The sequence below is a fragment of the Spirosoma gilvum genome (assembly GCF_054776815.1).
The window spans coordinates 57,672-115,342 of the sequence record NZ_BAAHBH010000012.1 but is presented as its reverse complement, the minus strand read 5'-3'; the positions used below and the strand labels follow the sequence as shown (position 1 = coordinate 115,342).

Below are 57,671 nucleotides of genomic sequence, written 5' to 3'. Positions count from 1 at the left end.
TGGCACAACTGCACGAACGGCTTGACTCGCTGATGCAGGCTACTACCCAGTCGGGCCAGCCAGGTGCCGCTTTATTAGTCGAAATCGGCGGAAAAGTCATTTACCAGTCAGGCGCTGGCACAGCCAACGTAGTAACCAAAGCGCCGATTACGCCCGAAACCGCTTTTCGAATGGCGTCTGTTTCCAAGCAGTTTACGGCTATGGGAATCTTACTACTGGAGAAAGACGGTAAACTATCGCTGGACGATCCACTGATCCGATTCTTTCCGGAGTTCAACGGGCAGGTTGGCCGAAAAGTACAAATTCGGAACCTGCTGACTCATTCGTCGGGCATACTGGATTATGAAACCGTAATGAATCCGAATCAGCGCGAGCAGCTTTTGGATGCCGATGTGCTTACACTCCTGAAAGACCGTGATTCACTCTATTTTGAGCCGGGTAGTGCGTTTCGGTACAGTAATTCGGGCTATTGCCTATTAGCTCTGCTTATTGAACGGGTATCGGGGCATTCGTTTCAACTATTTATAAAAGAGCGGATTTTTAAGCCGCTGAACATGACGCACTCAACCGTTTACGAAGCCGGAAAACCGATTGCCAATCGTGCTATGGGTTATCGTAAAAAAGGGGCAGCCTATGTTTTTTCGGATCAGAGCGTTACGAGTGCAACGAAAGGCGACGGTGGCGTGTATACGTCTCTGACCGATTACAAAAAATGGATTGATGCGTTACGTACCAATAGACTGCTTGATTTGAAGGCCGTTTTGGCCCGAACTGAGCAAGCCATTCGGTCTAATCCAGGCAGTTATTATGGAGCAGGCTGGTTTTTTCGTCAGCCATCAAATCCGGTTTTATTTCATTCGGGAAGCACCTGTGGCTTCAACAATTTTGTAGTATCCATCCCGGATAAAAATTTTTTGATGGCCTACTTTTCCAATAAAGCCGACAATAAAACCAACGCGGCAGCCGTACTTAGGATTTTAGCAACTACCTATCCTACCGAATTGGCCGATATACTGACGCTGGATGAGCTGACCCAATAATAAGTTCTGGCTCAACCTTTGCGCTATCGTATTGGTTTACAGGAATAAATTTTCGAAATTTGTTAGTTAACTTTTTTATCGATCATGATTAGCGAAAACGCCCCCCTTGCCAGTCTCGATGTATGGGAAGATGATGTTCTGAGTCGTTACCCTCAGCCAGAACACAAATCGAAAGACGACTACCGAAACTACGACACGCCCGAGCGTGATACCGTTCGGGAGTTTTATCGACTGAATCATACCTACCAGACGTATGATTTTGTGCTGGAAAAAGAGCGGGAGTTTTTAAAATTCGATAAGAAAGAACTGCCGGTTTGGGGCGTTGCCGAGTTTCTGAATACGCTGGTCGATGATTCAGACCCAGATACCGATCTGGATCAGCTTCAGCACTTACTCCAAACCTCCGAAGCAATTCGTGCCGATGGTCATCCCGATTGGTTCGTGCTGACGGGTTTTCTGCATGATATGGGTAAAGTACTGTGTCTGTTTGGCGAACCCCAGTGGGCAGTGGTTGGCGATACTTTCCCCGTTGGCTGCAAGCATTCTGATCGAATTGTCTATCCTGAGTTCTTTGCCAATAACCCTGACAGCCAGGACGAGCGATACAATACAAAGTACGGCGTTTATGAGCCCAACTGCGGCCTTCGCAACGTACATATGTCGTGGGGGCACGACGAGTACCTGTATCAGATGATGAAAAACTACATGCCCGAACCGGCACTGTACATGATGCGGTACCACTCATTCTACTCGCAACACCGGGAAGAATCGTACAACCACCTGATGGACGAGCACGACCATGAGATGTTCAAATGGGTACGGAAATTCAATCCATATGATTTGTACTCGAAAAGCCCAAAGCCGCCCGTCGTAAGCGACCTGAAGCCTTATTACGAAGACCTGATCGCCAAGTATCTGCCATCTACGCTTAAGCTGTAATCAAATACGCATAGTGTCATAACCGTTCCGTAAGCCGTTGATTTCTTTCGACTGCTTACGGAATTTTTATTACCTGTTTATGTAGTTTTGGTAGTTCCTACTGTTCTGATATGCTCCTCTTTTTCATAGCTCTTTACCTTCTCTCCAATGTAGCGGTTGGCGCCTGGGCGGCCCGGCGCGTGACTACCTCACAGGATTTTATTCTGGCAGGCCGGGGATTGCCTTTATTTCTGGCAGCTTCCGTGACGTTTGCTACCTGGTTTGGTTCAGAGACCATTATGGGCGCTCCGGCCATGTTTGTCGAAGGTGGGTTTCTGGCTGTGATCGAAGAGCCGTTTGGCTCGGCATTATGCCTTTTTCTGGTAGGCGCTTTTTTCGCCCGGCCCCTGTATCGACTCAACATCACAACCTTTTGCGATTATTTCCGTATTCGTTACGGGCGGGCTGCCGAACTGCTATCGGCTGTTATGGTGATTCCATCCTATTTCAGTTGGATTGCCGCTCAATTGGTCGCTATTGGCATTGTGTTGAGCGTTGTGACGGACGTGCCGCGCGAATACTGCATCATGGCCAGTGCCGCCATTGTTATGATTTATACGCTCCTAGGCGGTATGTGGTCGATTTCTGTAACGGATTTCTTTCACAATCTCATCATCATTCTGGCGCTGGCCGTGCTGGCGGTTTTACTTTGGAACGATGTCGGTGGTTGGGAAACTATTCGCCAGCGTACTTCACCTGATTTTTTCCGCCTACTGCCCAATACAACTGGTAAAGATTGGCTGGCGTATATAGCGGCCTGGATAACTATCGGGCTTGGGTCGATTCCTCAGCAGGACGTTTTTCAACGGGTTATGTCGGCAAAATCAGAGACGATTTCGGTTCGAGCTTCCTATTTGGCTTCGGGTATGTATCTGACCATTGCCATGCTCCCGCTTTTTATTGCCTTGAGCGCTAAACTACTCCACCCCGATTTGCCAAAAGACAACCAGCTGATCATTCCCAACATGGTGATGCGGCATGGGAGCTTACCGTTACAGATTCTGTTTTTTGGTGCTGTAACCTCGGCCATTTTGAGCGTATCGAGCGGAGCGATTCTGGCTCCTTCAACCGTTTTTGGCGAGAACGTGGTGAAATTCTTCCGGCCTGATATTAGTGATGCGGCTCTGCTCAAAACGATCCGTTGGGCAGTCGTTGTGATCACAGTTGTTTGCGTACTGATGAGCACAACGCGCGACACTAATATTTTTGATCTGGTCGGCGAATCGTCGGCTTTTAGTCTGGTATCGTTATTCGTGCCACTAGCCGCCGGTATTTACTGGAAACGCGCTACGTTAATCGGCTGTCTTTGCTCCATGACTATTGGCTTTGTGGTCTGGCTAGTCTGTCTGTGGCAGCAAAGCGACTATCCACCCCTGCTTTGGGGATTACTAGCCAGTACAGTTGGTATGATTGTCGGCAGTTTATTGAGTGCTCCCACTCCGATTACACATCAAGCAACCGTCGATGGTAATTGATCTGGCCAAGGTGATAGGTGAGGTGCGTCGTTAAGTGAACGAGAAAGTATTCCGTTGAAGTGGGCTTGTCGAAAACCAGCATGGGGTATTCGTCGGCAAGCTGTTCTTCGGTCACGTTCGAAAGCCCTTTCTCAACGACGATCATGGTCTCGTCAATTTTCGCCAGAAGTTCAGTTCGGGGAATATCCTTTAGCGAAAATTCAAGATCGCGGTGCCGAACGTAGCCCGTTTTGCCAAACTCAGCACCGATATAGGTGTTTAAATTACCAATCAGATGCAGGCACAGGTTACCCGCCGAATTGGCAATACTCTTGTCGACTACCCAAATGTTTTTTTCGTCTTTATACAAGCTGATTTCCTGCCTTAATTTAGCTAGATCGCGCTGAAACAGCGTATTTAGAACATCTAGAAGCATAAGAATAAACTCGTTATATTAGCCAAAGTACTGCTGTTCAATTCTTCCTACATATCCCAAATCTACAGCGCTCTCAAACCAATCCTGAATCTGCTTCCCAACGTTTGGGTACATATTAAGCTGTGGCAATTCAGTAACTGGTTTCCAGACCAGTTCAAGCGCCGTGGTTTCGGCCGGATTTAAGGCAGGAACGCCCTGAAGGTTTCGTCCGGCAAAGACAACATGGAGTACATCGTCGTTTCGCTGCGAAAGGAGCATTTCACCCGCTAGAATCATTTCTCCGACGTCGACCGAAACGCCTAGTTCTTCCTGAATTTCCCGGATAATCGTTTCAGGTAAGGTTTCATTCCGGTCGGGGCTACCACCAGGTAAAGCAAATACATCTTGCTCACCGTAGGAATAGCGCATGAGTAGTACTTCAGTTTGGCTGGCATTTTGTCGCCAGATTAGTGCGGATGGTCGGACTTTCATGCGGCCAACTTAAACAAAGCGGTCGTCTTTCCCAATTTATTACTGGAAAAGACGACCGCAAAAATTGGTCAAGGATGGTCAGGCATCGTCAGGAGTAGTCAAGTATTGTACTAAGCTACTTTTGACAATGCCTGACCATCCTTGACAATTAATTCAAATCCCGGCTAGTTTCGAACAGGAACCAGGTACGCCGTTCGGTTTCATCAATAAATACCTCAAGTAGACTGGCCGTGGCTACATCTTCGGCATCATCGGCAATCTGGTGAGCATCGCGCATGTTTTTTGCCATTTTCCGATTTTCGGCTTCCAGGTCCTTGAGCATATCAATAGGCTTCACAAAGTCCTCGTCGTTGTCTTTCACCCGCTGCAACTGCGCGATGTGCGCAACCGAGCGGATGGTGTTGGCGCCAATTTTCCGAACCCGTTCGGCGAGTGGATCGATGGTCGCAAAAATCTGATCGGCCTGTTCATCGAGCAGCAGGTGGTAATCGCGGAAATGACGACCCGATACGTGCCAATGGTAGTTTTTCGTCTTGATATAGAGGGCAAATGCATCGGCAACAAGTCGATTCAGGGCTTCAGCCACTTTTTCCCGGCCTTTCTCCTTCAGGTCAGAAGGTGTATCCAGCGCGTCAATTTGATTGATAGTTTTCATGAATGATAAGCAGTTTTCAAACAAACATTACTTTCATAGAAAACTCAATTTACCCCGCATTGTTCGGCCAACTAAGCAGAACCTCCCAACCTAATCTACTGTTACTATCTTTGTAAAAATGCCAGAGCTATGACACCAACAGAGAAAGAGGAGGTTAAAGGAATTATCCGCGAAATGATGCAGGAAAACAAAGCATTTTTTAAAGACATCATACGCGAGATTGTTCAGGAAGACACTGCCCAATCTGACCGGAAGGCAAAAGTAGATGCTATTATCAAACGGGATTTCAAGCGGTACGAAAACGTATTTAAAGCCCTGGCGTAATGGAGTATCTGGAGAAGGAGGACATATTATACATCAACTTTTTAACCATTCAGCATGTCGGTGGCAATTTTGTCCCACCCAGTAATTTTCTGCACGAGGAAAATTTAGATTACTTGTTGGAAGCGGTAAAAGCGGATATGTTTGGCCAGCCTCTTTATCCAGAAATTTATCAGAAAGCGGGTTTGTACATGTATAATATCATCTGCAACCACATTTTTCAGGATGGTAATAAACGTACAGGATTAGAAGCGGCTTTATTGTTTCTCCAGCTTAATGGCCATGATTTAGTTATGGCTGATGAACCATTAACTCAATTCACACTCGATGTAGCATCGGGTAAACACTCGCTTGAAACGGTGCAGGCATGGTTTCAAGCGACTATTCAGCCGTTAAGTCTGTAAGCTACTAAGTACGATTGTACCGATTAAAAGCGAGCCAGCACTTTCTCCGATACCGTTTTGCCGATTGATAAGGAAGAGGTTGCCGCTGGCGAAGGTGCATTCACTACGTTGATGGCTTTATCGGTTTCCAGAATAGCAAAATCATCCAGCAATCCGCCCGTACGGTCGCAGGCCTGAGCGCGAACGCCAGCACCACCCGGCTCCAGATCGGCTTCCTGAATTTCGGGGATTAATGCCTGTAATGCTTTAGTAAAGGCCGCTTTAGAAAACGAACGATACATTTCGCCCAGGCCGGTTTCCCAGTACTTAGCCGCCACTTTCTGAAAGCCCGGCCACGAAAGGGTTTCAAATAGCTCTTTCAGATTAATATCTGACTTTTTATAACCTTCGCGCTGAAACGCCAGTACGGCATTGGGTCCGGCTTCTACCCCACCGTGAATCATGCGAGTGAAGTGAACCCCCAGGAAGGGAAAGTTAGGGTCTGGAACGGGATAAATCAAGTTTTTGACGAGATACTCTTTCTGCGGTTTGATCTGATAATATTCTCCCCGAAACGGTACGATCCGTACATTGACAGGATCGCGTTGAGTAAGCTGGGCGATCTTATCGGAATACAGTCCGGCGCAGTTTACGACGAGTTTGGTTTCGTAACGACCTTTGTCCGTTACTACAATACTCAGGCTGTTACCGGGCGTAACCTGTTCAACCCGCTCGTTGAACCGGATTTCACCGCCTAGGCTCTGAAATTTACTAGCGTATTTCTCAGCCACCTGCTTGTAATCGATAATACCCGTTTGCGGAACGAACATACCGGCTACCCCATTAACATGCGGTTCAATCTCCCGTAGTTCGGACAGTGACAATTTTTTTAGCCCTCCTAAACCATTTTGCTGACCACGCTGATACAGAACGTCCAGTTGAGGAACCTCTTCCGGCTTCGTCGCTACCACTATTTTGCCGCACAGATCATAAGGAATTCCTTCGGCATCGCAGAAATCGATTAGCATCTGATACCCACGAATGCAATTGGTTGCTTTCAGGCTACCCGGTTTATAATATAGTCCTGAGTGAATAACACCGCTGTTATGCCCGGTCTGATGACGCGCTACAAATGCCTCTTTTTCAAGCAGGATAACCGTTAGTTGCGGTCGCTGTTGTTTCAATTGCAAAGCGGTTGCCAGTCCAACGATTCCACCGCCAATGATTACTACGTCTGTCATAATTCACAAAGGTACGGTGGAACAATAAAAAAATGGGCGCAACGAGATTTTCGTTGCGCCCAATCATCCTTTAGCTGTCGTTTACTGTTCCAATATCTTACACCTTAAACGTGTGTTTTCAGGTTGTATTTTATCCAAAGAGGCACCTAGAGGTGCTTTCCGGGCCTATTTTGGATGAATGGAAGAAATTAAACGACGAACGGCTACGTTTAGCGCAATTGCCCTTCAATCCAGTCGAGGCCACGCCGGTAGAGCGCCTGCGCAAAGTGAACCCGATTGTCGAAGTCAGCATCTGCCGTACGGCCTTCGTTCATAAACTGGCGCACCAACCGGGCGTTTTCAAGCGCCTGCGGCTGTTCATGTTCGGTTTCGGTCTGAGTTCTGAATGCCGTAAAGGCTGGCGCATCGCCTTCAAAATGCTGAAAGAACAAATGCCCTTTAGGCGTCCTGACGGCGCACAAAACCCCGCTCGCCCGGCTCGTGGACGGAGCCAGACTCCCTTCCCGACCACGCTTAAGGACTATAACCCCATCAAAGCCTGCCATCAAAGCCAGTTCGGCCATTTTCATCTGGTATGTAATGTGAAATACCGACGTCACTAAAATTTGAGCGTGGCAGGGATTCAGCACTTTTTCGAGGGTCGCCAGGAACGGGCGTTTGATGATAATCTGCCGACGGTCAACCCATCGGTTCAAGGCAGGAGATAGTGCTTTTTGGTCCAGTACCCATCCGTAGTTATTCAGAGGGGTATCCAGTTCATGGTTGCTTTGCAGAAACTGACAGCCCAGATGCATGTATAAGTCCAGCGCATTGAGCGTAAATTTTGGTCCTCCCGACCGACCAACCAGCGATACGGCCCCATAACCCCGTTTCTGGAAAAGCTGAGCCAGCAAGGGCGTGATCAGGTAACTATTTTCGACACCGTCAAACGGCTCAGCGAGTTGAACCAGTGGACGATCGGCGCAACTCATCGGACCAAATCCGGGTGAAAAGGTTCGCTCAGCCGCTCGCATAAGCCCCAGGTATTCATCATTGGTTTCGTGACGAACGCGTAGGATACTGGCGGCCAGTGCTCGAAATGTTTCACAATCACCCTCTCCGAACAGATAATCGCCCAGTTGCTCAGCTTCCGTTACCTGCAGATTTCCTCCCCGAATCAGTTTTGTAGCGATGGGCAATAGCCGGTCGGGTAGTTCGGGGCAGACTTTATTGATAAAGAACGTGGCATGTGAAAACGCATCTTTCCCGATTACCTCTTCCAGCGTTCGCTCTTCAGGTGTCGGTCCTTTGGCCAGCAGTGAGCCCAGGAAAGCGCCCCGTTGTAGAGGATGGCTCATCGGGTCGGTAAGTGCCGTACGACATTCGGCCAGCAAGTCAGGCGGTAGTGGCTTACTCCCGTATTTCCCAATACCTATGTGTTTAATCCCTCGGCCTAGTGGCGTATCAGTAGCAGGAGTGTTCAGAACCATACAAAATACGGGTGTGACTGACGAACGTACCTAAGTAAAAGTAAACAAAAAGAACTACTAACTGATGGTAAAGCTTTAGGAAAGTGAGCGAATAGCCGTCTAATTCTTTTCTGGTTTATGCCATATCCTGATACGATCCAAAAAATAGCGTATTAAGCCCAGTTGGTAACTGACTATCTGCTAGTTGTATGTTTTTAGGGTAACTTGCAGAAAAACGAACGGCTTCATTAGCGGCTTTTTTCTACTTATGGCTTCTCCTTCTTTTGTACTTCCCATCCGAGTAGCTGCTTTTTTACTGTTAACAGGGTTGCTTTTGTGGGTAGAAGTAACGGTTCTACACAGTACAGCGTTTCGATTGCACCCAACAGGAATTTCGCTGGCGATACTTTTCGATCTGGTTTTTGTAACGGTCGGTTTATTTTACGGGCTTATTGCCCGCCCATTTCGACTGGCGAACAGCCGATTGATTCTTGTTGCGCTGTTTATGGTACGTGTAGCCCTGGCTATTTTACCCGAAACCGCTTTGCCATCTGCCTATGTATGGCCAACCTTGCTCGTATTAGCAGAAGGGACCGTTCTGGTCATTGCCGTTGCCCGAATTCGCACGATCGTACAAACCTACCGTCGACTGCGCCCGACAACCGATTTTGAAACGGCTTTACACGACAGCCTGGCCGTTGTTTTTGGTAATCGTGGAGCCGGATTTATCCTGGGCGAAGGGTTGGTAGTTTATTATACGTTTATGGGATGGCGGCTTCGATCCGACCTACCCGATGGCGCTCATGACTTAACCACCCACCGCCAGTCAGGGCAGCTTGCCCTTCAACTTGGTTTATTGCTTGTTGGTCTCATCGAAGGTGTTGCCACGCATTTGCTGATTAGTCGCTGGAGTGCTGATACAGCTTTTTGGATCACTGTGCTAAGCGGTTACGGCATGCTTTTTTTCGTAGCGGACCTCGTAGCAACGCTCAAACGACCATCTTATCTCACCAACAATCATCTACATCTGCGGCTAGGTATACGCTGGCGAGCTACTGTCCCGCGCGAGCACATTACTGCTATATCCTGGATAAGCGAAAAACCTGCTAAAAAGCCAGGGCTTCAGAACGGCGCCTTCTTAACCGCTCCTAATGTTCTGCTAACCTTCAATCAACCCATTGGTTTTAAAGGACCGTATGGCATCCAAAAGAACGTAAACCAACTTTCTCTGTTTGTTGATGACCGGGCAGGTTTTGCGAAGCTGTTAGACAAAATTCCATCACAGTAGGCAAAGAATCTTCGCTTATTCATACACAACTACGCGATTTTAGTTGTTAAATCGTTACACAAAAAGCCATGCCTGGTCAACGACAGCACAGGTATAGCAGTTTGTAAAACCCTGAATCATCTCTTTTTGTACCCGAATTAATTGTTTTCGGCAATAAATGGCAGAACGGATCGCTTACGGCAAAACGTGGTGGGGTCAGAAATGGCTTAATGCTCTGGCAAGCATTGACATGGCCAATCGCCTGCCACGAGGAAAAAGCTACGCCAACAAAGGGGCTGTGATGGGCCTGCTTATCTCGACCAATCAAATCAGTGCCTCCGTCAAAGGAACGGCTCCCCGACCCTATAAAATAAAGCTATCGGTACCGCTGTTCACCGAGCAGGAACGGTCCTGGCTTTTGACTGAAATTCGCGAAAATCCGGCAACACTGGCCCAGCTTCTGAATCGACAGCTACCTCCCGAACTGACGGAATTCGTCAATCGTCGGGGTATTCAACTGTTTCCGGCATCGTTTCGGGATCTGGCCATGGGCTGCTCCTGTCCTGACTTTGCCGTTCCGTGTAAACATGTAGCCGCCGTTATCTATACGATTGCCAATGAGATTGACCGGAATCCGTTTCTGGTTTTCCAGCTAAAAGGACTAGACATACTCGAAGAACTCCAAAAAGATCAGGTCGATGTAATGGGGGGCAGTATGAGCCAGGTTTTGTCGTTCAAAGACATCTGTACCGACGAGCTACCCGACGACGAAGACTGGCAGCCCTTGGAAGCTGCTCGGACCCGCCTGGATTATGCGACTATCCCTGCCTTATCGGAGCAATTATTAGGCTTGCTGTCCACCGACGTAACATTTACCAAAGGCGATTTCCATAAATCGTTAAGCCGAGCCTATAAACTATTCAGCAAGTCCTTATCCGACGAAAAATCGTCACCTCCCGACGAACGACCTGACTTCAGCGATAGCATCGAGCTGCAACTGGATGAGACCATGTCGGTCAAAAAGATCAATATTTTTAGCGAACATGGTGAACCTCGTCCGCTGAGTCGATTCAAAATGAGCGACCTGGTGGGCTGGATTGGCACGCTTACCGAAGCCGACTGGCCCGAAATGAGCGACTCGGTCCGGGCACTTTATCTCACGCATCAGTTTTCGGCTGCGTTGCTGCGTCGGGGTGCCGTAGTGCCGCAATTACTGCGGGTTACGCCTTCAGAAGATCAGTACCGTGTTCGTTGGATACCGGCCATGCTCAATGAGGTCGTTAAGCAGCAAACCGGGTTTCTGTCTTCGCAAATCCCGCCAACTCTGCTGACGGTTCGTTGGCAAAAAGAATGGCTGGCCTTACCGGGCGAGCAATTGATCTTAACGCTTTGTTCGCTGTTTTTACGGCGGGTTATCAAGCCAACGACCATCGAACTTTGGGAACGATGGCCCCTGGAAGATGCCGACCGGCTCTTCTTTGGTATTGAAACCTTACGGTTTGAGGGGTTCGGCCGAAAGGAAATGCCGCTGGCGATACAGCTCTGGCTCAACGACTTCTTCCTGACTCACAAGCGATTTGTGCCGATTGTGGCTGTTGAAGACAATGACCGGGGGGATGCTCCTTTTGGCGACGAATTCCGGCTAAGTTTGCTCATCCGCGACCGTGAATCGAAAACGGCTAAAGGTACCCTGGAACCACCTATTCCCCTCCCTGATCTGCTGACCAAAAAGAAACATCAGGGAATTCGGATGGCTGTTTTGCAGGATTTACTGGTGTTGTCGCGACACTTCCCGGATTTGGCCCGGTTAACCAAAATGGGTGGTCCGTCGTATCTGACTTACTCCCCCAGCCTGTTTGTGGAAGTCTTGCTCGAAACCTTACCACGCATGCAGTTGCTGGGCATTTCGCTCTGGTTACCTAAGTCGCTCCAGCACTGGGTTCGTCCGCAGGCAGGTGGTCGACTAAAGGCGAAAGTGACGGCTGATAATGCCTTTATGCGACTAGATGACATGCTGACATTTGACTGGCAGGTGGCGCTCGGCGAGGAGATGATCAGCGTAAACGAATTCCAGAAGCTGGTGGGTCGAACAACGGGGCTGGTCAAAATCAAAGACCAGTACGTCCTGATCGATCCCAACGAACTCACAAAACTCTACAAGCAGCTCGAAAACCCACCCGAACTGACAGGCTCTGAACTGCTTAAAGCAGCCCTAGCCGAAGAATACAAGGGCGGGCGATTGGGTTTATCGGCAGAGGTCAGAACCCTCGTCAAACAGTTTACCGAAAGTGCCTCCCAACCTCTACCTGATGCTCTTCATGCCACATTACGCCCCTACCAACAGCGGGGCTACGATTGGCTGATGAAAAATACGTCTCTCGGCATGGGAAGTCTACTGGCCGATGATATGGGGCTGGGTAAAACATTGCAGATCATAGCACTCCTGCTCAAATTCAAACAGGAAGGTCGGTTCAAAAAACAAAAAGGGCTGGTCGTATTGCCAACAACCTTGCTAACCAATTGGCAAAAAGAAATAGCCCGCTTTGCGCCCGATCTTCGGCCATTGATCTACCACGGTTCCAGCCGTAAACTTCCCGACGATAAGGCTGCTGACTACGATCTGCTCTTAACCACCTATGGCGTGGTGCGGTCTGATCTCGACAAACTGAAGAAAACCAACTGGGCAGTCGTTATCATCGACGAAGCACAGAACATTAAAAATTCAGACACCGAACAAACCAAGGCCGTCAAAGCCCTAAAAGCTCCGATCCGAATTGCGCTGAGTGGTACCCCCGTCGAAAACCGACTGTCGGAGTTCTGGAGCATTATGGATTTCGTGAACAAAGGTTATCTGGGTGGAGTAGGCAAATTTAACGAGGAGTTTGGCAAGCCCATCCAGCAGGAACGCGACCACCAGAAGCTTGATCAATTCCGTCGTATCACAAGCCCTTTTCTGCTTCGTCGGGTCAAAACCGATCGAAGCATTATCAGTGACTTACCTGATAAGATTGAGAATAACCAGTTCTGTACGCTCACCTCCGAGCAGGCTGCTTTGTATGAAAGTGTGGTGCAAGAGAGCCTGCGAGCTATTCAGCAAAAAGACGGCATTGCCCGTCGAGGGCTGGTCCTGAAGCTGATGACCGCTCTGAAGCAAATCGGCAACCACCCGCGTCAGTATCTTAAACAAGGGGCCGATGCACCTGCCTTATCCGGTAAAACGACACTGTTACTGAACCTACTCGAGAACATCTACGCCAGCCACGAAAAAGTGCTCATTTTTACCCAGTATCAGGAAATGGGCGCGTTGTTATCTCAATTTATTCAGCAAACCTTTGGCACTCCTCCCCTGTTTCTGCATGGAGGAACCTCCCGCGCCGAACGCGACCAAATGGTGGAACAGTTCCAGAAAAACCGGAGTGACCATACCTTTATCCTATCGCTCAAAGCGGGTGGAACCGGACTTAACCTCACCCAGGCCAATCACGTCATCCATTATGATTTGTGGTGGAATCCAGCTGTAGAGGCCCAGGCGACCGACCGGGCATTCCGTATTGGGCAAACCAAAAACGTGCTGGTATATCGACTCATCAACCAGGGGACCATGGAAGAAAAGATCGATGCCATGATCCGCAGCAAAAAAGAACTGGCCGACCTCAGTGTCAAAACCGGCGAAACCTGGCTCGGCGATCTAAGCGACGCCGAACTGAAGGAATTAGTGGCGTTAGGTTAAAAAACTGTAAATTCCATGAGTTTATTCAACGAATTAACGTTAATTCGTTGAATAAACTCATGGAATTTAGGTTATGTTAGTACAACGGGTATTATTTAATACACTACAGGCACAGTTAAAGAGCAATAAAGTATTGCTACTAACGGGGGCTCGGCGCGTGGGTAAAACAGTCCTGATGAACCAATTGGCCGAGTTTTACAAAGGATCTAAACTTGTGCTTAATGGCGATGACCTCAGTACGGCTGAATTGTTAAGTGACCGGCGCGTTGCAAACTATCAGCGTTGGCTGGGTAATACACAACTTCTGCTCATCGACGAAGCACAGGTGATTCCTGAAGTGGGTAAAGCGCTGAAACTTCTTATTGATTCGTTTCCTGATTTAACCATTCTGGCAACTGGCTCCTCTGCCTTCGACTTAACGAATCGGACAGGTGAGCCGTTAGTAGGTCGTCAATTGACCTATACCTTATATCCACTAGCGCAGTTAGAGTTAGGTACGACAGAGACCTATTTACAAACTCGCCAGCATCTCGATGATCGGTTAGTATTTGGCAGTTACCCGGATGTTGTTCTAATGGAGAATACCACCGACCGTATTGAGTACCTCAAAGGATTGGTTTCATCCTATTTGTTAAAAGACATTCTACTCTTTGAACAGGTGCGGAATGCCCAGAAAATGCTTCAACTATTACAGCTAGTGGCTTATCAGGTTGGCAATGAGGTATCATACGATGAACTGAGCCGACAATTACAAATTGACCGAAATACGGTTGTCCGTTACCTGGATTTATTTACGAAGGTATTTATTCTATTCCGTCTGGGTGGGTACAGCAATAACTTACGGAAAGAAGTCACCAAGAGTTCGAAATGGTATTTTTTTGATAATGGTATCCGCAACGCACTCATTAATAACTTCGCTTTGATACCACAACGGCAGGATGTAGGGGCTTTATGGGAGAACTATCTAATTTCCGAGCGGCTTAAACGCAACGGTTATTTACGCAGTCAGGCCGTACCATACTTTTGGCGAACCTACGATCAGCAGGATCTTGATTGGCTGGAAGAAACGAATGGGCAGTTAAATGCTTTCGAAATAAAGTGGCATACTAATTCCGTCCGTTTTCCAAAAGCGTTTCAGCAGGCTTATCCCAATGCCACCCTATCGGTTATCAATCGGGATAACTACCTGGATTTTATTTCTTCATAGAACCTATAAATTCCGGGGTTGTATTCAACGAATTAACGTTAATTCGTTGAATACAACCCCGGAATTTATAGGTTCTAACTTATCCGATAGCTTTACACTTTCTTCGGATCGGGATGAACGTATGGTGAACGATACTCGCGGGCCAGCATTTTGGTTGCCTCTTTGTCGCCAACCACTTCGCGCTTCACCGGATCGTATACCATTGGTCGTCCCGTTTTCATCGCCATGTTGGCCAGGATACAACTAGCGGTCGAGATGTGACCCTCTTCGATATCAGCAACTGGCCGACCGTTCCGTTCGATGGCATCCAGGAAGTTGAGCATATGCAGACGTGTTGCCGGAGCTGCGTTCAACTCAATTTTTGGGTTGGTATCTTCCGTAACATCTTCGGGATACTTCTCTTTCTCGTACACAACGTCGAAGTGAATTTTTTCCCCTTTTCCATCCGGAATAAAATCGGCCTGCATGGTACTGCCCCACAGGGTACCTTTTTCGCCATACAGCGTGAATGACCAGGGATAATCAGGGTTGTTTGCCGTTCCCCAGGTTTTATGGTGCCATACACAGTTCAGTTCATCGTATTCAAACAGGGCCGACTGCGTATCGGAAATGTTCGACTTACCTTCTTTCTGCACATAAATACCACCGTGTGAGCTAATTCGCTTGGGCCACTTAAGATTCAGCATCCAGCGAACGGTATCGAGCATATGCACGCACATATCGCCCGTGATCCCGTTGCCGTATTCCATAAAAGTCCGCCACCAGCGAACGTGAGGCAAGCCATCATAAGGACGGAGCGGAGCTGGACCAGTCCACATGTTGTAATCGAGAAAGTCAGGAACGGCCTGTACGGGTGGATTACCGTTATTTCGCATGTGCAGATCGCAGGACATCTCCACGTGCGATATTTTACCGAGCAATCCGGCATCAACGATTCGCTTCTTGGCTTCGATCAGGTGAGGGGTACTTTTGCGCTGTGTTCCCACCTGTACAACTTTGTTGTATTTACGCGCTGCCGCTACCATGGCTTCGCCTTCCATTACGTCGACGCTGATTGGTTTCTGCACATAGACGTTTGCGCCCGCTTTCACGCAATCGATCATTTGCAGGGCATGCCAGTGGTCGGGTGTGCCGATCAGGATAATATCCAACTGATTTTCAGCCAGCATCTTCTGATAGTCGCCGTAAAGTTTGGGCGTCTTGCCGGATTTTTGCCGTTGGCTGACCATTTTAGCGGCATAGTCAAGCATATGTTTGTCAACGTCGCAGAGGGCAACAACCTCGACGGGCGCTACCTGAATCAACCGAAACAAATCACTTTTGCCGTACCAGCCGGTACCGATCAAAGCAACACGGTATGCTTTTGGTGGGTTAATTAAATCCAGTCCTCGGGCACCAAAGGTCGAAAGTGCCAGCGAAGCGGTTGATCCCTGTATAAATTGACGGCGGTTAATATTAAAATTATCCATGCAAGTTGAGAATTTAGGCTGTTAGAGCTGGGGTTATGTGAGGGTTTATTTGAGGAGCGCCATCACGGCATCGTCGCCCACAACAGCGCGGGCGGGTCGAGGGTGTTCGGCCGTAAAGACTTGTAAAGCGGTTGGTTCAAGAATCGTATTAACGGACTCATCGATCTGACCATTTTTCTGTACACGAGCCAGATCGAGTTTCAGATGCCTGGCCAGAAATTGGTAGGCGGCAAGTCGTTTATTAGGACCGTAATCGTGCCCCTCGGCAGGCAGATGGACATTTCCGACCCGGTCTTTCGCTCCGTAATAGCCGTAGATATTCTGGATGTAAGGATATTCGACCGTTGGCGTATTCTTCGTCCAGTCTTTTCCATCCGACACCAAAAGCATAGGCCGGGGAGCCGCCAGTGCCGCAATCTCAACGTTACTGGTTTGATGGGTAGGCCGTTTATGAATGGGCATGCCGCTTTCACAGACGCAACCACCGAAGAAATGCGCCGACACCATTACAGCCGGCACCGAAACTTTGATTCGTGGGTCAAGTGCCGTCAGTACAAATGTTTGCGTTCCCCCACCCGACTCGCCCGTCATGGCAATCCGATCCGTATCGACTTCGGGTAAGCTGGTTAGAAAATCCAGCGAACGCATTCCATTCAACGTCTGCAAGGTTAAGGCTTCAGCAATCTTATGCTCGGTCTGTTTGGAGTCGCCATACCCCAGCATGTCGTAGGCAAATACGACCGCACCCATCCGCGCCAGGGTCGCACAACGCTGCTGGGTGTATTCCATCAGGCGGTTATTCTGGTTAGCGCCATGTCCGTGTGGGCAAATAATGCCTGGCACTTTACCCTTAGCGCCAACTGGCCGATACAGGTTGCCCGTTACAAAAAGGCCCGGCAGGCTTTCAAAGGCGACATTCTCGACTGTATAGCCATTCATTTGCCGTACACTATACCGAATGGGTTGAAGCGGAGCAAACTTCGGTTTGTCGGGTAGTTTCATCCCCTCGCGAATGCCTTTTCGGATCAGGGCAGCACGGGTTTCCCAACTTGCCCGGTCGTGGTATGTACTGGCAAACGTCTGTAACGCTTTGGCTCCTTCTTCTTCGGTGAAATAGGCACCCTGGCACAAATCGGGCCGGGAAGGATTGGGTTGCGCCAGGACGCTTGCCAACCCGGCCAGATAACAGATCAATGTAGTTTGGATACGCATGACTCTTCTGACAGCGAACGGATTGAATAGGGTAGCAAAACCCAAAGATGGCTTTTGCAAACTCTTACTCCTTCGGCAAGTCGAAGACGCCAAAAAACCTGATTTAGCGCGGAATATCTCCTCGTTTCAACGCTTTCACGGCATAATCAGCCGCCCGGGCGGATAAAGCCATATACGTCAATGACGGATTCTGGCAGGGCGATGAGGTCATACAGGCGCCATCGGTACAGAACACATTGTTGACCGTGTGATGCTGATTGAACTTATTGAAGACCGAATTTTTAGGCGATGTTCCCATGCGAGCTGTTCCCATTTCGTGGATGCTCAAACCTGGATGCGCCTGACTATCGAATCCACCGATGTTGGAGAAACCAGCTTTTTCGAGCATCAATATGGCCTGATCGTGCGCGTCTTTTCGCATGAGGGTTTCATTTTCGCGGTAATGCACATCCATTTTCAGAACCGGCTGGCCCCACTTGTCCTTTACTTCATCGGTCAGGGAAACCCGGTTATCTTCATACGGCATACACTCACCGAAGGCATCCAGCGTGATTTTCCACTGTCCAAACTGCGTAGCTCTTTCTTTAAAATCGGCCCCGAATCCTTCTTCATGAAAGGCATGGTCCCAGTTTTCACGGCCGGTATAAACCTCGAACCCGTACCCACGCTTAAAGGGCTGACCATCCTGACCGGGTAAATTGCGGAAGCGAGGAATGTACAACCCAGCCGGGTGGCGACCATAGTAGTATTTATCCAGATCGTGGTTATAATCGGCAGTGGCTCCTACGTGGAAATGATGATCCATCAGGTTGCGACCTAATTGACCACTATCGTCCATGCCGTTCGGAAACCGCTTCGATTTCGAATTCATCAGGATGTAGGTCGATCCTAGCGCCGACGCATTCAGAAAAATAACACTCGCCCTGAACTCAAGCCACTGGTGCGTCTGCTCATCAATCACCCGAACGCCCGTTGCCCGACCGATTTTATCATCGTAAATAATTGAGTTGACAATCGAATGCGGCCGAACGGTAAGTCGTTTGGTACGCCGGGCTGCGGGTAAGGTAGCCGACTGCGTGCTGAAATAGGCCCCATACGGGCATCCCCGCATACACAGGTTTCGGTATTGGCATTTTGCCCGACCCAGTGCCATTTGCTCTGCCGTAGGAGCCGTCAGATGTGCCGCCCGCGCTGAGATTACTTTTCGATCCGCAAACTGGCTATTGACCGACTTTCGGAAATGCTGCTCGACGCAGTTATCGGGCATGGCGGGTTGAAACTGGCCGTCGGGCAGATGTGGCAAGCCGTCGCGGTTTCCGGCAATTCCGGCAAATTTTTCAACGTAATCGTACCAGGGAGCGATGTCTTTGTACCGAATGGGCCAGTCGGTTCCGATGCCTTCTTTGGCATTGGCTTCAAAATCGAGGTCCGAAAATCGGAAAGAATAACGCCCCCACATCAATGAACGCCCGCCCACATGATACCCCCGAATCCAGTCGAACGGTTTTTCTTCGACATATGGATTGTCCAGATCATTAACAAAATGCTGATGAGTCGCTTCGGTAATGGTAAAACCCGTTCGGTTTTGGATGGGGTACTGTTTGAGCGTCTCCAGCGGCACCGACAGGTTATGATGCGGAAACTCCCAGGGCGCTTTGGTTGCCGTATGGTAATCCGTTACGTGCTCGATCATACGGCCCCGTTCGAGGAGCAGCACAGTCAGGCCTTTCTCCGCAAGTTCCTTGGCCGACCATCCTCCACTAATACCTGACCCAACCACTATCGCATCGAATTTTTTACCAGATGGAATAGGCGGCTCTTGATTAAAGGAACTCATAAATAGTACTATTAGAAACTGGATACGTACAATGTAGTAAAGGTTTTCTGTCATTCCGAGGAACGAGGAATCTTCGGGTGAAGGAGAAAAAATATTCTCATCCGAAGATTCCTCGTTCCTCGGAATGACAGAAAAAATACAGCAAAACTTTTATTACGCTGTAATGTAAGTTACAGAAAAGAGTGCAAAGATCACATCCGAACCAGATAAACCCGCAATTCTCTTTTAGATAACGTACGAGTTCGGTAATTCATGTCAGCATTTTTCCAGTCGTAAATGAGCAGCCAAACCAAGGCCAATAAACAACTGCGTATCAATAGTTTACCCTAAAAACGACTATAAAGACAGAGAGATGACCCAGCAAAAGACAGCGAACTATTGGTATCTTTACGGGAAATAAATCGTTGCTAACGCACACAGCACGAATGAGATTTGACAAGGTTATACCGGTTGATTCCCTAAAGCCTTACATAAAACACTTTGTCATTTCAGAAAGCACGCTGGAGACTACCTATAAAATCTTTCCATCGACCAGCCTGGTCATTGGATTTCAGTATCAGGGCCAATTAACTGCCATCACCGAGGGCCAGCCAAACCGACTATCGACAGCAGGCATAACGGGTCTTTCAGATCACGTTAAGGTATTTAAAAACTCGGCAGATATAGGAACAATTCTCGTTTTCTTTTCAGAAGTTGGGTTGGCTTTTTTTACGTCCTGCCCTGCCAATGAGCCGTTCAATCAAAGTATTTCGCTCGATACCCTTTTCAGCAGGCAGACGATTAGCGAAACGGAGGAGCAACTGTCGCTGGCCCAAACGGACAGCGAACGCATACGGGTTGTTGAACGCTTCCTGCTATCTCAACTTAAAGAGATTCAACGAGATAAGCTGATTGTTGAAGCGGTCAGGCTTATTTATCAATCAAAGGGAACGATCAGGATTTCGGAACTCAGCCAAAAACTAGCGACTAGCCAAAGTCCTTTGGAAAAACGGTTCAGGAAACTGGTGGGTACAACACCTAAAAAATTTGCCTCCATCGTCCGCTTCAATACCGTGCTCAATGACCTGACAACCAGCCCAAAATCGCTAACCGAAATTTGCTACGAGCATAATTTTTTCGACCAGGCTCACTTTATCAAGGACTTCAGGCAATTCACGGGTGAAACGCCCGAGCAGGTTAAACGGGCTGAATAGATAAACGATTTTTTACAATGCCAGGCCCTCTGACTGTTGGACCTTTGTGCTGACATAATCAGTTAGCCAATCGTTTACCAACAAAGAGCCATGTTTACCGTAGCGCAAATCAAAGCAGCTCATGCTAATGTCCAGTCAGGGGCCGACTTCCCAGCGTACATCCAGATAATCAAACAATTAGGTGTGAAATCTTTTGAAACCTGGGTAGTTGACAGCCATACCAACTACTTCGGCGACAACCACTACCGGACGTCATCGAAGCCTATGTATGCTCAGCTACCCATCGCCAAAGTGGTCGATAAAGAAGCATTTACCAATGCCCTGCGTATCCATCAACAAGGGCAGACCGATTACTATACGTTTTGCAGGGCGTGTGCTGCTACGGGCATCGAAAAATGGGTTGTCAATCTTGATGCCATGACCTGCACCTATTTCGACAAAGCCGATAATCAGGTGTTGGTAGAGCACATTCCCACTTAAAGCGACGCTTCGTTACGGGAAGTACTGACAAAAGCGGGTAAATCTAAAAATGGTGTGAGCTGTGCATTAAAGAATTGCCCGTTCTGAAAGCACTTCATGAGCAGTTTGCTGGTCAAGGCGTAGAATTTGTTGGTATCTCTATTGATAGTAATCCAGCGAAATGGCAAAAAACCCTCGCCAGGTATCAATCAGCGGGTATACAGCTTCTAGCTACTGAGAGAAGTCTGTTAGTGGATAACTATGTGAAACGTTCCTAATCGATCAAGATGGACGGATTCAGTCGCATGATGTACAGGGGAACGACTTAATCAAAAAGTAGCGGATTTACTGGCGAAAAATCTTAATCGTTTTTACGACCGATAAAAGCCGTAAAGGACTAGCCCCACCAGTATTGATTCAATGATCCAGATGGTGCCCGTATTCGAATGCGTAAGCCGGCTAATCATCCAGTGGCCTACTAAGCAAACGACCAAGATGGGCAGGCCAAGCACAATCTCGAGTGGATAATCTCGCTTCTGATCGGGTGTTCCGTAGAGCACATAAAACAGGCCATGCAGGATCTCGTAGAGACCCACTAAGGCTCCCAACGTCAGCGGTGTAATCCAGTTTAGTAACTTCTCAATGGTCATACAGGTATGTGAGCCAATTCGTTTGATTTCGAATGCACTCACTGATAACTACAAGTAGCGGTGTAGGGTTGTTGGCCTTTAGTGACTTCACTAACTCGCTATGGGCGGTACTGTCTGGCTGACAAGCATAGGATTTACTGCCGTCAACAGGTTGGGGTCTTGTCTCTGGGAGGAGACCACTACGATTATAACAAAGGCGAGCAAGAGACTGTTTGCTAAGACATAAACCTTGGGCATCCTATGGGTTTATCCGACACGGACGAACAGGGTTACTTATCCATTAATCGGTGGTTATCCGAAAATGATGGCCTATAAACGAAACGACTATCGCCCGCAGACTATGAGCAAGCAGGTGTTATTTATAGGAGGTGGCGGAAACGATGGGTATCAGGCAGATGCCAAGTTGGTAGCCTCGCTGCAAAACGCATTGGGAGCAAATTATGCGATTAAGTACCCAATGCTGGAAACCGATCAGGCGGCTCCGGATTTTGGTTGGCTCAAGCAAATCGGTAGTGAACTCGGTAAACTCAGCGACGATGGTATTTTGGTGGCCCATTCCTTAGGCGCTTCCCTGTTGCTTAAATACCTGTCTGAATATACGATCTGGAAACCAATAGAACGGATTTTTTTACTGGCTACCCCCTATTGGAGTGGTCAAGATGCATGGGTAGAGGGACTAAAACTTCAACCCGATTTCGCCGAACACCTTCCTCAATCAAGCCGACTCTTTTTTTATCATTGTCGGGACGATGAAGAGATCCCATTTGATCATCTTGCCATGTATCGTCAAAAGCTACCAATGGCCACTTTCCGGGAAGTTAACCAGTGCGGGCACCAGTTCGGCGACAATCTCACGATGATAGCTGAGGATATCAAAGCCTCTTAGCTTGTAATGCCCAATTTACATTATTACATTATCTCAAAAATCTATCATTTTTATTGAGATAAGGCACATTAATACTGCAAACTCTAACTGTTGCCATAAATACCCCGTTCAAGGATGGCGGCAAAATCATAGAATGTAGCAATCACTATGAGCTGTTCAATAACGAAGACATCGTTTATAAACGCCTGGCTATGATGGATGAACTAGTTCAATAGACGACCGCTACCCGAAACATAATCAACCGCTTTTGTGAATTTCGCCAGTACCTTATCCCAGGTATAATTTTTTTGGACATAGGTCTGAGCTTTTTCTGACATTTCGCTGGAATCCTGAGACAAAAGCTGCTGAACGGCCCCCTCAAAGCTGGTATAATCCGAAAACAACAGGCCTCCCTGACTAAGCTCAATGTGATCTTTGAGGACTTCGCAATCTTTATTGGCAAGCACAGGAATGCCATAGGCGAAACTTTCCAGCGTAACCATTGACAGACTCTCTTGCCGCGAAGGAATAACCAAAGCTTTGGCATCTTTCAATAAAGCTATTTTTACGTCTTCATCCACAAATCCTGCCGTTATCAAATCGGGGTGAGTAGGAATAGGCATGAAGGGCTGACCAACCAGCACTAGCTTCAAGGATGAAGGATGATTTTCTTTGAACTGAATAAAATAATCGAACAACTCATTACAGCCTTTGGCTGTATCAATTCGACCAATATAAATCAGATAGGGTGCGTTTATTCCCAATGTTGTAACCGCCGAATTGTTAGAATTTACGTCGGCTGTTTCGATCCCAACGCCAATGACATCGTTGTAGATGGCTTCATTCTTAAATAGTTGATTTACCAGGCGTTTCTCGGCTGATGTGAGAAATAAAATTGCTCGGGGTAGTTGGAATAACAACTTGAATCCGGGTAAATAAATAGGAATTTCGTCGTGCGCCGTTGGGATGAAAATCGACTTTTGGGGAGCTATATTCATCCCGGCAATTGTGGGATAGTAGAGGTAGGTAATGAAGATCAGTGCATCATATTGCTGATGGTTACGCTTTAAGTACGTGATTAAATCAGGTGTATAGGGCCCCTGCTGTTGCGCCCAGAGCATCATGTAGCGCCGAACGGTTTTACCAACCAGCGCACGTCCCCACATCCGCAGCCAGCCCATTCCATGCCATTCCTCAGGTCGTGACCATTTTTTGATTTTACGTTCCGTCTCATACATCAAATGGTCCTTTGCTTGCCGTTCGTAATGCGTTGGAAATCGATGTACGTTTATGCCATTTATTGTGGTGGTGGCTGCTGGATACCAGTTGGCCCAGGTAACGTACTCCAATGCACAACTAGTTAGTACATCTACCTCATAAGTACCGGTCAGCCGTTCGGCAAGAATACGACAATAGTATTCAGCACCGCCATTAACTTCTACGCCATAGCGCTGGACAATAAAGGCTATTTTTTTCATATAATGAACGTTGATTTCTGGGCACTTTGCCGACTGTTATGTATTGTCTACTAAACTGGTAAATTACTACCTAATACTAACAGCACAATAGCTTCGTCATGTCCGCAGAATATTGCTTAAAAGTCTATATTTACCCGTTAGGCCAATAGCGCATGTTAACCGCCTGTACTGCCCTATTTTTCAGGGAAGCTTACAGCTTTACTATTCGTGTCATATGAGAAGAAAAATAAGACGATTTCTTATTGAACCGCTGCAAACGCAACTTGAAGACGTGCAAAATCAACTTCGAGAAGCGCAAGACCAACTCAGACAAGCTAAAGAAGACAACGCGACTACTAAACTGGCGATAGGGGCAATGCTGGCTAAACAGGCAACGCAGGCTACTTCCATGAAGGAAGCTGAATTTAAACTGTTTTCTCAGTTTGGTGATGATGGTATTATACAGTACTTAATTAGCTACGTCAAACCCCAGGTTGATACGTTTGTTGAATTTGGCGTTGAGAATTATGAAGAAGCAAATACCCGGTTTTTGTTGATGAATAATAACTGGAAGGGGCTGGTTATTGATGGTTCGTCAACCCATATTGATTACATCAAGTCAAGATCGTTTTACTGGCGTTATAGCTTTAACGCCGTTGCAAGTTTTATTACCGCTGAAAACATCAACCAACTGCTCGTCAGCAATGGGATTAGTGGTCAGATTGGGTTGCTCAGTATTGATATCGACGGCAACGATTACTGGGTGTGGAAAGCCATTACAGCGGTTGATGCCGATATAGTAGTGATTGAGTATAATAGTTTATTCGGATCCGAACGATCAATCAGTACACCTTACAGCCCCGATTTTGTGCGCGAACAAGCCCATTACTCCTATTTATACTTTGGTGCTTCGCTCCCCGCTTTGTATGGCTTAGCCGTAGAAAAGGGCTATGCTTTTGTGGGTTGTAATCAGGCCGGCAATAATGCGTACTTTGTCAAGAAAGAGAAGTTAAATGGCTTACCATCTATATCCGTTGCGGAAGGATACGTATATTCTCGTTTTCGAGAAAGCCGAAACACAGAAGGGCAAATGTGTTTTCTGGATGGCGCCGAGCGAATCGCCCTGCTCGAAGGCCTCCCCGTTATTAATACGATAACGAATCAAAATGAGTACCTGTAAAATGAAGCCAGGAAAATTTTTACTCGTTTAGAGGTTCGTTACGCCAAGTGAACGCAACGGCTGGTATAAATTCGGGGCCTAGGGTTTGATTCTCGTACGCTATTGGATAAGTTGAACAACTATTAAAAAACGAGAATAAGCACTTTTGATAAAACGCCCGGCGACCCGTTCTTTAGATTTACCCGCCTTTTTGTGTACTTCTCGTAACGCAGCAGCCAGGTCCAAAACGTAGCTGGTTTATCTTTAATGGCCTCCTCCCTGCAAAAAGGCGGCAATCTCCATGCCCCAGGCTATACCGATATGAATAAGCAATCCGCCCCAAATGCTTCGGGTACTAAGAGCCAGTACACCCAGTAAATAACCACCGAATACAGATGAAACAGCCTCACCCAATGGTCGTCCAAAATGAATGGAGCAATACCAGACTACCATTGGCAATACAGCGCCATGTCCGAGTACCCGACTCATACCGATGACCAGAAAACCTCGGAAAAGTAACTCCGTCGGTACAAAATCCCAACCGTAGCACAGTTCATAAACCAGGGCGGTTACCCATTCGGGCACCCCGAAAAACTCATTGGCATTGGTATCCCGATAGGTCGGGTACGATTCCAGAAAATCCGGTTGGAAGGACGCTAGCGTAATCAACGGAATCATTAACGCCAGCATGAGCGCATATAAAACCAATCCTTTTCGCTTGGGAGCCATACCATAAAAACTACTCGGGTACGGGTCCAAGAATTTGTAGAACAGTGCCAATGGCAACACAATGGTCAGCAGCGATTGCAGGTTATGCAGGCAGTAATAGGCAAATACATAAATCTGCCCATCGAAAAGCTGACGGCTCCATTCACTATGCCCGTAAAATCCGGCATAAATGGAATAGAAAACCAGCGCTACCCCGCTCCGTAGCCAGAATTCACGATTTCGCCAGATGTCGGGCCGATGGTGAAAATACGTCCAGAGCCAAACACTGACGTAATAGGCCGTAGCATATAAGCCAAAGTAGAGTACTGGCCAGATGGGTTTTCCCTGAAACGAATCAATGTACGAATCTTCAAGATCGAGTGTGAAGTTGACCGTAAGCAATACAATAAGCCAAACCGCCGTGGCTGCGTAGAGATCAGGTCTAAAGTCGATGCGAAAATGCTGACGAAGGTCTTGCCAAAGGGCTTTCACTGGTGTAATTTTATGGACCAGCGCAAATAACTGGAAAGATTGATAGGATACAACCGTCTGTTCATTTCTAAAGATATCTACCCGTTCATCGAAGCGGAAGGCTCAGGTTCACAAGCTGCTGATTTCGCATCACGCGAACGGGTAGGGCGCTCATGTAATGGAGTTGTTGCTGAACGGACATTAATTCGGCAACGGTCGTAATGGTCACGTCGTTGACGGTTCGAATAACATCGCCCTTTTGCAAACCCGCCATCGCCAATTTACTTGTTTTCGGCACCTCCAGCACCACAACGCCCGTTTCGTCGGGGAGTCCAAAAGCAGACCGGTCCCCCAGGCCACGCACCGCACGTACACGTATACCCAGCCAGCTTGTTTCAGCGTTTTTATCCGCCTGAACAGTAGTCAATATGTCGGGAATTCTGGGTGAACGCGCCAACACACGCAGCGATGCTTTTTGAACCCCAAACTGGTTCATTGGAAAATTTTTAAAGCCCAGGGCCATGGCCGGACTCGTTGTGCGAACCCGGTAATCGCCCTGACTGGGTTGCCGAAACTCGGGGTCCCCAAACCGGCTGTGAGCGTCGGTACCGTTTTGCCGGGCCTTTTGAAGGGCTGCCTGATCGGGAAATAGATTGTAGTCCAGTTCCTTCCCCCAGTCGTTGACCTGAATTGGAAAGTAGGGCCGCATGACAATATTCCGGCGAAAAACATCTCCACTGTTCCTGAACCAGACATGTGGATGAAACGAGTTATTGACAATCACATTGTTTTCAGCAATTCGGTAAAACCCCTCCCGAAATTTCAGCCCCCCATTGAGCAGTACGTTGTTATAAATGAGGTAATTGCTACTCCCATCGTCCAGGTCAATATCCCAGCCATGATCGCAACGAAACCGGTTGTTTCGGATAATGACCGGCTTTTGGGCATCGAGCTGAACCAGTTCGGGATGGGCTGCTACGAGGCTATCCATCGTTTTTCGGTTGGGATGCCAGAAGCGGTCCCGCCCCCAGGAGTTGAACGACCCATGATCGCCCGTCTCGAGGACGGTATCAAACACGTCATTGTATTCGATTACATGCCCACCCCAGGTGCCATCGCCAATGTTGATACCGGCCCTGGGCAACTGATAAATGGTATTATGGCGCACGGTAATGTCGGAAGCCATCGAAATCTCGACGCCAGTTGCCTGTTTTTCGATTTCGCCAATGTGGTGAATCAGGTTATTGTCGGCCGTACATTGAGCTGGGTAGCGATTCGTTTTAGGACCGGGTCGCAAATCCATAGCCGCGTAAGGTACAAACCATTCATACCGGAAAGCGGGTGACCGAACGGCCGCAGTTTCGCCGACAAAACCAATGGCCGTAGCACCTACGTGATGAATATGGCAGCCTGTTATCCGGGCATTTCGGTTAAACCCGCTCACCAGCACAGCATTCCCGCCCAGATTCGTTAGTTCGCAATCCTCAATCTGGCAGTTGTCGGTATTTTCCAGATAAACGGCCGCTCCCCGATAGATCATCCAGTCGCTACGTACTAATGGCTCGTATTTCTCCATAAACGTGCGCTCAGTGTTGACCAGGTGAAGTCCTCGGATATGCACCCTACGCACGGGCTTTGCTGGCAGGCCGACCAGTTCGATAAGTGATTTTAGGTGGGATACCTCCACAGTCGCTTTCGCCAGATCAAGTCCCGCCGGTGGTATAAAGGAAAGCTGTTGGGTAGCTCTGTCGTAAAACCATTCGCCGGGCGCATCCCGTTCTTCGGCAATATTCTCAACAAACCGCTCTTTAGGGTGCATCCCCATTGGCCGATTGTTCTGCCAGCCGCCTTCGTAGGTCAGCGTATCGTTGTTTTTACCGGTAATCCGATAATGAAACCCACCCCATTCGTGCCTGTGAAGCGCGTGAATGTATCCGCCCACTGGATTGCTCCACCGACGAACCCGCTCTGGACTCGTTGCTCTGGAGTCGGTCCCATTGAATACATGAGCTGTGGAATCGTAATTGGGGTAGCGGGCCAGAATCTGCTTTTTGCCGTTGATAAATAACTGTTCAAATGGCTCACCCTGCACCTGAGCCACCCAAACCTTATCGTCCTTCTTTTGCCAGCGTACGGCCAACCGTCGGCCACCGTTCAGCACAACCCGTTCGTTCTGATAGGCGCTGATTAGCAACTGTTTGTTGCCCAGGGTTCGGGAGTCGATGCGGAGGGTTCGGGGCAAATAATAAACACCTTGACGTACGAGAATCTGTACCTGCGTCTGGGGAGCATTTTTTACTTTTTCGAGCGCTTTTTCGAGCGTAGCCATGGGGGTGGCTAATGTACCCGGCTGCGCATCGTTTCCTGCTGGAGCAATGTAAATGATTGTCTGAGCCTGAGCCTGTGCCGATTCGAACACACCTGCATAAAGGCCAAAAGCCCAGGCAATAACACTGGTTGTCAATAAAGTACATCTGCTCATTTTCTTACGAAGCCGATACGTATGACTAAAGAGTAAACATACTTTTAACAGGTGTTTTTCGACAGGATTAACAGCCGGGCACTAAAACCCTTCTTTCTCAGCTTCTTTGTCTTTTTTCTTCTCGTCTTTCTTTTTCTCTTCCTTCACCACTTTCTGCCCCGGTTGAAGCTTGGGCTTCGGTGCAGGTTTGGCTTTCGTCTTGTACTGATCAAGATAGCGATCAACAAAAAGCGTTTTTTCATCGACGGTGGCGGGTACTACTTCCAGAGCGGCTTTGCTGGAGTTTTTCGAACCGGCCAACAGCCGGTCGTTGATCTCCTGCTCCGATGTGATGATGGCTAACTGGCCGATAGTTCCCGGTCCATTACCACCCTTGTAATCGTAATACACCCAAACATCCGGCGACGATTCGAGGTAGATGCTGAACTCATCGCCGTTGCCCGTCTTACGTACTTCGACAAAACCATCCATCTGGGCGTTGATGTCGGTTGCCATGATATTCGAGACACCTAACTGGCCCGTGCTATAAAACGCATTGTATTTGGGTGACCAGCGCATATTGGCATTGGCCAGCACTAGCATGGCATTCAGCTTCGGCGATGCCTGATTGAGCGGAACGTGCTGGTTCTGCGCTTTAACCCGATAGGCATCCACCGCCTGCTGACCAATCAGGGGCACTAGTTTGTCCGAAAGACGATTCAGATCGTCGTCCGCAGCTTCGTCGTTCTTTTCTTCCAGATTCGTTTTGACAAGCTTATCAGCAATACTTGTATTGACCAGATCTGGTACGGGCATTGCAAACACCATGAGTGTGTTGAACCGATAGAGACTGCTGTCGATATTGATCCGCGCCGATCCCGACGACAACAAATACTCATGCGGGGCCGTGTTCATAAAGTTCATCTTGCCTTTGTAGGTCATCAGCCCACGCGCATCGTTGAAGGTGTAGGCATTTTCGACATCGGCATCCTCCGAACTGTCCGCTTTTGCGACCGAATCAATCTGGGCGACAGCTTCTCCACCCTTTGAGGCAATTCGATAGACTTTATCCTTTTCGTCGTAGCGCATAATTCCCGTAGCGCTAAACAGATCATCGTCGCGGGAGTCCTCTTTGGGTGACAGGAACGTTGGATATACACCAGCACCGCCCGCCCGGAAATGGATACCAGCGACTAGCTGTTGCCCACCATCATTTTTAAGGTTTTTATCAACCTTTATCTCCAGTCGTTCGGCCACTTTTTCTTTAAAGGGAATCCAGTCGCTGATCAGGTCTTTGCGTTTTTTGAGAGCCGGTTTAATAAATCCATCCATCGACAGATCCTGCTTTGGCGCTTCCATCACAATGCCACCCCTGAATAGCATTTTAGGAGCTAGTTGTAGGTTATCAGCCTCTTCGACTTCAGCACGAGCTACCGTAAAATAGGTTGTCAGCGGTTTCGAAGCTCCACTGCGTTTGTTACGTGGAGCACTGCGACTTGTTTTCTTGGCATCGGCCGTTAACGAAGCGGTTTCAGGATTCGCAACGGCCACGACGGGCGCTTCTTTCAGCTCAAAACTGCCCATTTTAATACTGGCTGTATCGCCTTTGGCCGTGGCAAACTGGTAGGTCGCATCACCCGCAAACCGAGTCCGCGAAAGCACCTGAATATTGCCGTTTTTGAGCCGGTGGAACAGGTTGATGGTATCCAGCTCGAGCCGGGCATTTTTCAGGGCCATCATCTCGCCATTCCGCCGGATAGCTACAAACCCTTTATCGGGGTAAATACGGGCATCGGCTGAGGTGATGTAGGGAACACCGCTAATGTTCAGCGTCCGTTTTTCCACGTCATATAATGCCGCCGAACCATTGAACGTTAGCCCTTCCTGTTCCTCTGCCGTTGCGGTAAAAATTGAGGTTTTTACATCGCCCTTCATGGCAATGGTTTTGGCGTTTACGTTCCATTGCGCCCGGTTGATGTTGGTTTTATATGCAGCAAACGGGAATTCCAGACTTGGCGACACGGTATCGCCTATACTTTCCTTTTTATTAATAGCTAGCCCGACCAGTCCTTTTGTCTGATTGAAGTCAACATCAATGTCTTTTCCTAACAGAATAGGTTTACCAGCCGGTGTGCCGGGCACTTCTTTGTCCGAAACGATTTTGAACTGTGCTCCACTGGCCAGGAATCCTTCTTTATTGAATTTAATGCTGTTCGAGATCGTCTCGGAATCCTTCCGTCGCAAGGTTCCGTGACCAAACAGGCCAGATGATCGCACCAATAATCCACCTTCGAGGTTTGTTGTGGCACTATAAAAATTGAAGTTATTTTTCTGCGTAGTAATGACCATGCTATCGGTTTTAGGCCACCATTTCATGCTGAAATTATTCAGTTGAACCTGGGGGAAATAACCCTTCCCAATCAGCCCTTCCTTGATCTCTCCTTTATCGCCCGACGCCAATAAAGAATCGGTCATGAACAGAATTCCTTTCGTACTCAAACTAGTTGTTAAGTGGTTCAGAACACCTTCCGCCCGAAGCCCGCTTTTGTCCATGGTTAGATCGCCCGTAAACTTGACGGTCGATGGCGTTGTGCCCTTCTTTCCTGCATAGACCGGATACCCGGTGACGGGTGCTTTATGGACAAAGCCTAAAGTGTTATCGGGCATAGTAACCAACTGAGCTTTAAACGGCGGGAAAATACCATCCGAATAAAAAGTACCCATAAAGGCAATGTCGCCTTTCCCAAGACTGTCGTTGTCGATGGCCGGAATTTTGAAATAGACTTTCTGATTGTAGGTGAGATTACCCCGGCTAGGTTGGTTGAAATAGACCGTCATTCCTTCAGGCATCACCAGACGCTGGGTTGTTTTCTTGCCCTTCATCTGGCCCGATTTGTTGTCCGATCCGGCCAGGAAAACCGTTCCTGGGTTCTCGTACTTAATATCGCCCCCAATTTCACCCTCTTTGCCCTGAGCCGCCAGCTTTTGCGACTGGAAGGTAATGGAGTCGATCTTATTGAGGCTCATCGCAAACTTGTCGTAGTTGAATTTCAGGTCACGACCGGCGTATCGTAACGTACCCGCCTTAAGTTGTCCATTCAGCGTAAAATCGCGGCCTTTGCCTACCCGAAGTATTTTATCGGATGGGAAGCCGAAAATTTTCAACGAATCCGACATGGTGAATTGCTTTACCCCCCGAATAGTCAGAATCTTATCGTTGAGGTCGATGGTTGCGTTTTTGATGCTGTCGTTGGAAACAAACAGCGACTGCACCTGGAAACTATCATAGTCCTGCTTATGCGCGTAGGCTAACACGTAAAGTACCCCTTTACGACTCAGACGCATCATACTGGTTTTGGGGTCGCGGTCGATGTAGCCTTCCAGCACCATACGGTTCAGGGAACCACGCAACGCACCTGCATTCACATTTTTAGCAAACTCGGTGATGTCGTCGTCCAGAAAGGTTTGCTGCTTCTTGGTCGAAACGAAATTGGCGACAATCTGTAGCGGGTGAAATCCATAATCGACCGTCAGATCGGAGTAGCGTTGTGGATGAAAATAATCGTACGACTCAAAGCGAACGGGTACTTCGCGTTTGGCCCCGACTTGATAAAAATCCACTTTCCGACGTGGCAAATCCCAGCGTACCACTTCGGGCATGATGAAAAATTTATGGTACGAGTCGGCATAGGGCACACGGGCAAAATCGGTGCGCTGCTCGCGGTCGAGCCAGGCAATGCGTTGGGCTTTGTCGTATCGGAATTTTACGGACTGGTGCGTGATCGAATCCGTATCGATGTATCCGACAAACGCAGCCGAATTGGCTGTAATCATGGGCCGTGCTTCTTTCGAAGAAGTAGCCGTTTTTTTAACCGGTTCGGTTGTATTGAAGCCCGATGCAGCCAGCCCGGCCTGAGTGGAATCAGCTGGCTGCATATCGTTGACGGCAAAATCGAACCGACGGCTGGTGGCTTTGATAGCGGGTTTACCGTTGTATTTTACGGTTATCTGTGCTGGAAATCCACTGGCCGACGCCCCCACCATTTGCGTACCCGACAGAGCCAAGCCGCCTTTATACTCAACATCGGGGCCTAGATCAGGCAGCTTCACATCATTTTGCCACGACATAAACCGGGGATACGTGACAGGACCACCTTTTTTCTTGCTAACGTACTCAAAAACCCCCTTAATGGGTGGTGTTTTCTCATAGGTCAGCGTCACATCGTCGGCTTGCAGGCGTGGATTCATGGTCGTGAGTGCGTAGTCACTGAGCGTTACAAAAATATCGGGTCGGCCAGCGGTAGCCCAGGTAAACTTGCCCCCCTGCCCAACCAGCACGCCGTCTTTCAGCATTATATCGCCACTGGTATTGGCTAGAATAGCCGAGTCGCCATTGGCCACCATAGCCAGCGACACATCTTTTAACGTGATCAATACACCCGACACCGAGGGTAGTGGTCGCCGTTGAGGAATATACTGGGGGCCTACCGAACGAGGTTGGGTAGAATCGGAAGGTGCCGGTGTATCCCAGCCATCGAAGCGGGAACGTTCGGCGGCTGCTTTAGCGGCAGCAATCGAGTCTTCGGCAGTTTTGATGTCGGCTGGTTTCAACGATTTGATCCCTTCAACATATCGAAACTCAAAAGTGCCCCCGTGCGCGTATAACTTGTTGTAGTTACTGGCATACAGTTCTCGGCGATCCATAAATCGCCGAACCGTTTCCAGGCTTCGGGCAAACACTTTCGCATCGGCTGTTTCGAACAGCTTTTCCGAAATGGTTAGCAGACCGTCGACGTTGGTGGCAGGTTGCTGCTGAGTAGCCAGATACAGTGATTCGTAGAATGGCGTAAAGATGGTAGCTGCGGGTAAACGCTTCTGGTTCATCTTACGGCTCAATGTCATGACCCGTTCCTGCTGCTGAGCCGACAGACGGTTCTCGGACCAGATGGCCTGTAGATTGGTTCCCGCCCGAACACCCGCAGGCCCGCCGGTCGCCATTAGTTTCTGCACATCGGCTACAAACTGATCGGGTTTATCAGAAATTCGGACCGCCTGTCCAAAGGAGGCTGAAAGTGTTATAAAAAACAGCAGTCCCACCAGGGTCTGTGTCCTCACAGACCTTTTCATTGCATGATCACGAAAAGGTCTGCGAGGACACAGACCCTGATAAGATCTTAAAACCAGGCTGTAATAAATACGATTCATATCCGAAGGCTGACCGGGGATAAATCCCTATCAGCGTTTAATAAACGATAAAGAAGTCCATTGATTTTTGGTTAGCCGCTTTATCAGCGTCAATCCCGACTCGACTGCTTTTTGCTCAATGTCCGGCGCGTCGTTATCGTAGAAACCGCTGACAACCAGGTATCCATTTTGTGTTAACCGTGTTGTGTAGGTATGAATTTCGGCCAGCAGCACATTACGATTGATATTCGCCAGGATTACATCGTATGGATTAACTGCCTCTACATCTGCAATTGTACCCTGAAATACGGTAACCTGCGAACAGTCGTTAAGTTCGGCGTTTTCGCGGGCATTTTCAACCGCCCATTCTTCAATATCGAAGGCCAGTGCAGCGCTAGCCCCCATCTTAACTGCCAGAATCGCCAGGATGCCCGTTCCACTACCCACATCGAGTACCGTTTTTCCGACAAAATCGAGGCCAAGCTGTTGCTCCAGCATCATGGCCGTGGTTTCGTGGTGGCCCGTTCCAAACGACATTTTCGGGTTAATGACAATGTCGTAACGAAATCGGGCGTCCAACGGATGGAAGGACGCCCGGACCCGGACCTGGCCCGCCACTTCGATCGGCTCGTAATCGCGCTCCCACTCGGCGTTCCAGTTTCGTTTCTCTAACGAACTAACTTCATAGGCTATTGCGGTCTGCCCCACGTATTTCTCAATCAATTCCTGTACGGCCTGTTCATCAAAATCGGATTCAACGATATAGGCATTTAGGCCCTCGTCGGTTTCCACAAAGGATTCAAAACCCAGTTCGGCCAGTTCGGCGGTAAGAATGTCGGTATAATCGGGCGACAGATGCAGTTGTAGTTCAATGTAATTCATGCATCAAAGTAACGAAAAAGGGCTAAACTGTTCGTCCCACCCGCTTGATTCAGTTTATCCTTCTATTCTTTTTTCACGTACTTTCCAACCTTTTCGGCTTCCGGCATCACTTTAGTCCGACGCACCTTCAAATTCTGTCCTGCTTGGCCATTTCGACCGACATATCTGAACACGACCTGGTCGAACGTTGTCGGGCCAATGATCGGGTGGCGCAGCGGCTTCTGTTCGAACGATATAAGCGGGCTATGTTTTCGACGGCCTACCGAATTATTAACGACTACGACCATGCCAACGATGCCTTGCAGGACGCTTTCGTTGAGGTATTTCGAAACTTGGATCAATTTGCCTTCCGGTCTACGTTGGGGGCTTGGATCAAAACCATTGTGGTTCGTCAGACGCTCCGAAAACAGCAGCTTGAAGGCCGATTTTTGACATTAGACGAACATGTACATGACTCACCGGCTCCGTTTCGCGATACCCTGACGGGCGATGAATTAGACGCGGCCATTCGGAGTCTTCCCGCTGGTGCCCGCACGGTGTTTCTACTGACCGAAGTGGAGGGCTATACCCATAAAGAAGTCGCCGACATGCTTGGCATTTCAGAGGGCACCTCAAAATCGCAGGCGAGTTATGCGAAGAAGCTATTAAGACAACGACTATCATGAACGACTCACTGCCGCAACTTCCCGAATACGACCCAGCCAACAACCTATGGGCTCGCATCGAAGCCGATTTGCAGGCCGATGAGCAGATCGACCGATTGGTTCAAGAGTTACCCATCTATGAGCCCAAAGCTGATTTATGGCAATCGATTGACGTTAGCTTATCAGTCAGCGAACCCACTATAGTCCGTCCGCTATGGACCTCTTTACAAACCTATTGGGCAGGTCTGGCGGCAATGGTTTCGCTGCTTATGGTAGGTATTTGGGTGTTTTGGCCCTCCGAATCGCCCGAAAAAGTACGGATTGAATATGCAACCGAGTCCATAAAGCCAGCTCTGCCAAAAAAAACGACGCCAACCCATTGGCCCACAACCACCAAACGAGCCGAAGAATTTATTGCAAAGCGGTGCGCTGAAGAGAAAGCCGTTTGCCAGCGGCCCGAAGTTCATGAACTACGAAAGCAGTTAACGGCTCTGACAATCAAACAGCAACAAATTGAACAGGAACGGGGAGTTTTTGGCGATGATCCGGCCTTGTTACGCGCCCAGACCAAACTGGAAACGCAACGGGCCGAAGTGACGAAAGAACTGCTAACACTGCTTGAATCATGAAAATCAGACTGGCTCGTTTGGCACGATTACCCGACATAGGCTTCTTGCGAATCAGACGTTTTTTCTGGCTGCTTTTATGGATCAATTGGGGATTACAGGGATATGCCCAGTCGGTACAGGTCATCACCAAAATCATCGATAAGGAGTTGCTGTATACTGAAGGCCAGCCCATTTTACTGACCGCTCAAAAAGCTGATGTAACGATAAAAGGCTGGAACCGCCCAACCATTTCGGTCCGACTACGACTCATTGCCAAACATACAGACAGGGCCGTGGCCGAACACGAATTAGGGTATCATCAATATACCTTACAGACTGCCAATGGCCAGGTTGATCTGTCAAATCGGTTCGTCATCCCTCAATCGGTTGGGAAGCTGAAAAGTCAGTTGAAAGCCGTTTATGACATCAGCCTTCCGGCCAAAGCACTCCTCACCATAACCAACTCCTTTGGCGATATAAACCTGAGCAATCTGGACGGGAACACCACCGTAACCTTCGATTTTGGCCGACTGACGCTCGATGACATTACCGGTAAACTCACGATAAAATCAGACTACGGGGATATTGACGGACGAAGTCTAGACGCTACGGTCAATCTAAAGGCTGAAAAGGCAGAAGTTACCCTGCAAGACATCAGCGGAAACGTAACGATCCAGACAAGTTATGGAAAACTTACTCTATTACCGAATCCCACGCTCGATGCCTTGAAAGTCGATGCGACGCGTACCGACATTCTGGTAACCACCAAACGCATAACCGATTTCTGGTTCGATGTTAGCAACCTGTCGGCCGACATCCGTGTGCCTGAAAATTTGGCTGACCAACTGGTGAAGACCAAAAACAAGCAGGTTTTCAGATACCAATCTTCAGCCAATAAACCCGAAATCGTGATTCAGAACCGCTACAACCCCATTATCATACAAGGAGAGAAACCACTCGTCGACCGTCGCTAAGCCACAAATCCTATGAACCGATTCGTACCCTTTTCGATACTATTTCTGTACCTGATAGCTTACGGAAGTTTTGCGCAGTCAGCCGATTCGGTGCGCCTTATTTATAGCGAGGAAATCGACAGCCAACAGCCTCAACACACCCCAAAACGTCTGAAAGTCCTTTATAATCGATTTATCCGCGCCCAGATTGAAGAAAAAACGCTCATTAAGCTCGGTGGTATGCCGACCAGTTTTGGCGGTACGCCCGCAGGTTGTTTTATTTGGGGGTTTCGGAATCAACTTGCTCTTGAACAAAAGCTGACGCCTGCTTTCTCTATTCTTGTTTCAGCTCGTTCCTACTATCGGCGTCTGACAAAAACCATTGATGAGGCCAATGTTTCGGGGGAAATAGCCGGGCGATGGTACGTTGCGATGAATCGCCGAATACGGCAGGGCAAGAGCGCAAACAACTTTTCGGGCCAATACCTGGCGCTACAACTGATCAAACCAATTTGGGTAGCTAACTCGTCTGAACCTCCGACCAGTGGCTTAACCCACGCATGGGCCGGTGTTGGACTAGGCACGCAACGCCGATTAAGCCGATTCGGTTATCTGGATGCCAACATCGGTATTGGCTATACCATTGCCAGTATGAACCCTATGCCCGTTGGCATCCGAACATCCATTCTAGTAGGGTTCGGCTTATAATTCGTTTCGTCTACCCTTCTCGCCATTTTCTAAACTATGAAGCCGTTTTGTACTTATTACGTTGTTTGCTGGGCGATTGTCTGCTTGACGATAAACGTTTACGGCCAGTCAGACTCCACGCGGGTCGAAATCTCGCAGGAAAGCTTGTCGGTCGATTCGACAACCCAAGTCAATTCCGAACGAACCGCTAAGGAGAAGAAATTAATGAAGGAATTTCTCCGGCGAAGTCGTCAGGAAGTTACGCTGATTGAGATTGGCTTCGAACAACCGGGTAAAGCTGGAATTTGGTTATTTAAAGACCCTCGGCCTGCCATCGAGCGAACAAACCTATACGGCTTGTGGGCGGCTGTTGAACATAAACTAACACCCGCCTGGGCTCTTTTTGGCGGAGTAAGCTGGCAATTTTCACCAAAAACCAACCAAGCTCCCGTATCCGGTACGAGTTGGTTGGGACAGGCCGGATTAAACTACTATCCACTCATTAACAAAGCGATACGAGAAGGCAAATCGGCTAATAATTTTTATCGACAATACTACATCACTGCAAGGCATTTTTTACCTTTTCATGACAAGCTGCCGGTAGAAGGAAACGGACCATCCCAAAAAATTACGGCTAACCCATTTCAACAGGCTACCTTAGTAGGCATAGGTATCCACAGCACCCGTACTCGTTTTTACTTTTATAACCTGGTGTTGGGCGCTGCTTATCTATATGGCCGCGATGAGGGACTTCGGCATCCTATACAGGCAATGTTGCGCGCTTCGCTTGGCCTAGGCCTATGAGTTTTATTACCTTTGGGCACCGTTACCAGCCAATTCAGTCACGGTACTCGACCCAATGAAAAATGCGTTCCTGATTATTGATGCTCAGTTCGATTTCTGCCATCCTGATGGCGCTTTGTTTGTACCCGGAGCCGAGCAGGATGTCGACCGTATGGCTAGTCTAATCCGACAGCACGGCAATCAAATCGACCATATCGTTGTTACACTCGACACGCACCATATTCTGGATATTGCCCATCCGGGCTTTTGGCAGGATGCCAACGGGACTCACCCGACTCCGTTTACACGCATTACAGGCGATGATGTTGGCGCGGGTCGCTGGCTACCCCGGTTTTCGGTTGATAAAGCCAAACAATACGTGCATGATCTCGAAGCCGATGGGCAGTTCGACCATTTTATCTGGCCCGAACATTGTCTGATCGGTTCGCGGGGTGCAGCTCTGCACGATACACTGCTGGATGCGCTGAAAGACTGGTCGCATCAACGGAACCGCAATTATGTAGCCATACAAAAGGGACTGTATCCACTCTCTGAGCACTTTGGCATTTTTCGGGCGCAGGTTCCCGACTCATCCGTTCCTGAAACCCAGCTTAACGAGCAACTCATTGCCGACTTAGCCCGGTTCGATACCATTTACCTCATGGGCGAAGCCAAATCGCACTGTGTAGCCAACAGCCTGAAACAACTTCTGGACTTTGCTCCAGAACTCGTTCGTAAACTGGTTGTGATAACGGATTGCATGTCGGATGTGACGGGCTTAGGTAATCTGGCCGACCCGATTTATGCTGAAGCAAAAGCCCGTTCTGTCCGTTTTACGGAATCAAACACGGTTTTTAATTAAAAAGCCGTACTTTTCGGTCTATGCAAAAGGCGCTCTCTTTGTTCCCGCTTAATCTGGTTGTGTATCCTGGTGAGGATTTGAATCTGCATATTTTCGAACCCCGCTATCGAGAACTCATCAACGAATGCCTGGAGGAAGAGCGCACGTTTGGGATTCCGGCCTTCATCAACAACAAACTTCCGGGCTATGGTACCGAAATGCACGTTACGACCCTGCACAAACGCTACCCCGACGGCCGGATGGATATTAAAACGAAAGGGTTACGCATTTTTCGACTGGTCAATTTCGAAAACCCAGTTGCGGGTAAATTGTATGCGGGTGGCGATGTAGAGATGATCGAACCGGGCGATAATTTTAGCGCACATGCATCTGCACTGACCGAACGACTGGAACGCTTATATAAGTTGCTGCAAATTGAGACGGATTATAACCCATCGTCCGAAAACCTATCCTACAAAGTAGCCCACAAAGTAGGCTTATCGATTGAGCAGGAGTATGAGCTCCTAACCCTGGAAAGTGAAGCCGAACGTCAGCTTTTCCTGATCCAGCATTTGAATACCGTGTTGCCGGTCGTCTCGGACATGGAACGCACCAAACAACGCATTCGGATGAACGGCCACTTCAAAAATCTCGATCCGCTTAATTTTTAATGAGTGAAAGAGCGAAAGAGTGAAAGAGTGAATAGCTGACGCATCGCTCATTCACTCTTTCACTGGTACGCCAGCCCGCTCTTTACTTCTTCTCCTCCACTTTGCCTATTTTTTTCGTTCGTTTTGGCAATTGCTCGGCTAGTTCCTGAAGATTTTTTATAGGTGGACGGGGCTTTTCGGCTTCACCGATCAGGAATCCGTAGGGTTTCAGTGAATCGACAGCATCAAAGATTACTTTTACGATGGCCGTCATGGGTAAGGCTAAGACCAGCCCTGGTAACCCCCACACATTTTCCCAGAGAATGAGGGCAATAATAGCCGCTAACGGGTTAATACTCACCCTCGACCCGACAATATAGGGCGTAATAAAGTTGCCTTCCAGCGCCTGCACAAACAAAAAAACACCAACAACGCCCAACGCTTTAAACGGATTGTCCTGTGTAACCAGGGTATAAGCCGCCGGTATGAGTGACCCCAGCGAAAGGCCAAAGTAGGGAATCAACACCAGGCAAGCGCCAAAGAAGCCAAAGAACACGGCATAATCGACACCAAGTATTAGCAAGCCAACCGTCATCAGCGTACCAATGATGATAATGACCACAAAGAGTCCGGCCATATAATCTTTTACCACTTCGTAAATCCCGCTCATTACGCTGTCGACTTTTGATCGACCCGCATCCCTGAAAATTTTATAAAAGAACGTCCGGAAAAAATCGCGGTAAAGCAGGAAGAAGAAAGCGAACAGCAGAATCAGGAAAAGTGTACTGATGATATTTGTCGTAGTCAGCAGGGTAGTGGTAACAATAACACCCGCTTCGGAAAGTGCCTGATTCAGGTACTTGCGGATTTCATCAACCTGACGTTGTCGGTCGATATTCAGGTGTTCGTCAGCAAATTTTTGTATGCTGTTGATGTATTCATTTGCCCGCTGAACAAACTTGGGCACTACTTCGGTAAAATTGCTAAGCTGAATAGAAATGGCGTAAAACAAGCCCGTCAATATAGCTAGTGCGAATAACAAACAGAGAACTATCGCAATGATTCGAGGTACCTTCCAGTTTTCGAGCCGTTTTACGAGCGGAAAGAGCAATACGGCAAACAGTATGGCAAAAACCAGAGGAATCAGTAAGCCTTCCAGTGTATGTAATCCATACACAATCATTACCAACGAAAGCAATATACAGGTAACTTTAGCGTAGAAAGGCAACTGAATTTCCGGAGAACGTGTATCCATAATAGTGAATGAAAAAGCTAAAATAACCCCACAATCCGTTTATTGGCTGGCAGGCTCATTTATCTTGCCAACCATCAACTGGCTACTTTAGTTTGAGTAATAATACGTTTTAGAATTCGCCCAATTAACTTATTTCCAGACAATAGTAACAGATATTGACTACAGTTCAGGCTGTTAAGTTTTTGTTAAGGATGCATTTGGAGTTGGTAACGTTGTGGATAAGTCACGTAACTTCGGGCTGCCAAACAGAAGGCAACTACTTAACGCTATGAGTGAAGTAGATCATTCTCACCAATTTAACTTCGCATGAGTGCTGGCAAAGCTGCTCAACCCCTTCATCGCGTTTTAGTCGTAGACGACGACGCCGACATCGTAGAGATGCTCGAATACAACCTTCTCAAAGAAGGCTACGAGGTGCGCACCGCGTTTGATGGCCGGAAAGCCATTGAAGTCGCTAAAGGCTATATTCCGGAACTGGTACTGCTCGATATTATGATGCCCCAGATGGATGGTATCGAAACAGGTCGTCAACTTCGCGAAATCGCCGAATTACGCCAAACCTATATTATCTACCTCACAGCTCGTTCGGAAGAATACTCCGAAGTGGCAGCGTTCGACGTGGGAGCTGACGATTACATTACAAAACCCATCAAGCCCCGTGCCTTGATGAGTCGAATCAATGCCTTGTTCCGGCGCGAAGCCCAAAAGGCAGATCCGGGTGAGCAAATTGTTATTGCCGATCTGTTGATCAACCGCAAAAACTATTCGGTAACGCAGAACGATAAAACAGTTATTCTTCCCAAGAAAGAGTTCGAACTCCTGTTCTTTTTAGCGCAACACCCCAACAAGGTATGCAGCCGGGAAGAGTTGCTTCAAAAAATCTGGGGAGCTGATATTTATGTCCTTGAGCGCACCGTAGACGTTCATATCCGAAAACTCCGCGAAAAAATCGGCGACACCCACATCCGAACGCTGAAAGGAGTAGGCTACATGTTTACAGATCAGCCCGAATAAAGAGCGAAAGAGTGAATGAGTGAAAGAGCGAACCATCCGGCAGGTTTTTCGCTCTTTCACTCATTCACTCTTTCGCTCTTTTTACCTTTGTCTCATGTCTCTCAGTCCCCGCATTATTGCTCTTCTGCTGGCTTGCCTGATTTCGGCATTGACGCTCGCTTTCCTCACATTCGTCGAAGGTGTTACGAGTAGTATGTTGTTTGTCGTGGGGATTTCGTCGTTTGCCATTTCGTTCTTTCTGGTACTGTACGCCATCGAACTGCTGGTCTTTCGGGAAGTCAATAAGATGTATAAAACCATCCATCAGCTTAAGATTCGTGACTTTAGTATTACCCGAAAAACCATTATCAAAAACAGCAACCCATTCAAAAAGCTCAATGACGAAATCTTTGTCTACGTCGCCAAAAAGCAGAAGGAGATTGACGAGTTAAAGCGACTGGAGCAATTTCGACGGGAGTTTCTGGCCGACGTGTCACACGAGTTAAAAACGCCTATTTTTGCTGCCCAGGGATTTATCCATACGCTTATTGATGGAGCCGTCGATGACGAGCACGTTCGGGACAAATTTCTGTCAAAAGCGGCCAAAAGTCTGGATGGCTTGGATGCATTGGTAAAGGACCTAGTAGCCCTGTCGCAGTTGGAAACGGGCGAGGTAAAAATGAGTTTTGAGCGCGTCAACTTTACGCAGGTGATTCAGGAGATTTTTGAGCAACTCGAAACCATCGCTAAAACCAAAAACACATCGCTCTCACTCAAGACCTCACAACCTGGCCCCGTGTGGGTAAAGGCCGATGTTCAACGCATTACGCAGGTAATGACCAACCTGGTTGAAAATGCAGTGAAATATGGCAATGACAATGGGAAAGTTATCGTGCATCTTGAAGAAGACAAAAAACACATTGTCGTCTCGGTCCGTGACAATGGGCCGGGCATTCCCCCCGAACACTTAAGTCGGATTTTTGAGCGATTCTACCGGGTTGAAAAAAGTAGGTCGAAAGAGCGTGGAGGAACCGGTCTTGGCCTGGCTATTGTGAAGCACATTCTGAATGCGCACAAATCGAAAATTACGGTGATGAGCAAGGTCGATAAAGGAACCACCTTCCGATTCAAACTCGACAAAATGGAGGTATAACGTAAAATAAATCGGGTGAAGCAGCGGGTTTTACCAACCCGCCTACTCCACCCGATTCACTCATTACGCGTACACTACTAAACTCACTAAATCAATCGCTTTAGCGCAAAATGGGCGATGATAAGCTGGCCATTTCGTCGGGCAACCAGCGATATTTCTCGCCCTTCTCCTTTCTGAAGTATCTTGTAGATTTCGCTGATAGACATGTCTCTGGCTGATGAGTTATTAATAAACAGCAATTCATCCCCTTCTTCCAGGCCAGCCGTAGCGGCTGGTGATCCATCAAGAATTTTATCAATATAATAGGTACGGAAACTTTCCCCTTTGGCACGAAGCTCCAGACCGCTCATATCGTGCTCGAAGCTTTCGCGCATCAGCCGCTTAACGGGCTTCATCACAATATATTGATCGGGATAGTTGAACGTAACATTGAACCGACGCAATAGCTCACATCCTACGTTACCCTGCCGCTCGGGCATATTCACGAGCTTCATACCAAAGGCCATACTATCCGGGAACGATGCCAGAATATTATCCATTTCGTAACGACCGAACCGGATTTTCTGAATCCGTCCTACACTTCCATTGATCACTCCGTTCAGGCCACGACCTAGTTGCGCCCGAATACTTTTCTCTGGAATGGGCATTGCGGCTGTACTACGCGACCGGTCGAGCAGAAGCGCATGGCCTGCCCCTGTATCCAGCACGACACGTAACGGTAAGGTTTTTTCACCATCAAACACCGACAAGGCATCGGTATATGCTTTGGTATCCTGAATGGTGATCGGGTAACGATCGCCTTTATGCTTATTGTATTTGAATTTGCCCGGCTTCATGATCATCAGCTCATGGCGCTGAAAGTCAACGTTAACGACAAAATTGGCAAAGATCTCATAGCCAAAAATACCATGCACAGGTGTCCCTACATACTCGGATAGTTTGAGAATATCCTCGTCCAGAATAACCAGATTATGGTGCGATGCCCGTAAGCCACCCATGGACAGGGTATTATCAATCGCAATGGAAGCGGTCAGGCTTCCGCCCTCTCCGGCACCACTTATCTTCACTTTACGGGTCAATTGGAGAGGTTTCTTCGCAAACGTGGCCGGATCCGTAATAATCGTATTGGCGACTCCGGTGTCCAGAATAAAGTTCAGGGTATCCGAATCATTGATACGTACCGGCACAACGATCAGGTTTGAATGAAGCTGAAACGGGATGCGAGTCCAGGTCCGGTTTCCAGCAATAAAAAAGCCGTACTGATCCTTATCGGGTACACGTCGGTTATCATCTCCCCGCGCAACCCAACTGGACAGTAACAGTCCTAGTACCAGTATCAGCGTTTTCATCTATCGTAGCTTTATCACATTGAAATTACGCATTTTTTATCCGAATAACACAAATATTATAGACTAAGTTTATTGATCTGGCAGTAGTTATTTCCACTTATTTACCGTCTGGTCAACTTTAGTGGTCTTCAACATGGTTCATTCGGTCCAAAACCCTAATTTCGCTAAAAATTTCAAGCAATATACGGGCTATTCGTAAACCCAAAACATTGATTTTGACTCTCATTATTAATCGGTTATGCGTAAAAAAATTGTTGCCGGCAACTGGAAGATGAATAAAACAGCCGATGAGGCTACTGCCCTTGTATCGGAAGTAATCGACAAGGTGAAAGCTGAAGTAACAGGTGATGTTACGGTTGTCCTGTGCCCACCCGCTGTTTACTTGACCACGACCCGGCAGGCAATCACGCCCGGTGGCCAGATTTCGCTCGGCGCTCAGAATTGTCATGAGAAAGCTTCTGGAGCCTACACAGGCGAGATTTCAGCTCCTATGCTGCAATCTATAGGTGTTGACTATGTTATTCTTGGTCATAGCGAACGCCGGGAATATTTCGGTGAAACCAACGCTCAATTGGCGGCCAAAGTAAACATTGCTTTGGAAAATGGCCTGATTCCTATTTTCTGCTGTGGGGAATCCCGCGACCTTCGCGAGAATGGCGATTACGTTGGCTTCGTGAAAGATCAGATTACCGAAAGCCTGTTCCATTTGTCGGCCGAGTCGTTTGCGAAGGTGGTGATTGCCTATGAACCGATCTGGGCTATTGGTACCGGCCTGACGGCTTCGTCGGCGCAGGCGCAGGATATGCACTTTGAATTACGCCAGCACATTGCCAGTCAATATGGTGACTCAATTGCCCAGGACATCACCATTCTATACGGCGGCAGCGCCAACGCTCAAAACGCGGCCGAGCTGTTTGCCCAACCCGATGTAGATGGTGGCCTGATTGGTGGCGCTTCCCTAAAAGCCCCTGATTTTCTTACGGTTGTAAAAGCAGCACAATAAACGCTTAATTTTGAATGAGTGAATGATAGAATGAGTGAATAGCTGGTGCAAACCTATTCACTCATTCTATCATTCACTCATTCAAAATTAAATCATGACAGCCGCCTATTACGTTCAGGCCTTCAACATGGCTCCGCATCCTGAGGGAGGGTATTATGCAGAAACGTATCGATCATCCGAAACGATAGCTCGGGAAGCCTTACCGAGCCGATTCGGTGGTGAACGGTCGTTTTGTACGGCTATATATTTCCTGCTGGAGCAACAGCATTTCTCAGCATTTCACCGGATAAAATCCGACGAGATCTGGCATTTCTACGCAGGTGGCCCATTAGAGGTGTTTATTATCAACCCCGACGGTTCTCTGCGACTAATTCGGTTGGGCAATAATCCTGAACGGGGAGAGGTGTTTCAGGACGTAGTACCGGCGGGCTGCTGGTTTGGTTCAAAACCGGCCGAAGGAACCGAATTCTCCTTGGTAGGTTGTACGGTCGCACCCGGCTTCGACTTCGCCGATTTCGAAATGGCCAACCGAAACCAGTTGCTACAGGAGTTTCCTCAACACAGCGATGTAATTGAGAGGCTGACTATCTGAACCTGGATTTTTATGATTTACCTGACCGACCTTGATTTATTGTTTGTCAGCTTTCTATGAAAGCATAATCATAGTCAGTCAATCAAATCATATAAATCCCGGTTAGGATTACTGAAAATTCACATTCCCAAACTTGGCCACTACCCGGACTTTGGTGCCCGAGCCACTGCCAACTTTACCGACGTACTGCTTAGTCAACTTTGATCCCCGGTGGTTATCATCATCGGGTTGAGCGGTGAAATGCCAGGTTGAACCGGATGGGTAATTGAAATTGCCGTAACTAACCGTCACATCAAAATCGCAGTCATTGTTCCGGTCAACAGGTAAAGCTACGGATGAGTAAGACGCCTGAATATCAACATTTTCTACTGTTTTGGGTAACTGGTCGATACGGAAGCCCCCCGAAAAGTTAAGTTTAATCTTGCCGGACTCACGCAGGTTGCCAATTTTAGCGCCAGAATAATTGATGTCGGCATTCAGTTTTCCTACATCGCCGATGGTCATTTTTCCACCTTTGTTAGTAAGCACTAATTCGTTGGCTTTCGATAATTCAAGACTTCCATAAGCCATATCGAGCTTGCCAGCATCGAGATGACGAATGTTTGCTTTACCATAGGCTACATCAATATCGTTTTGTCGACTACCAAGCTCTTCGGCGGTAAAGTTGCCATAGCGGCTATAGACTGTCAGCGGAGCCTGGAAAGCGGGAATCATCGTATTTCCAAACTTATTTCGGACGGTCAGCGGAATATGTTTGGGCATCATTACGTCGTAATTGATCCGAACGAAGTTCCGTTCGCCATCGTCTTTCCATTTCCCCAAACTCCAGTTCGAAACTACACTCTGGCTGAAATTAGTACGAACGATAATCTGGTTGCCGTTCCGCTTTTCGTCAATCGTTACAGCATCCATATACCTTTGGGTGCGCTCGTCCGAATCCGAATTAGCGACAATAGTAATCTGAATTTTTATCTCATTTCGGTCCCACAGCCCTACCGTAACCTGGCCGAACTGATTGTCGACGACCAGATTATCTTTGCTATCGACATCGAATAGTTTGATGATGGTTTTCTTTTTTTCAACGGTAGTTTCAACCGTACCGGTCGGAACCGGCACCTCGGCCCGGATAAACAATGGGCTAAGGCATAGTAAAACACTATACAGGACTCGTTTCATGTGTTTGATCTTTAATGCGCTGGATCACACGCAATTGTTCGTTAAGTAAGTTGATCTGAAGCTGTAAATTCTGAATCATAGCCTGGATCAACACCTCCTGATTCGGGTTTTTAGGCAAATCGGCCTTAAGCGCCCGATATGAGTTTTCGAGTCGGTCCAGGTCAATAGCAAACTCCTGATATAGAGCTGGGTTATCTTCGGTCAGTTGTTTTAATTCGGCACGTTTATCGTCAATTAACTGTGTATACTGCACTACCTCTTTTGCATAGGTCGGATTGGCCGCTACAATCTCAGGCTGGTGTGTTACGCCATATTGCTTATTCATATACAGGAAGCAGCCCGCCAGCAGCAATACAGCGATGGACGCAGCTACCCGCCAATCCAGCGTAGGCCAGCCAATTTGTCGACCGCCCGACGCCGACCGATTTGTGTGTACGTCTACAAACGGTGAAATATTGTTCTGGGCTATTTGCGGACTATCCAGACTGGCTTTATCAAGACCAGCCTCTATCTTTTTCCACAGGTTAATCGGCGGCTCTTTGTCGTCAAAGTCCTCGCGATTATCACGCACAAAACGTTCAAGGTTATCCTTTTTCATACTTCAATGAGCGAAAGAGTGAAAGATTGAAAGAGCGAATACCATCTACAGGGTTAGGTTAGTCACCCCTCAATTCTTACTAACTCATTTCTAACTAATTTAATAATTCAAGTAAACGTTTCTTTCCTCGTAAATACTGTGTTCTGGATGTGGTTTCACTGATATTCAATACGTTGCCTATTTCTTCGTGGTCATAGCCTTCAAACAAATAAAGCGACAGGACGACCCGGTACCCTTCTGGAAGCAGTTGCATGGCCCTTCGAACCCGATCCACCTCTAGTTGAACGCCTTCTTCATCGTAAGGTTCGGTGTCCGCGAAATCAGGTCCATCGTCTTCACCAAACCGATTTGACTCCATATCGACCAACTCCAGGCGTCGGGCACGGAGATGGTTAATAGCCCGGTTTACCACAATCTGCTTTAACCATGCTCCGAACGTGCTCTGGCCTCGAAATGAGCCTATATGGCTAAATGCATCCATAAATGCTTCCTGTAATACATCTTCGGCTTCGGCTTCGTGATTCAGAATTCGCAGGCAAACATTGTACATTGCCTTTACGTAATGCTGATAAAGTTCATACTGTGCCCGTCGCTCGCCCTGTTGGCAGCGTTTGACCAGATCAGCATGGCGGTCGGGGTACGGTTTAGGTTCCAACAGCTTCAGTATTTCCCAACGTTTAAGTTATTATCGATAGAAAGATGCAGGAAATTTGAGAATGTTGCACAATAATTCAGAAAAAGTGGCCGTTATGGGCAGCATCGCGTTTATAGGCTCTTTTTCTGTATTTTAGTGGTATAAAAAAACCTATTGCTATGTACGAGGTAAGATACCCATCGCCCTTTGTTGTGCATGACGATGGCACCAATTCGCCAATTGCTCATCAGATTATTATTAGCAAGCTAACGATAGAATTAGGCATTCTCTACTATCATAAACAGAAAATATCCCTTATGCCGCTGCCGGAAACACCGCTGGGCGAAGGCCCTGGCCATCAGGTCCCTGACGTATTATTGTATGATAATCAGGCAGAACAGACTAAAATTATTATTGAAGTCGCTCAGCCAAGGTCGGCCGAACGTGATCTATACAAAATCATTAACCTGATTGAAAATGAGCATTATGGCATAGAAGAGGGTTTCGTCTATAATTATCACACTGGTGAATGGCTGCGTTACCGGAAAGGGGATGGTGGAGTAGCAACAAGTTCCTCCGTTTCGGAGCTGATGGGTATCGATATGGGGCCTTTCCTCTAATTCTATATAGCCAACAAAACAGCCTTCTGCGAACCTAAAGTTTATTCCGCTCTACCCCTATTCTACCCACCCGCTACCAAATTATTTCGTAGTTTTGATTGTTATAGAAGGATAGAGACGAGCTGAATGGTTGATTATATTTCTGGATTGAATGACCCGCAGCGGCAGGCCGTTATGCACGGCGATGGACCGCTCATGATTATTGCCGGTGCCGGTTCGGGGAAAACCCGTGTACTGACCTACCGGATTGCTTACCTGATTGAAAACGGGATTGATCCCTTTCGAATCCTGGCTCTTACATTTACCAACAAAGCGGCTGGTGAGATGCGCCACCGGATCGAAAAAGTGGTTGGCACAGAAGCCCGTAACATCTGGATGGGTACGTTCCACTCCGTATTTGCCAAAATTCTTCGGATCGAAGCCCGAGCCATCGGTTACACCAGCAATTTTTCCATTTACGATACCGACGATTCGAAATCGCTCTTACGCAGCATCATCAAAGAAATGGGGCTGGACGATAAGGTGTATCGCGTGAACAGTGTTTTTTCCCGAATTTCAGGGGCTAAAAACCGGCTCATCGGACCTGACGATTACCTCAACAACGCTGTAATTCAGGCCGACGACGAATCGGCTCGGATGCCGCATATCGGTCGAATTTACAAACAGTATAGTGTTCGTTGCTTTGCCGCCAATGCGATGGACTTCGACGATTTGCTGTTCAACACCAATGTGCTATTCCGCGACCATCTGGACATTCTGAACAAATACCAGCATAAGTTCCAGCAGGTGATGGTCGATGAGTTTCAGGATACCAACATTTCACAGTATCTGATTACCCGTAAACTGGCGGCTGTTCATCAGAATATCTGCGTAGTGGGCGACGATGCCCAGAGCATCTACGCTTTTCGGGGCGCCAACATCGAGAACATCCTGAATTTCCAGCGCGATTATGGCAAGGATGCCGTCAAAATCGTGAAGCTGGAGCAGAATTACCGGTCGACTAAGACTATTGTCGAAGCAGCGAACTCAATCATTGCCCGCAATAAGCAGCAACTGGAAAAGCACGTCTTCACCGATAATGAAGAGGGGCCACTGATCGATGTCATCAAAGCCTCATCGGATAATGAAGAAGGGCGTCTGGTTGCATCGGCCATTTTCGAGACCAAAATGAACGAGTCGCTGACCAACAACGATTTCGCCATTTTGTACCGTACCAACGCACAATCGCGGGCTTTTGAAGAAGCCCTGCGCAAGATGAGCATCAAGTACCGCATCATTGGCGGTCTGTCGTTCTATCAACGGAAGGAAATCAAAGATTTGATTGCTTACCTGCGCTTTACGGTTAACCAGCAGGACGAGGAAGCCTTTAAACGGATTATCAACCTGCCGAAGCGAGGAATCGGCGATACGACGGTAGCCAAAATCAGCGTAATAGCCGCCGAAAAGCAGGATTCAATCTGGGAAATCGTTTCCGAGATCACTAAACACGTTGCCGGACGATCTGCGATAGCCATTGAAGGCTTTGCCGACCTGATCAAGAGTTTTAAACTCCTGCTCGATCAAAAAGATGCTTATGAGGTGGCGTCGCACATTGCCAAGGCATCGGGGCTCCTCAAAGAACTGTATGAAGACAAGACCGTTGAAGGACTGGCGCGCTACGAAAACGTACAGGAATTGCTGAACGCCATCAAAGAGTTTGTTGACAACCCAGATAACGAGGAAAAAAGTCTGGCCGCGTTTTTGCAATCCGTTTCGCTGTTAACCTCGGCCGATGAAAAGGAAGACGATGGCGACAACGATAAGGTGACGCTGATGACCATCCACGCAGCCAAAGGACTGGAATTCAAAAACGTACACATCGTCGGGATGGAAGAAGACCTGTTTCCTAGTCAGATGATGCTTGAAAGCCGGAACGATCTGGAAGAAGAACGGCGACTCTTTTACGTAGCTATTACCCGTGCCGAAAAACGGTTAAGCATGTCGTATGCCGAAACGCGGTATCATTACGGACGCCTGAAAATGTGTGAACCCAGCCGATTCCTGATGGAGATCGACCAGCGGTATCTGAAAATGTCGAAGCTGCGCTCAGCACCTAGCCGGATGGATTTCGATCGACCGGAGCGCGACCGGAGCGAAAGCACCTCGACGGGTTCGATGGCGTTTGTACGGTCACTGGCGCAGAAAACCGCTCGTACGCAGACCCCTCAGACAGCCGCTTCGCATACACCATCGCCCGATTTTGCGCCAACCAGCACCGCCGAGCTAGCTTCTGGGCAACGCGTTGAACACGCCAAATTTGGGTTTGGAACCGTAAAACAAGTGGACGTTAATGGTACCGAACGCAAGGCTACCATTCTGTTCGATGTAGTCGGGGAAAAGACTCTCTTGCTCAGCTTTGCCAAGCTGCGGGTAGTGGTGTAGACACAATTAGTAAAATTTGAAAAGGAGGTGATTATGTCAGCCAAAACCAAAGCCACAAAAAAATATACGCCTGGCTCTGTGCCCACTGTAAATCAGGTTAAGATTTATTATTCTTCCGATGTACAGGCTGCTGGTGGCATGGATGCCTTTCTGAAATCAGTAGGTAGTGACAGAGCTAAAACTCTACCTCAAATAGATTTTTCGGAGCAAGAATGGGAGCACATGCTAAAAGAGGAGGAATAATTAATGCTATATCTTTTAGACACAAATATTCTTATACATCTAATTCGTAGAAAAGCTGAATTCCCTTCTTATTCAGCCATTTCCATTGTAACCGTAGGTGAGCAGAAGGCTTTCGCTACAAAGCGAAAGTGGGGTTACCAAAAACGACTCACTCTTGAAAAGATTCTAACCGAAATACCATTTTCGGTATTGAATTTAGTATGACAGATGTATATGCAACCGTTGATGCCTATAGTCAAGGGGAACTGCCAAACGACCCCTTACCGGCTGGCACTTCTGCTCGGAATATGGGCAAAAATGATATTTGGATTGCAGCTACTTCTCTTTTCTATGACGCGGAACTTCGTACATCAGACAACGATTTTGATCATTTATCAGCCATTGGCCTTAAACTTAACAAGCTTAGTCCAGTGACTTAGCCCATATGGTGGCATACAAAACATTCATTTTTAATCGTTCTTTTCAAAGTATTCCACTCCTTTTGCCTACAATTCGCATGAATGCCTACGGTATTATTGTCGCAGCTTTTCTCACGATTGCCAGTCGTACGTACGGACAGGTGAAGAAAGACTCGACGGTATCGACCAATCCCGCTGTTGAAAACCTCGGTAATCAGGTCAATTCAGAATATAACGAGATCAATCCGGTCATTTCGCCGGACGGAAAAACGTTGTACTTCGCCCGAATAAGCCACCCCAACAATACCCACGGCACCAAAGGCAGTCAGGACATCTGGTATTCCGATCTGGATGCTGCCAGTGGTAAATGGGGGCCAGCCCGGCGCATGGGATTCCCGCTGAACAAAGACGAATACAACTGTGCCTATAGTATCACGCCCGATGGTAATACGATGCTTATAAAAGGGCAATACAACAACGGCAACTACGAAACACGCGGTTTCTCGATCAGTAAAAAAACGGCTACCGGCTGGTCGGCTCCCCAAAAGATCGACATTCCTGGCTATGTCGGCATGAGCAAAGGGCAGTTCGATTGTGGGTTTATGTCGGCCGATGGTAAAACGCTGGTTATGGCCTTCAGCGAAAAGAAAAATAGTAAGGAAGATGACATTTACGTCTCCTTCCGGCAAAAGGATGGCTCCTGGACAAAGCCGATGGAGTTAGGCTCTGAGGTAAATACCAAATTTACCGAAACTACGCCCTTTCTGGCACCCGACGGCGCAACGCTGTATTTTTCGAGTAATCGCGAAGGGAGCTTAGGCAGCAATGATATTTATGTCACCAAACGCGTCGATAAAACCTGGAAACACTGGACCAAGCCTGTCAACCTGGGCCCTAAAGTGAATACCGATGGCTATGATGCGTATTACACCCTCTCTGCTTCGGGCGATTATGCCTACCTGACTACGTTTAAGAACACCGTTGGGAAAGGAGATATTGTTCGGGTTAAGCTCACTGAAGATCGACCTACAAATCAACCCAGCCGCCTGGGTGGTGGGGATGAAGTAGCTGGTGCAACAGATGCCACCCGACCCGATCCAGTTGCGCTGATTAGCGGTAAGGTGATTGATCAGCTGACTGGTAAGCCTATTGAAGCCAGAATCGTTTATCAAACCCTACCCGATGGAGCTGAAGTTGGTGAAGCTACCTCCGACCCACTTACGGGCGAATACAAAATTGTGCTTCCTTACGGCCAGAAATACACCATGCGGGCCATTGCCAAAGACTTTATTTCTGAAGGTATTAACATTGACCTGACCCAATCTAAAGGCTTTCAGGAGATTAAAGGTGAGCCTATTAAAATGGCCCCGATTAAAGAAGGCTCAGTTATCAGGCTGAACAATATTTTCTTCGATACGGGAAAATCGGAACTTCGCCCGGAATCGGGCCCTGAACTGGATCGGCTGGTAACGACCCTGAACGAAGCGCCTAAAATGACTATCGAAGTACGCGGCCATACCGATAACACCGGCTCGAATGAGATTAACAATAAGCTTTCGCAAGATCGAGCTGATGCCGTTCGGGAATATTTCATCAGCAAAGGAATCGAGCCGGATCGGATTGCCAGCAAAGGTTTTGGTGAAACCAAACCGGTGTCTACCAACGATACCGAAGCCGGCCGTCAGCAAAACCGGCGGGTTGAGTTTGTCATTGTCAAGAAATAAAATGACGACATGATTCCGTTGAGTACGCATAAAAGCCGAAAAAACGCAACCATAAGAGCCTGTTTGAGTTAACATTGCATAACGACACGCAAACAGAATTTCCTCCCATCATTATGCAACTGAATGCAGGCTGCGAACTTTATTTTGACGCCGAAACACCAACGCCTTTAATATTAATGCTGCGCCCACGCTCTGGAGCGGGTCAATGGATTATCCGGGAAGAATATCAGATTACACCTACTGTAAACGTCACCGAGTTTACAGATATGTATGGCAATTTGTGTCAGCGGGTTGTTGCACCCACAGGCCCTTTCTCTATTCATTTTTCGGCCACCGTTCAAACTGCCAATCTGATTGATGTAGCACCGGGAGCACCTTATACGCCCGTCGAAGATTTGCCGGACGATGTACTGCATTACACGCTGCCCAGTCGCTACTGCCAATCTGACCAGTTAGGTAACTTAGCGACAGAAATTACCACCAATGCTGAACCCGGCTATGATCAGGCCGAAGCAATCCGAAAATGGATACATGAAAATATCAGGTACGAATACGGTACCAGCAATGCCAGCACGTCGGCCGTCGATACAGCAAACAACCGGGTGGGTGTTTGCCGCGATTTCACACATCTGGGTATTTCTCTGTGTCGGGCGTTGAATATTCCGGCCCGCATGGTCGTTGGCTATTTATATCAACTCGACCCGATGGACCTGCATGCCTGGTTTGAAGCCTATATTGACGGACGCTGGTTTACCTTCGACGCCACTCAGGCCGAACCACGCGGCAATCGTATAACCGTAGCGTACGGCCGCGATGCTGCCGATGTAGCCTTTACGACGCAGTTTGGACCAATGACACTGACTGACATGAAGGTGTGGGTTGATCTGGCACAAAACGAAACGCATGAGACTGAAAAAAAAACGGATGAGACTCCAACTCTTTCGGCATCTGTCGGGTCTAATCAACCAACAACCAATACACCATGAAAACACAACTGCTTTTCTGCGCACTGATCGGTGTACTGACGGCTTGTCAGCACGAGTCTGACATTCAGCCTAATGCCTCCTCCCTTGCGAGTGAAGCAGTTGGAACCTACCGAACAAATTTTTACCTCGACCCCTCGTATGTGGCTCTTTCGCAGAATCAGATGCCCTATGTCGAGCTAAAACAGGAGTCGGATAGTAATGTTACGCTTCTTCTGACAAAACAATATCCTACTCCCGAAACGCAGACCATTCCACATGTGCTTCTTCAGCGCAAACTAGACGGCGTTGAACTCCGAGTAGCTAATTCCAGCATAGGCACGTTACAAACCGATCGGATCTTTACCAACACGGGAATGGAGAAGCAGGGACAACTCCTACGGCTTAGCAATCAAGATGGCTCTGTAAGTGAGTTTATTGGTGTTAAACAGTAAAGTTCTCGCATAAAATAGGCTTTTCAACGTCGCTGAAGAACGTCATCGAGCTTTTGTCAGGCCAATCGTTATATTTGCTAAAATATAACGATTGGCCTGATCATTGGTTAGCTCACCTGCATGCTCAACTCTACTCTTCTTTGGTTAGGTTTTGCCTCCACGTATTTTGCAGGAGATACGATTCCTAATCCAGATACATTGCGTTCACGTGAATTGGCCGAAATCGTCGTTTCGGCTTCTCGTGTATCGGAATCTATTTTACGTTCACCCGTCAGTATTGAAGTGTTGGATGCCCGGCGAATTCGGCTCTCGGCTCAACCCTCTTACTTCGATGCTATCGAAAACCTGAAAGGTGTACAGCTACTGACCTCTAGTTTAGGTTTTAAAGTGTACAACACCCGTGGCTTTGCCGCCACCACTAACGTTCGGTTTGTCCAGCTCGTGGATGGCCGCGATAATCAGGCTCCTCACATTGGCGCCCCTATCGCCAGTGCCTTAGCGCCTTCCGACCTGGATATTCAACAAGTTGAACTTGTACCAGGCGTTGCATCGGCCCTCTACGGCATGAACGCGTTGAATGGGCTGGTCAATATGCTAACTCGTAACCCATTTGATTCACAGGGCTTAAGCATTGGTCAGAAAACCGGGGTGAACCATGTGGGAGACACCGACGTATCCGCCAGGCTTTTTTCAGAAACCAGCATTCGGTATGCCCATCGAATTGGCGACCGATTCGCGTTCAAAGTAAATCTGGTTTATCAGGCAGGCTACGATTGGGTAGCTGGAAATCGGGATGATTTGAACCTCAATGGCAATTCGTCTCTGGGATTATTCGGTGCGGATAATCCTGCGTATGATCCCGTCAACGGCTACGGCAATGAAGCGGCCAACCGGCGAACGCTTACTTTAGGTGGTAAACGGTACAGTATTGGCCGAACGGGCTATTACGAAGCGGAGGCTACCGATTATAGCCTCCGGAATCTGCGAGGTGATCTGTCACTGCATTATCGTTTCTCGCCAACTGTCGAACTGGTCTACACCTACCAGGGAGCTACGCTAAACAATGTCTATCAGCGGACGAACCGCTTTCGACTTGAGAATTACCGGCTTGATCAACAAAGTCTGAGCCTAACCACTCCCTCAATACAGATTCGGGCCTATCGAAGTAGCGAAAACACAGGGGACTCGTACAACATTCGGTCCATGGCCGAAAACATCGATAAGTCCTTTAAAACAGACAATCAGTGGTTTGCCGATTTTACCGCTCAGTTCAATAAGGAAACACAGGCTGGAACGGCTATACCAACGGCGCTCCGAGATGCCCGCGCTGCGGCTGATCAGGGTAGACCAGTTCCCGGAACGCAACCCTTTAACGACCTGATTGCTAAACTCCGTGACATTAATAACTGGGATGTTGGCGCGGCTTTACGGGTACAGTCCTGGATGTATCATGTTGAAGGACAAGTGGAACCGACACGAGTTCTTTGGAAGCGGTTTCGCGAGCAGACCGGCCTAACCCTTCAGGCTGGATTCGATTTCCGCCGATACGTAGTGTTTCCCGATGGCAATTATTTCATCAATCCAACGGAGCCCGGCAATAACCTGGTTTATGGGAAAACGGGCGGTTTTGTGCAGGCAATCCGGACAATCTTCGATAACAAGTTAAAGGTAGCGGCTTCGTTGCGACTCGATAAAAACTACTATTTCGACGCTCGGCTTAATCCGAGAGTATCACTCGTGTACTCACCAACGAACAGCAATACTATTCGCCTTTCTTATCAGAACGGCTATCGATTTCCCTCTCTGTTCGAAGGGTTCACGAATATCAACTCAGGTGGGGTAAAGCGCGTGGGCGGTTTACCGATCATGTCGAAAGGAATTTATGAAAATGCCTACCTGGTCACTTCTATCAACGCTTTTCAGGCGGCTATCACAACGGATGTGAACACGAATGGATTAACGACCAACGCGGCTATTCAGAAAAATAAAGGCTTACTCAAGCAAAGTCCCTACACGTACCTGCAACCCGAACAGGTCAATAGTTTTGAAGTAGGTTATAAGGGCCTGTTGTTCCAGCAACGTCTCTTTGTCGACATCGACGTCTACTATATGGCCTATAAAAATTTCATCGCTCAGGTGAATGCCAATCTGGCTAAAGGCTCGAATCCCGATTCATTGGCCTATTATTTTTCGTCAGCGAACACCCAGGATCGTTACCGGCTCTGGACCAACTCACAGACAAAAGTGTATAACTACGGTGCTAGTCTAGGCCTTCGCTATAGCTTGACGAC

General features: G+C 48.0%; 51 protein-coding genes (2 of these 51 cut by a window edge). 32 read left to right on the top strand and 19 right to left on the bottom strand.

The window, feature by feature from the left end:
• The 3 genes from ACYVFD_RS27725 to ACYVFD_RS27715 form a co-directional block, all read left to right on the top strand.
• A protein-coding gene (locus ACYVFD_RS27725; protein WP_461093778.1) for a serine hydrolase domain-containing protein crosses the window boundary here: on the top strand, positions 1-1,040 show its 3' portion. It extends 49 nt beyond the left edge of the window; 1,040 of the gene's 1,089 nt are visible here — the last part of the coding sequence; the start codon falls outside the window, past its left edge; its stop codon occupies positions 1,038-1,040.
• Between the two features lie 84 nt (positions 1,041-1,124).
• On the top strand, positions 1,125-1,979 hold the full coding sequence (locus ACYVFD_RS27720; RefSeq protein ID WP_461093777.1) for an inositol oxygenase family protein: 855 nt from the start codon (positions 1,125-1,127) through the stop codon (positions 1,977-1,979).
• Positions 1,980-2,089: 110 nt separating this feature from the next.
• On the top strand, positions 2,090-3,493 hold the full coding sequence (locus ACYVFD_RS27715) for a high affinity choline transporter 1 (RefSeq protein WP_461093776.1): 1,404 nt from the start codon (positions 2,090-2,092) through the stop codon (positions 3,491-3,493).
• Here ACYVFD_RS27715 and ACYVFD_RS27710 read toward each other — a convergent pair.
• The 3 genes from ACYVFD_RS27710 to ACYVFD_RS27700 all read right to left on the bottom strand — a co-directional run bounded on the left by ACYVFD_RS27710 (position 3,462) and on the right by ACYVFD_RS27700 (position 5,034).
• Complete coding sequence (locus tag ACYVFD_RS27710) at positions 3,462-3,908, bottom strand: DinB family protein (RefSeq protein WP_461093775.1); 447 nt, start codon at positions 3,906-3,908, stop codon at positions 3,462-3,464. The genes ACYVFD_RS27715 and ACYVFD_RS27710 overlap by 32 nt on opposite strands.
• An 18-nt stretch (positions 3,909-3,926) precedes the next feature.
• A complete protein-coding gene (locus ACYVFD_RS27705; protein WP_461093774.1) occupies positions 3,927-4,379 on the bottom strand; it encodes an NUDIX hydrolase in 453 nt (150 codons plus the stop codon).
• A gap of 148 nt (positions 4,380-4,527) precedes the next feature.
• Complete coding sequence (locus tag ACYVFD_RS27700) at positions 4,528-5,034, bottom strand: Dps family protein (RefSeq protein ID WP_461093773.1); 507 nt, start codon at positions 5,032-5,034, stop codon at positions 4,528-4,530.
• A gap of 129 nt (positions 5,035-5,163) precedes the next feature.
• Here ACYVFD_RS27700 and ACYVFD_RS27695 point away from each other — a divergent pair, with 129 nt between their 5' ends.
• Positions 5,164-5,358 carry a hypothetical protein gene (locus ACYVFD_RS27695; protein ID WP_461093772.1) on the top strand — a complete coding sequence of 65 codons (195 nt, stop codon included), beginning with the start codon at positions 5,164-5,166 and terminating at the stop codon, positions 5,356-5,358.
• Positions 5,358-5,759 carry a type II toxin-antitoxin system death-on-curing family toxin gene (locus tag ACYVFD_RS27690; protein ID WP_461093771.1) on the top strand — a complete coding sequence of 134 codons (402 nt, stop codon included), beginning with the start codon at positions 5,358-5,360 and terminating at the stop codon, positions 5,757-5,759. The genes ACYVFD_RS27695 and ACYVFD_RS27690 overlap by 1 nt, the downstream gene beginning before the upstream one ends.
• 23 nt (positions 5,760-5,782) lie before the next feature.
• On the opposite strand, the gene lhgO is transcribed toward ACYVFD_RS27690, so the two are convergent.
• Both lhgO and ACYVFD_RS27680 read right to left on the bottom strand, forming a co-directional pair.
• Entirely contained in the window at positions 5,783-6,979 is a 1,197-nt protein-coding gene (gene lhgO, locus ACYVFD_RS27685) for an L-2-hydroxyglutarate oxidase (RefSeq protein WP_461093770.1), read from the bottom strand.
• Between the two features lie 209 nt (positions 6,980-7,188).
• The gene (locus ACYVFD_RS27680; protein ID WP_461093769.1) at positions 7,189-8,448 is read right to left on the bottom strand and encodes an anthranilate phosphoribosyltransferase; all 1,260 of its coding nucleotides are present in this window, start codon (positions 8,446-8,448) and stop codon (positions 7,189-7,191) included.
• Positions 8,449-8,695: 247 nt separating this feature from the next.
• Here ACYVFD_RS27680 and ACYVFD_RS27675 point away from each other — a divergent pair, with 247 nt between their 5' ends.
• From ACYVFD_RS27675 to ACYVFD_RS27665, 3 genes are all read left to right on the top strand, one after another.
• Positions 8,696-9,715, top strand: a complete 1,020-nt coding sequence (locus ACYVFD_RS27675) for a hypothetical protein (RefSeq protein ID WP_461093768.1) — start codon at positions 8,696-8,698, stop codon at positions 9,713-9,715.
• Positions 9,716-9,872: 157 nt separating this feature from the next.
• Complete coding sequence (locus ACYVFD_RS27670) at positions 9,873-13,424, top strand: SNF2-related protein (RefSeq protein WP_461093767.1); 3,552 nt, start codon at positions 9,873-9,875, stop codon at positions 13,422-13,424.
• Between the two features lie 73 nt (positions 13,425-13,497).
• On the top strand, positions 13,498-14,631 hold the full coding sequence (locus tag ACYVFD_RS27665) for an ATP-binding protein (RefSeq protein WP_461093766.1): 1,134 nt from the start codon (positions 13,498-13,500) through the stop codon (positions 14,629-14,631).
• 92 nt (positions 14,632-14,723) lie between these two features.
• Here ACYVFD_RS27665 and ACYVFD_RS27660 read toward each other — a convergent pair whose 3' ends face one another.
• The 3 genes from ACYVFD_RS27660 to ACYVFD_RS27650 all read right to left on the bottom strand — a co-directional run bounded on the left by ACYVFD_RS27660 (position 14,724) and on the right by ACYVFD_RS27650 (position 19,149).
• A complete protein-coding gene (locus tag ACYVFD_RS27660) occupies positions 14,724-16,100 on the bottom strand; it encodes a Gfo/Idh/MocA family protein (protein ID WP_461093765.1) in 1,377 nt (458 codons plus the stop codon).
• Between the two features lie 45 nt (positions 16,101-16,145).
• Positions 16,146-17,312, bottom strand: coding sequence for an alpha/beta hydrolase family protein (locus tag ACYVFD_RS27655; RefSeq protein WP_461093764.1), 1,167 nt, complete (start codon positions 17,310-17,312; stop codon positions 16,146-16,148).
• A 103-nt stretch (positions 17,313-17,415) separates the two neighbouring features.
• On the bottom strand, positions 17,416-19,149 hold the full coding sequence (locus ACYVFD_RS27650; RefSeq protein ID WP_461093763.1) for a GMC oxidoreductase: 1,734 nt from the start codon (positions 19,147-19,149) through the stop codon (positions 17,416-17,418).
• A gap of 425 nt (positions 19,150-19,574) precedes the next feature.
• Here ACYVFD_RS27650 and ACYVFD_RS27645 point away from each other — a divergent pair, with 425 nt between their 5' ends.
• The 3 genes from ACYVFD_RS27645 to ACYVFD_RS27635 all read left to right on the top strand — a co-directional run bounded on the left by ACYVFD_RS27645 (position 19,575) and on the right by ACYVFD_RS27635 (position 21,079).
• The gene (locus ACYVFD_RS27645; RefSeq protein ID WP_461093762.1) at positions 19,575-20,342 is read left to right on the top strand and encodes a helix-turn-helix domain-containing protein; all 768 of its coding nucleotides are present in this window, start codon (positions 19,575-19,577) and stop codon (positions 20,340-20,342) included.
• Between the two features lie 90 nt (positions 20,343-20,432).
• Positions 20,433-20,822 (top strand): DUF1398 domain-containing protein, encoded by a 390-nt coding sequence (locus tag ACYVFD_RS27640; RefSeq protein ID WP_461093761.1) that lies wholly within the window; start codon positions 20,433-20,435, stop codon positions 20,820-20,822.
• Positions 20,823-20,881: 59 nt separating this feature from the next.
• Positions 20,882-21,079: a TlpA family protein disulfide reductase gene (locus ACYVFD_RS27635; protein ID WP_461093916.1), complete on the top strand. Its 198-nt coding sequence runs from the start codon at positions 20,882-20,884 to the stop codon at positions 21,077-21,079.
• Between the two features lie 93 nt (positions 21,080-21,172).
• Here ACYVFD_RS27635 and ACYVFD_RS27630 read toward each other — a convergent pair whose 3' ends face one another.
• Positions 21,173-21,493 (bottom strand): hypothetical protein, encoded by a 321-nt coding sequence (locus ACYVFD_RS27630; protein WP_461093760.1) that lies wholly within the window; start codon positions 21,491-21,493, stop codon positions 21,173-21,175.
• A 259-nt stretch (positions 21,494-21,752) separates the two neighbouring features.
• Here ACYVFD_RS27630 and ACYVFD_RS27625 point away from each other — a divergent pair, with 259 nt between their 5' ends.
• Positions 21,753-22,337, top strand: coding sequence for an alpha/beta hydrolase (locus ACYVFD_RS27625; RefSeq protein WP_461093759.1), 585 nt, complete (start codon positions 21,753-21,755; stop codon positions 22,335-22,337).
• Between the two features lie 203 nt (positions 22,338-22,540).
• Here ACYVFD_RS27625 and ACYVFD_RS27620 read toward each other — a convergent pair whose 3' ends face one another.
• Complete coding sequence (locus tag ACYVFD_RS27620) at positions 22,541-23,794, bottom strand: glycosyltransferase family 4 protein (protein WP_461093758.1); 1,254 nt, start codon at positions 23,792-23,794, stop codon at positions 22,541-22,543.
• 271 nt (positions 23,795-24,065) lie between these two features.
• Between ACYVFD_RS27620 and ACYVFD_RS27615 the strand changes: the two genes are divergently transcribed.
• The gene (locus ACYVFD_RS27615) at positions 24,066-24,953 is read left to right on the top strand and encodes a hypothetical protein (RefSeq protein WP_461093757.1); all 888 of its coding nucleotides are present in this window, start codon (positions 24,066-24,068) and stop codon (positions 24,951-24,953) included.
• Positions 24,954-25,196: 243 nt separating this feature from the next.
• Here the strand turns inward: ACYVFD_RS27615 and ACYVFD_RS27610 are convergent, their stop codons facing one another.
• From ACYVFD_RS27610 to prmA, 4 genes are all read right to left on the bottom strand, one after another.
• Positions 25,197-26,132, bottom strand: coding sequence for a CPBP family intramembrane glutamic endopeptidase (locus ACYVFD_RS27610; RefSeq protein ID WP_461093756.1), 936 nt, complete (start codon positions 26,130-26,132; stop codon positions 25,197-25,199).
• A gap of 85 nt (positions 26,133-26,217) precedes the next feature.
• The gene (locus ACYVFD_RS27605; protein ID WP_461093755.1) at positions 26,218-28,593 is read right to left on the bottom strand and encodes a right-handed parallel beta-helix repeat-containing protein; all 2,376 of its coding nucleotides are present in this window, start codon (positions 28,591-28,593) and stop codon (positions 26,218-26,220) included.
• Positions 28,594-28,674: 81 nt separating this feature from the next.
• Positions 28,675-33,699: a hypothetical protein gene (locus ACYVFD_RS27600; protein ID WP_461093754.1), complete on the bottom strand. Its 5,025-nt coding sequence runs from the start codon at positions 33,697-33,699 to the stop codon at positions 28,675-28,677.
• A 108-nt stretch (positions 33,700-33,807) separates the two neighbouring features.
• A complete protein-coding gene (prmA, locus tag ACYVFD_RS27595; protein ID WP_461093753.1) occupies positions 33,808-34,638 on the bottom strand; it encodes a 50S ribosomal protein L11 methyltransferase in 831 nt (276 codons plus the stop codon).
• A 134-nt stretch (positions 34,639-34,772) separates the two neighbouring features.
• On the opposite strand from prmA, the gene ACYVFD_RS27590 reads away from it, so the two are divergent.
• Genes ACYVFD_RS27590 through ACYVFD_RS27560 form a run of 7 tightly spaced genes read left to right on the top strand, consistent with a single transcriptional unit; the run spans position 34,773 to position 39,825 of the window.
• Positions 34,773-35,303, top strand: coding sequence for an RNA polymerase sigma factor (locus tag ACYVFD_RS27590; protein ID WP_461093915.1), 531 nt, complete (start codon positions 34,773-34,775; stop codon positions 35,301-35,303).
• The gene (locus ACYVFD_RS27585; protein ID WP_461093752.1) at positions 35,300-35,911 is read left to right on the top strand and encodes a hypothetical protein; all 612 of its coding nucleotides are present in this window, start codon (positions 35,300-35,302) and stop codon (positions 35,909-35,911) included. Before ACYVFD_RS27590 ends, ACYVFD_RS27585 begins: the two co-directional genes overlap by 4 nt.
• Complete coding sequence (locus tag ACYVFD_RS27580) at positions 35,908-36,864, top strand: DUF4097 family beta strand repeat-containing protein (protein WP_461093751.1); 957 nt, start codon at positions 35,908-35,910, stop codon at positions 36,862-36,864. Before ACYVFD_RS27585 ends, ACYVFD_RS27580 begins: the two co-directional genes overlap by 4 nt.
• 12 nt (positions 36,865-36,876) lie before the next feature.
• Positions 36,877-37,551 carry a hypothetical protein gene (locus tag ACYVFD_RS27575; RefSeq protein ID WP_461093750.1) on the top strand — a complete coding sequence of 225 codons (675 nt, stop codon included), beginning with the start codon at positions 36,877-36,879 and terminating at the stop codon, positions 37,549-37,551.
• A 36-nt stretch (positions 37,552-37,587) separates the two neighbouring features.
• Positions 37,588-38,334 (top strand): hypothetical protein, encoded by a 747-nt coding sequence (locus tag ACYVFD_RS27570; protein WP_461093749.1) that lies wholly within the window; start codon positions 37,588-37,590, stop codon positions 38,332-38,334.
• Positions 38,335-38,389: 55 nt separating this feature from the next.
• Positions 38,390-39,175 carry a cysteine hydrolase family protein gene (locus ACYVFD_RS27565; protein WP_461093748.1) on the top strand — a complete coding sequence of 262 codons (786 nt, stop codon included), beginning with the start codon at positions 38,390-38,392 and terminating at the stop codon, positions 39,173-39,175.
• 20 nt (positions 39,176-39,195) lie between these two features.
• Positions 39,196-39,825, top strand: a complete 630-nt coding sequence (locus ACYVFD_RS27560; protein ID WP_461093747.1) for an LON peptidase substrate-binding domain-containing protein — start codon at positions 39,196-39,198, stop codon at positions 39,823-39,825.
• Positions 39,826-39,907: 82 nt separating this feature from the next.
• Here ACYVFD_RS27560 and ACYVFD_RS27555 read toward each other — a convergent pair whose 3' ends face one another.
• Positions 39,908-41,059, bottom strand: coding sequence for an AI-2E family transporter (locus tag ACYVFD_RS27555; RefSeq protein WP_461093746.1), 1,152 nt, complete (start codon positions 41,057-41,059; stop codon positions 39,908-39,910).
• Positions 41,060-41,365: 306 nt separating this feature from the next.
• Between ACYVFD_RS27555 and ACYVFD_RS27550 the strand changes: the two genes are divergently transcribed.
• Positions 41,366-42,073 (top strand): response regulator transcription factor, encoded by a 708-nt coding sequence (locus ACYVFD_RS27550; RefSeq protein ID WP_461093745.1) that lies wholly within the window; start codon positions 41,366-41,368, stop codon positions 42,071-42,073.
• 94 nt (positions 42,074-42,167) lie between these two features.
• Entirely contained in the window at positions 42,168-43,205 is a 1,038-nt protein-coding gene (locus ACYVFD_RS27545) for a sensor histidine kinase (protein WP_461093744.1), read from the top strand.
• An 86-nt stretch (positions 43,206-43,291) separates the two neighbouring features.
• On the opposite strand, the gene ACYVFD_RS27540 is transcribed toward ACYVFD_RS27545, so the two are convergent.
• Positions 43,292-44,554 carry a retropepsin-like aspartic protease gene (locus ACYVFD_RS27540; RefSeq protein WP_461093743.1) on the bottom strand — a complete coding sequence of 421 codons (1,263 nt, stop codon included), beginning with the start codon at positions 44,552-44,554 and terminating at the stop codon, positions 43,292-43,294.
• 238 nt (positions 44,555-44,792) lie between these two features.
• On the opposite strand from ACYVFD_RS27540, the gene tpiA reads away from it, so the two are divergent.
• Together tpiA and ACYVFD_RS27530 are read left to right on the top strand one after the other, a co-directional pair.
• A complete protein-coding gene (gene tpiA / locus ACYVFD_RS27535; protein WP_461093742.1) occupies positions 44,793-45,557 on the top strand; it encodes a triose-phosphate isomerase in 765 nt (254 codons plus the stop codon).
• A gap of 94 nt (positions 45,558-45,651) precedes the next feature.
• Positions 45,652-46,149 (top strand): cupin domain-containing protein, encoded by a 498-nt coding sequence (locus ACYVFD_RS27530; RefSeq protein WP_461093741.1) that lies wholly within the window; start codon positions 45,652-45,654, stop codon positions 46,147-46,149.
• 108 nt (positions 46,150-46,257) lie between these two features.
• Here the strand turns inward: ACYVFD_RS27530 and ACYVFD_RS27525 are convergent, their stop codons facing one another.
• From ACYVFD_RS27525 to ACYVFD_RS27515, 3 genes are all read right to left on the bottom strand, one after another.
• Positions 46,258-47,325 (bottom strand): hypothetical protein, encoded by a 1,068-nt coding sequence (locus ACYVFD_RS27525; protein WP_461093740.1) that lies wholly within the window; start codon positions 47,323-47,325, stop codon positions 46,258-46,260.
• Positions 47,306-47,923, bottom strand: a complete 618-nt coding sequence (locus ACYVFD_RS27520; RefSeq protein ID WP_461093739.1) for a hypothetical protein — start codon at positions 47,921-47,923, stop codon at positions 47,306-47,308. The genes ACYVFD_RS27525 and ACYVFD_RS27520 overlap by 20 nt, the downstream gene beginning before the upstream one ends.
• A 94-nt stretch (positions 47,924-48,017) precedes the next feature.
• On the bottom strand, positions 48,018-48,578 hold the full coding sequence (locus ACYVFD_RS27515; protein WP_461093738.1) for an RNA polymerase sigma factor: 561 nt from the start codon (positions 48,576-48,578) through the stop codon (positions 48,018-48,020).
• A gap of 158 nt (positions 48,579-48,736) precedes the next feature.
• Here ACYVFD_RS27515 and ACYVFD_RS27510 point away from each other — a divergent pair, with 158 nt between their 5' ends.
• From ACYVFD_RS27510 to ACYVFD_RS27475, 8 genes are all read left to right on the top strand, one after another.
• Positions 48,737-49,177: a hypothetical protein gene (locus ACYVFD_RS27510; RefSeq protein ID WP_461093737.1), complete on the top strand. Its 441-nt coding sequence runs from the start codon at positions 48,737-48,739 to the stop codon at positions 49,175-49,177.
• A gap of 126 nt (positions 49,178-49,303) precedes the next feature.
• On the top strand, positions 49,304-51,598 hold the full coding sequence (locus tag ACYVFD_RS27505; RefSeq protein WP_461093736.1) for an ATP-dependent helicase: 2,295 nt from the start codon (positions 49,304-49,306) through the stop codon (positions 51,596-51,598).
• Positions 51,599-51,631: 33 nt separating this feature from the next.
• Positions 51,632-51,841: a hypothetical protein gene (locus ACYVFD_RS27500; protein WP_461093735.1), complete on the top strand. Its 210-nt coding sequence runs from the start codon at positions 51,632-51,634 to the stop codon at positions 51,839-51,841.
• Between the two features lie 200 nt (positions 51,842-52,041).
• Positions 52,042-52,260, top strand: coding sequence for a hypothetical protein (locus ACYVFD_RS27495; protein WP_461093734.1), 219 nt, complete (start codon positions 52,042-52,044; stop codon positions 52,258-52,260).
• 77 nt (positions 52,261-52,337) lie between these two features.
• Positions 52,338-53,963, top strand: coding sequence for an OmpA family protein (locus ACYVFD_RS27490; RefSeq protein ID WP_461093914.1), 1,626 nt, complete (start codon positions 52,338-52,340; stop codon positions 53,961-53,963).
• Positions 53,964-54,076: 113 nt separating this feature from the next.
• Positions 54,077-54,949, top strand: coding sequence for a transglutaminase domain-containing protein (locus tag ACYVFD_RS27485; RefSeq protein ID WP_461093733.1), 873 nt, complete (start codon positions 54,077-54,079; stop codon positions 54,947-54,949).
• Positions 54,946-55,380, top strand: a complete 435-nt coding sequence (locus tag ACYVFD_RS27480; RefSeq protein WP_461093732.1) for a hypothetical protein — start codon at positions 54,946-54,948, stop codon at positions 55,378-55,380. The genes ACYVFD_RS27485 and ACYVFD_RS27480 overlap by 4 nt, the downstream gene beginning before the upstream one ends.
• 120 nt (positions 55,381-55,500) lie before the next feature.
• Positions 55,501-57,671, top strand: the 5' portion of a protein-coding gene (locus tag ACYVFD_RS27475; RefSeq protein ID WP_461093731.1) for a TonB-dependent receptor. 382 nt of this gene lie beyond the right edge of the window; only the first 2,171 of its 2,553 coding nucleotides appear in the window; its start codon is at positions 55,501-55,503; its stop codon lies off the right edge, out of view.

What these genes read in the sequence shown, in the direction of transcription:
- ACYVFD_RS27720 (WP_461093777.1), top strand. Translation starts at nt 1,125, where the DNA reads ATGATTAGCGAAAACGCCCCCCTTGCCAGTCTCGATGTATGGGAAGAT.
- ACYVFD_RS27715 (WP_461093776.1), top strand. Translation starts at nt 2,090, where the DNA reads ATGCTCCTCTTTTTCATAGCTCTTTACCTTCTCTCCAATGTAGCGGTT.
- ACYVFD_RS27710 (WP_461093775.1), bottom strand. Translation starts at nt 3,908, where the DNA reads ATGCTTCTAGATGTTCTAAATACGCTGTTTCAGCGCGATCTAGCTAAA.
- ACYVFD_RS27705 (WP_461093774.1), bottom strand. Translation starts at nt 4,379, where the DNA reads ATGAAAGTCCGACCATCCGCACTAATCTGGCGACAAAATGCCAGCCAA.
- ACYVFD_RS27700 (WP_461093773.1), bottom strand. Translation starts at nt 5,034, where the DNA reads ATGAAAACTATCAATCAAATTGACGCGCTGGATACACCTTCTGACCTG.
- ACYVFD_RS27695 (WP_461093772.1), top strand. Translation starts at nt 5,164, where the DNA reads ATGACACCAACAGAGAAAGAGGAGGTTAAAGGAATTATCCGCGAAATG.
- ACYVFD_RS27690 (WP_461093771.1), top strand. Translation starts at nt 5,358, where the DNA reads ATGGAGTATCTGGAGAAGGAGGACATATTATACATCAACTTTTTAACC.
- lhgO (WP_461093770.1), bottom strand. Translation starts at nt 6,979, where the DNA reads ATGACAGACGTAGTAATCATTGGCGGTGGAATCGTTGGACTGGCAACC.
- ACYVFD_RS27680 (WP_461093769.1), bottom strand. Translation starts at nt 8,448, where the DNA reads ATGGTTCTGAACACTCCTGCTACTGATACGCCACTAGGCCGAGGGATT.
- ACYVFD_RS27675 (WP_461093768.1), top strand. Translation starts at nt 8,696, where the DNA reads ATGGCTTCTCCTTCTTTTGTACTTCCCATCCGAGTAGCTGCTTTTTTA.
- ACYVFD_RS27670 (WP_461093767.1), top strand. Translation starts at nt 9,873, where the DNA reads ATGGCAGAACGGATCGCTTACGGCAAAACGTGGTGGGGTCAGAAATGG.
- ACYVFD_RS27665 (WP_461093766.1), top strand. Translation starts at nt 13,498, where the DNA reads ATGTTAGTACAACGGGTATTATTTAATACACTACAGGCACAGTTAAAG.
- ACYVFD_RS27660 (WP_461093765.1), bottom strand. Translation starts at nt 16,100, where the DNA reads ATGGATAATTTTAATATTAACCGCCGTCAATTTATACAGGGATCAACC.
- ACYVFD_RS27655 (WP_461093764.1), bottom strand. Translation starts at nt 17,312, where the DNA reads ATGCGTATCCAAACTACATTGATCTGTTATCTGGCCGGGTTGGCAAGC.
- ACYVFD_RS27650 (WP_461093763.1), bottom strand. Translation starts at nt 19,149, where the DNA reads ATGAGTTCCTTTAATCAAGAGCCGCCTATTCCATCTGGTAAAAAATTC.
- ACYVFD_RS27645 (WP_461093762.1), top strand. Translation starts at nt 19,575, where the DNA reads ATGAGATTTGACAAGGTTATACCGGTTGATTCCCTAAAGCCTTACATA.
- ACYVFD_RS27640 (WP_461093761.1), top strand. Translation starts at nt 20,433, where the DNA reads ATGTTTACCGTAGCGCAAATCAAAGCAGCTCATGCTAATGTCCAGTCA.
- ACYVFD_RS27625 (WP_461093759.1), top strand. Translation starts at nt 21,753, where the DNA reads ATGATGGCCTATAAACGAAACGACTATCGCCCGCAGACTATGAGCAAG.
- ACYVFD_RS27620 (WP_461093758.1), bottom strand. Translation starts at nt 23,794, where the DNA reads ATGAAAAAAATAGCCTTTATTGTCCAGCGCTATGGCGTAGAAGTTAAT.
- ACYVFD_RS27605 (WP_461093755.1), bottom strand. Translation starts at nt 28,593, where the DNA reads ATGAGCAGATGTACTTTATTGACAACCAGTGTTATTGCCTGGGCTTTT.
- ACYVFD_RS27600 (WP_461093754.1), bottom strand. Translation starts at nt 33,699, where the DNA reads ATGAAAAGGTCTGTGAGGACACAGACCCTGGTGGGACTGCTGTTTTTT.
- prmA (WP_461093753.1), bottom strand. Translation starts at nt 34,638, where the DNA reads ATGAATTACATTGAACTACAACTGCATCTGTCGCCCGATTATACCGAC.
- ACYVFD_RS27585 (WP_461093752.1), top strand. Translation starts at nt 35,300, where the DNA reads ATGAACGACTCACTGCCGCAACTTCCCGAATACGACCCAGCCAACAAC.
- ACYVFD_RS27580 (WP_461093751.1), top strand. Translation starts at nt 35,908, where the DNA reads ATGAAAATCAGACTGGCTCGTTTGGCACGATTACCCGACATAGGCTTC.
- ACYVFD_RS27575 (WP_461093750.1), top strand. Translation starts at nt 36,877, where the DNA reads ATGAACCGATTCGTACCCTTTTCGATACTATTTCTGTACCTGATAGCT.
- ACYVFD_RS27570 (WP_461093749.1), top strand. Translation starts at nt 37,588, where the DNA reads ATGAAGCCGTTTTGTACTTATTACGTTGTTTGCTGGGCGATTGTCTGC.
- ACYVFD_RS27565 (WP_461093748.1), top strand. Translation starts at nt 38,390, where the DNA reads ATGAAAAATGCGTTCCTGATTATTGATGCTCAGTTCGATTTCTGCCAT.
- ACYVFD_RS27560 (WP_461093747.1), top strand. Translation starts at nt 39,196, where the DNA reads ATGCAAAAGGCGCTCTCTTTGTTCCCGCTTAATCTGGTTGTGTATCCT.
- ACYVFD_RS27555 (WP_461093746.1), bottom strand. Translation starts at nt 41,059, where the DNA reads ATGGATACACGTTCTCCGGAAATTCAGTTGCCTTTCTACGCTAAAGTT.
- ACYVFD_RS27550 (WP_461093745.1), top strand. Translation starts at nt 41,366, where the DNA reads ATGAGTGCTGGCAAAGCTGCTCAACCCCTTCATCGCGTTTTAGTCGTA.
- ACYVFD_RS27545 (WP_461093744.1), top strand. Translation starts at nt 42,168, where the DNA reads ATGTCTCTCAGTCCCCGCATTATTGCTCTTCTGCTGGCTTGCCTGATT.
- ACYVFD_RS27540 (WP_461093743.1), bottom strand. Translation starts at nt 44,554, where the DNA reads ATGAAAACGCTGATACTGGTACTAGGACTGTTACTGTCCAGTTGGGTT.
- tpiA (WP_461093742.1), top strand. Translation starts at nt 44,793, where the DNA reads ATGCGTAAAAAAATTGTTGCCGGCAACTGGAAGATGAATAAAACAGCC.
- ACYVFD_RS27530 (WP_461093741.1), top strand. Translation starts at nt 45,652, where the DNA reads ATGACAGCCGCCTATTACGTTCAGGCCTTCAACATGGCTCCGCATCCT.
- ACYVFD_RS27525 (WP_461093740.1), bottom strand. Translation starts at nt 47,325, where the DNA reads ATGAAACGAGTCCTGTATAGTGTTTTACTATGCCTTAGCCCATTGTTT.
- ACYVFD_RS27520 (WP_461093739.1), bottom strand. Translation starts at nt 47,923, where the DNA reads ATGAAAAAGGATAACCTTGAACGTTTTGTGCGTGATAATCGCGAGGAC.
- ACYVFD_RS27510 (WP_461093737.1), top strand. Translation starts at nt 48,737, where the DNA reads ATGTACGAGGTAAGATACCCATCGCCCTTTGTTGTGCATGACGATGGC.
- ACYVFD_RS27505 (WP_461093736.1), top strand. Translation starts at nt 49,304, where the DNA reads ATGGTTGATTATATTTCTGGATTGAATGACCCGCAGCGGCAGGCCGTT.
- ACYVFD_RS27500 (WP_461093735.1), top strand. Translation starts at nt 51,632, where the DNA reads ATGTCAGCCAAAACCAAAGCCACAAAAAAATATACGCCTGGCTCTGTG.
- ACYVFD_RS27495 (WP_461093734.1), top strand. Translation starts at nt 52,042, where the DNA reads ATGACAGATGTATATGCAACCGTTGATGCCTATAGTCAAGGGGAACTG.
- ACYVFD_RS27490 (WP_461093914.1), top strand. Translation starts at nt 52,338, where the DNA reads ATGAATGCCTACGGTATTATTGTCGCAGCTTTTCTCACGATTGCCAGT.
- ACYVFD_RS27485 (WP_461093733.1), top strand. Translation starts at nt 54,077, where the DNA reads ATGCAACTGAATGCAGGCTGCGAACTTTATTTTGACGCCGAAACACCA.
- ACYVFD_RS27480 (WP_461093732.1), top strand. Translation starts at nt 54,946, where the DNA reads ATGAAAACACAACTGCTTTTCTGCGCACTGATCGGTGTACTGACGGCT.